General features: G+C 70.7%; 36 protein-coding genes and 1 CRISPR repeat array (1 of these 37 running past the window's edge). Of the genes, 18 read left to right on the top strand and 18 right to left on the bottom strand.

Features of this window, described 5'->3' with window-relative positions; all coding sequences use genetic code 11:
- The 4 genes from YU1_RS31645 to YU1_RS0127120 form a co-directional block, all read right to left on the bottom strand.
- A partial coding sequence (locus YU1_RS31645) for a transposase (protein ID WP_156922530.1) occupies positions 1-181 on the bottom strand: 181 nt, incomplete at its 3' end.
- Positions 182-264: 83 nt separating this feature from the next.
- The gene (locus YU1_RS31640) at positions 265-882 is read right to left on the bottom strand and encodes a pentapeptide repeat-containing protein (RefSeq protein WP_198019098.1); all 618 of its coding nucleotides are present in this window, start codon (positions 880-882) and stop codon (positions 265-267) included.
- A 23-nt stretch (positions 883-905) separates the two neighbouring features.
- A complete protein-coding gene (locus YU1_RS0127125) occupies positions 906-1460 on the bottom strand; it encodes an ActR/PrrA/RegA family redox response regulator transcription factor (protein ID WP_029006699.1) in 555 nt (184 codons plus the stop codon).
- A 57-nt stretch (positions 1461-1517) separates the two neighbouring features.
- Entirely contained in the window at positions 1518-2876 is a 1359-nt protein-coding gene (locus YU1_RS0127120) for an ActS/PrrB/RegB family redox-sensitive histidine kinase (protein ID WP_029006698.1), read from the bottom strand.
- Between the two features lie 263 nt (positions 2877-3139).
- Here YU1_RS0127120 and YU1_RS31635 point away from each other — a divergent pair, with 263 nt between their 5' ends.
- Entirely contained in the window at positions 3140-4498 is a 1359-nt protein-coding gene (locus YU1_RS31635; RefSeq protein WP_084540177.1) for a polyhydroxyalkanoate depolymerase, read from the top strand.
- 358 nt (positions 4499-4856) lie between these two features.
- Complete coding sequence (locus tag YU1_RS0127110; RefSeq protein WP_245263471.1) at positions 4857-5558, top strand: M48 family metallopeptidase; 702 nt, start codon at positions 4857-4859, stop codon at positions 5556-5558.
- Between the two features lie 120 nt (positions 5559-5678).
- Here the strand turns inward: YU1_RS0127110 and YU1_RS0127105 are convergent, their stop codons facing one another.
- The 3 genes from YU1_RS0127105 to YU1_RS0127095 form a co-directional block, all read right to left on the bottom strand.
- Positions 5679-6092, bottom strand: a complete 414-nt coding sequence (locus tag YU1_RS0127105; RefSeq protein WP_029006696.1) for a DoxX family protein — start codon at positions 6090-6092, stop codon at positions 5679-5681.
- 192 nt (positions 6093-6284) lie between these two features.
- The gene (locus tag YU1_RS31630; protein ID WP_051357465.1) at positions 6285-7352 is read right to left on the bottom strand and encodes an AbrB family transcriptional regulator; all 1068 of its coding nucleotides are present in this window, start codon (positions 7350-7352) and stop codon (positions 6285-6287) included.
- Between the two features lie 4 nt (positions 7353-7356).
- Positions 7357-8613, bottom strand: a complete 1257-nt coding sequence (locus YU1_RS0127095) for a pyridoxal phosphate-dependent aminotransferase (protein WP_084540175.1) — start codon at positions 8611-8613, stop codon at positions 7357-7359.
- Between the two features lie 304 nt (positions 8614-8917).
- On the opposite strand from YU1_RS0127095, the gene YU1_RS0127090 reads away from it, so the two are divergent.
- Positions 8918-9508 carry a malonic semialdehyde reductase gene (locus YU1_RS0127090; RefSeq protein ID WP_029006694.1) on the top strand — a complete coding sequence of 197 codons (591 nt, stop codon included), beginning with the start codon at positions 8918-8920 and terminating at the stop codon, positions 9506-9508.
- Positions 9509-9567: 59 nt separating this feature from the next.
- Here YU1_RS0127090 and YU1_RS0127085 read toward each other — a convergent pair whose 3' ends face one another.
- Complete coding sequence (locus YU1_RS0127085) at positions 9568-10005, bottom strand: GlcG/HbpS family heme-binding protein (protein ID WP_029006693.1); 438 nt, start codon at positions 10003-10005, stop codon at positions 9568-9570.
- Between the two features lie 150 nt (positions 10006-10155).
- Between YU1_RS0127085 and YU1_RS0127080 the strand changes: the two genes are divergently transcribed.
- Together YU1_RS0127080 and YU1_RS0127075 are read left to right on the top strand one after the other, a co-directional pair.
- Positions 10156-10653, top strand: a complete 498-nt coding sequence (locus tag YU1_RS0127080) for a universal stress protein (protein WP_029006692.1) — start codon at positions 10156-10158, stop codon at positions 10651-10653.
- A 73-nt stretch (positions 10654-10726) separates the two neighbouring features.
- Positions 10727-12748: a SpoIIE family protein phosphatase gene (locus YU1_RS0127075; RefSeq protein ID WP_029006691.1), complete on the top strand. Its 2022-nt coding sequence runs from the start codon at positions 10727-10729 to the stop codon at positions 12746-12748.
- Between the two features lie 54 nt (positions 12749-12802).
- Here YU1_RS0127075 and YU1_RS0127070 read toward each other — a convergent pair whose 3' ends face one another.
- The 3 genes from YU1_RS0127070 to YU1_RS0127060 all read right to left on the bottom strand — a co-directional run bounded on the left by YU1_RS0127070 (position 12803) and on the right by YU1_RS0127060 (position 15864).
- On the bottom strand, positions 12803-13690 hold the full coding sequence (locus YU1_RS0127070; protein ID WP_029006690.1) for an SDR family oxidoreductase: 888 nt from the start codon (positions 13688-13690) through the stop codon (positions 12803-12805).
- 58 nt (positions 13691-13748) lie between these two features.
- On the bottom strand, positions 13749-14909 hold the full coding sequence (gene queG / locus YU1_RS0127065; protein WP_051357463.1) for a tRNA epoxyqueuosine(34) reductase QueG: 1161 nt from the start codon (positions 14907-14909) through the stop codon (positions 13749-13751).
- Positions 14910-15174: 265 nt separating this feature from the next.
- Positions 15175-15864 (bottom strand): glutathione S-transferase family protein, encoded by a 690-nt coding sequence (locus YU1_RS0127060; RefSeq protein ID WP_029006688.1) that lies wholly within the window; start codon positions 15862-15864, stop codon positions 15175-15177.
- 253 nt (positions 15865-16117) lie between these two features.
- Here YU1_RS0127060 and YU1_RS0127055 point away from each other — a divergent pair, with 253 nt between their 5' ends.
- On the top strand, positions 16118-16924 hold the full coding sequence (locus YU1_RS0127055) for an undecaprenyl-diphosphate phosphatase (protein ID WP_029006687.1): 807 nt from the start codon (positions 16118-16120) through the stop codon (positions 16922-16924).
- 42 nt (positions 16925-16966) lie between these two features.
- On the opposite strand, the gene YU1_RS0127050 is transcribed toward YU1_RS0127055, so the two are convergent.
- Positions 16967-17188, bottom strand: coding sequence for a DUF1674 domain-containing protein (locus YU1_RS0127050; protein ID WP_035716836.1), 222 nt, complete (start codon positions 17186-17188; stop codon positions 16967-16969).
- A 144-nt stretch (positions 17189-17332) separates the two neighbouring features.
- On the opposite strand from YU1_RS0127050, the gene secB reads away from it, so the two are divergent.
- Positions 17333-17815, top strand: a complete 483-nt coding sequence (gene secB, locus YU1_RS0127045; protein ID WP_029006685.1) for a protein-export chaperone SecB — start codon at positions 17333-17335, stop codon at positions 17813-17815.
- Positions 17816-17977: 162 nt separating this feature from the next.
- Here secB and rho read toward each other — a convergent pair whose 3' ends face one another.
- The 3 genes from rho to hemE form a co-directional block, all read right to left on the bottom strand.
- Positions 17978-19249, bottom strand: coding sequence for a transcription termination factor Rho (gene rho, locus YU1_RS0127040; RefSeq protein ID WP_029006684.1), 1272 nt, complete (start codon positions 19247-19249; stop codon positions 17978-17980).
- A gap of 333 nt (positions 19250-19582) precedes the next feature.
- On the bottom strand, positions 19583-20005 hold the full coding sequence (hemJ, locus tag YU1_RS0127035) for a protoporphyrinogen oxidase HemJ (RefSeq protein ID WP_029006683.1): 423 nt from the start codon (positions 20003-20005) through the stop codon (positions 19583-19585).
- A gap of 169 nt (positions 20006-20174) precedes the next feature.
- Entirely contained in the window at positions 20175-21221 is a 1047-nt protein-coding gene (gene hemE, locus YU1_RS0127030) for a uroporphyrinogen decarboxylase (RefSeq protein ID WP_029006682.1), read from the bottom strand.
- Between the two features lie 340 nt (positions 21222-21561).
- On the opposite strand from hemE, the gene YU1_RS0127025 reads away from it, so the two are divergent.
- From YU1_RS0127025 to dnaQ, 5 genes are all read left to right on the top strand, one after another.
- Positions 21562-22416 carry a pyruvate, water dikinase regulatory protein gene (locus YU1_RS0127025; protein WP_029006681.1) on the top strand — a complete coding sequence of 285 codons (855 nt, stop codon included), beginning with the start codon at positions 21562-21564 and terminating at the stop codon, positions 22414-22416.
- The gene (locus YU1_RS0127020; protein WP_029006680.1) at positions 22413-23024 is read left to right on the top strand and encodes a Maf family protein; all 612 of its coding nucleotides are present in this window, start codon (positions 22413-22415) and stop codon (positions 23022-23024) included. Before YU1_RS0127025 ends, YU1_RS0127020 begins: the two co-directional genes overlap by 4 nt.
- Positions 23012-23866, top strand: coding sequence for a shikimate dehydrogenase (locus tag YU1_RS0127015; RefSeq protein ID WP_029006679.1), 855 nt, complete (start codon positions 23012-23014; stop codon positions 23864-23866). Before YU1_RS0127020 ends, YU1_RS0127015 begins: the two co-directional genes overlap by 13 nt.
- Before the next feature lie 4 nt (positions 23867-23870).
- Entirely contained in the window at positions 23871-24479 is a 609-nt protein-coding gene (gene coaE / locus YU1_RS0127010; RefSeq protein ID WP_029006678.1) for a dephospho-CoA kinase, read from the top strand.
- Positions 24480-24739: 260 nt separating this feature from the next.
- Positions 24740-25465, top strand: a complete 726-nt coding sequence (gene dnaQ / locus YU1_RS0127005) for a DNA polymerase III subunit epsilon (protein ID WP_029006677.1) — start codon at positions 24740-24742, stop codon at positions 25463-25465.
- A gap of 382 nt (positions 25466-25847) precedes the next feature.
- Here dnaQ and YU1_RS0127000 read toward each other — a convergent pair whose 3' ends face one another.
- Complete coding sequence (locus YU1_RS0127000) at positions 25848-27863, bottom strand: thioredoxin domain-containing protein (RefSeq protein ID WP_029006676.1); 2016 nt, start codon at positions 27861-27863, stop codon at positions 25848-25850.
- 48 nt (positions 27864-27911) lie between these two features.
- Here YU1_RS0127000 and mnmE point away from each other — a divergent pair, with 48 nt between their 5' ends.
- The 6 genes from mnmE (at position 27912) to mutS (ending at position 38284) form a co-directional block, all read left to right on the top strand.
- A complete protein-coding gene (gene mnmE, locus YU1_RS0126995) occupies positions 27912-29390 on the top strand; it encodes a tRNA uridine-5-carboxymethylaminomethyl(34) synthesis GTPase MnmE (protein ID WP_029006675.1) in 1479 nt (492 codons plus the stop codon).
- Positions 29391-29585: 195 nt separating this feature from the next.
- A CRISPR array of direct repeats spans positions 29586-29944; the repeat unit is 32 nt; unit sequence GTTTCGATCCACGCTCCCGTGAAGGAGCGACG.
- A gap of 554 nt (positions 29945-30498) precedes the next feature.
- Complete coding sequence (mnmG, locus tag YU1_RS0126990) at positions 30499-32364, top strand: tRNA uridine-5-carboxymethylaminomethyl(34) synthesis enzyme MnmG (RefSeq protein WP_029006674.1); 1866 nt, start codon at positions 30499-30501, stop codon at positions 32362-32364.
- Positions 32365-32916: 552 nt separating this feature from the next.
- The gene (gene rsmG, locus YU1_RS31625; protein WP_051357461.1) at positions 32917-33639 is read left to right on the top strand and encodes a 16S rRNA (guanine(527)-N(7))-methyltransferase RsmG; all 723 of its coding nucleotides are present in this window, start codon (positions 32917-32919) and stop codon (positions 33637-33639) included.
- Positions 33636-34475 (top strand): ParA family protein, encoded by an 840-nt coding sequence (locus tag YU1_RS0126980; RefSeq protein ID WP_035716833.1) that lies wholly within the window; start codon positions 33636-33638, stop codon positions 34473-34475. The genes rsmG and YU1_RS0126980 overlap by 4 nt, the downstream gene beginning before the upstream one ends.
- A gap of 23 nt (positions 34476-34498) precedes the next feature.
- Positions 34499-35392, top strand: coding sequence for a ParB/RepB/Spo0J family partition protein (locus YU1_RS0126975; RefSeq protein ID WP_029006672.1), 894 nt, complete (start codon positions 34499-34501; stop codon positions 35390-35392).
- Positions 35393-35476: 84 nt separating this feature from the next.
- A complete protein-coding gene (gene mutS / locus YU1_RS0126970; RefSeq protein ID WP_029006671.1) occupies positions 35477-38284 on the top strand; it encodes a DNA mismatch repair protein MutS in 2808 nt (935 codons plus the stop codon).
- A gap of 217 nt (positions 38285-38501) precedes the next feature.
- Here mutS and YU1_RS0126965 read toward each other — a convergent pair whose 3' ends face one another.
- Together YU1_RS0126965 and YU1_RS0126960 are read right to left on the bottom strand one after the other, a co-directional pair.
- Positions 38502-39872, bottom strand: a complete 1371-nt coding sequence (locus YU1_RS0126965) for a hypothetical protein (RefSeq protein ID WP_029006670.1) — start codon at positions 39870-39872, stop codon at positions 38502-38504.
- A 36-nt stretch (positions 39873-39908) separates the two neighbouring features.
- Positions 39909-40710 carry the 3' portion of an adenylosuccinate synthase gene (locus YU1_RS0126960; RefSeq protein WP_029006669.1) on the bottom strand. The gene runs 491 nt beyond the window's last position, so 802 of the gene's 1293 nt are visible here — the last part of the coding sequence; the start codon falls outside the window, past its right edge — the gene reads right to left on this strand; its stop codon occupies positions 39909-39911.

Below are 40710 nucleotides of genomic sequence, written 5' to 3'. Positions count from 1 at the left end.
ACAGCGTCTTGTGCGGGCCGTAGTCCTTGGGGGCATCCTTCCACTGCAACCCGTTGCGGATCACATAAACGATGCCACTCACCACCCGGCGGTCATCGACGCGCGGCACGCCATGGGCCAAGGGAAAGAAGGGCGAGATCCGAGACATCTGCCTTTCGCTCAGCAGGAACAAATCGCTCATCACAGCCTCCTCAATGGAGACTGTGAATCACAACTCAAGGCAAATTAATAGGTCCTGAGCCTAGCGGCCGTCTTTAAGGGCGCTCAGCCGACCTTCAGCCCGAGGCCGCTCAAGAGGTCCGCCGCCTGCGCCTTGGAGATGAGCGCGCCCTTGAAGCGCCCGGCGTCCGCCAGCTTCAGGCCGCCGAGGTCGGCGCCGCGCAGGTCCGCCCCCTCGAAGCGGGCGTGGGTGACATTGGCCTCGCGCAGGTTGCAGCCGGTGAGCACCGCCTGGCGGAAGTCCGCCTCGGACAGATCGGCATCCTGGAAGTCCAGCCCCTCCAGGTCCATGCGGCGGAACGAGAGGCCGCGCAGCTGGGCGTTGATCAGCAGGCAGCGGGTGAAGGCGAGCTGGAAGGTGGCCGCCGCCACGATCTGGATGCCGGTGAGCTTGCAGTCGGTGAACTGCGCCGAGGCCAGCTTGGCGCGGCGGAACACGGCATTGTTGAAATCGCAGCCGGTGAACACGGCCTCGCCGAGATCGCAGGCGGAAAAGTCCGCCCCCGCGCCCCGGCAGCGCTCGAACGTGCAGCCGGCGAGATCGAGCGCCGAGAGGTCGGCGCCGTGCAGGCTCCAGCCGGAGAAGGTGACCGGACCGCCGGCGGCGCGCACGGCGGCCTCCACCGCCTCGCGGTCGGCCCGGCCCTCCGGCGCGGGCACCACCGGCGGCGCGGCGGCCTCCCTGCTCAGCGCGGCGCCCTCTTGGCGAGGATGCGCTGCAACGTGCGGCGGTGCATGGAGAGCCGGCGGGCGGTCTCCGACACGTTGCGGCCGCACAGTTCATAGACCCGCTGGATATGCTCCCAGCGCACCCGGTCGGCGGACATGGGGTTTTCCGGCGGGGTCGGCTTGTGGTCGGCGGTGGCCATGAGCGCGGCCATCACGTCGTCCGCGTCGGCGGGCTTGGCCAGATAGTCCACGGCGCCCATCTTCACCGCGGTGACGGCGGTGGCGATGTTGCCGTAGCCGGTCAGCACGATGGCGCGGGCGTGCGGGCGCTGCTTCTTCAGCGCCTGGATGACGTCAAGGCCGGTGCCGTCGCCGAGCCGCATGTCCACCACGGCGAAGGCCGGCGCCGACTGCTCCACCTGGGCGAGGCCGTCCGCGACACTCTCCGCCGTCGTCACCTGGAACCCCCGCGTCTCCATGGCGCGGGCGAGGCGCTGGAGGAAGGAGCGGTCGTCATCGACGATCAGGACCGAGCGCTCCTCGGTGGTTTCAGGCATCTGCAGGTCGGACATTGCTCTGTTCCTAAGGGCGCCGGACGACAGCCGGGCGTACGCAGGGGTGCGGGGCTTTTACGCCCCTTTACCCGGCTCATGGGACGCGATGCGTTGATTTGACGCAAGATCCTTCTCTTTCCCGTCGAGCGCGCTGCGCGGCCAGGAGATGCGCACCTCCGCGCCGCGCGCGGGGGCGGGCCGGTTCTTCACCACCAGGGTGGCCCCGGTGCGCTCCAGCAGCGTCTTGGCGATGAAGAAGCCGAGCCCCAGCCCGCTCTCGCCATCCGCGTCGGCGTCGGCCGGATTGCGGGCGCGGCTGGTCACATAGGGCAGGCCGATGCGGTCGCTGACCTCCGGCGCGAAGCCCGGCCCGTCGTCGCGCACCACCAGTTCCATCTTCGCCTGGGTCCAGCGAGCGGTGATCTCCACCCGGTGGCCAGCGAAATCGACCGCATTCTCCACCAGATTGCCGAGGCCGTAGATCAGGCCGGGATTGCGGTCGAGCACCGGCTCGCCGGTCCGGTCCTCCGGCAGCGCCACGGCGATCTCGACGCCGAAGTCGCGGTGCGGCTCCACCACCTCCTCGATCAGCAGCGACAGCGGCATGCGGTCGAACGGGGCATCGCCCGAGCCGAGCGAGGTGAGCTTCTGGAGGATGTCGCGGCAGCGCTTCACCTGGTCGCGCAGCAGCGCCACGTCCTCCGCGTGGGGATCGGTGGGCTTGGTGGAATGCTCCAGCTCCTTCACCACCAAGGCGATGGTGGCGAGCGGCGTGCCCAGCTCGTGGGCGGCGGCGGCGGCGAGGCCGTCGAGCTGGGACAGGTGCTGCTCGCGGGCCAGCACCAGCTCGGTGGCGGCGAGCGCGTCGGCCAGTTCCCGCGCCTCCTCCGCCACCCGCCAGGAATGCAGGCCGATGAAGCCGACCGAGACCGACAGCGCCACCCAGGTGCCGGACAGATAGAGATCCGGCAGCAGCGGCATGCCGGGGCCGGCCCAGGGCAGCGGCCAGTGCCACAGCCCGACCGCGCCGGCGCAGGCCACCGCGAAGGCCCCCAGCAGCACGGTGGTGCGCCAGGTCAGCGCCGTGGCCGAGATCATCACCGGGGCGAGATAAAGCAAAGCAAACGGATTGCTCAGGCCGCCGGTGAGATAGAGCAGCGCGGTGAGCTGGAGGACGTCATAGGCAAGCAAAGGTCCCGCGGCCACATCCGGCAACCGGCGGGCGCCGGGATACTTCAGGCGCAACACCACGTTTACCACGACGGACAGTGCGACGACCGCCAGACACCAGATGATGGGAACCGGAAAGGCCAGCAGGACGTAGACTACCACCAGGGCCAAAGTCTGGCCCGCCACCGCAAGCCATCGCAGGCGGATGAGCGTGTCGAGCCGAAGTCCTAATGACCTTCCGGAAGGTGAGAAAGGATGCTGCATTGGATCTGATTCTCTGCCTCTTATTTCCGCACCGTCAGCCTCGGGCAAGCAAAGCCGGCTCCTATGTTATTGATAACAGGCGCCGTCTTTCGTCGTAATTGACTGCCCGCAAGAGCAGGCAGAGTCTGGTTCGCCAAGGGTGCTGCGGATCGAGGCAGCCAGGCGACGCAAGCCCCCTGTTAATAAGCGCGCACCGGAGGGATGGGCACGGCATGTGCCGCATCACGGACAGGAGGGTGCGCGAAAAACAGATAGGAAACCTCATGGCCGCCATCGGAGAATTCGTCGGGCCTGTGCGGCAGCAGGACGACGCCCTCCCGCTTCAGTCCTCGCCGCTGTACTGGATGTACGAACTGAGCCACGCCGCGCTCAATCCGTCGCGGGCCATGGCCGATGCCAGCCGCCTGCTGTTCAAGAACCCCATGAACCCGGTGTCCCACACCACCATGGGCAAGTCGATGGCGGCGGCGCTGGAATTGTTCGAGCGCACCACGCGGCGCTACGCCAAGCCGGACTGGGGCATTACCGACACGCTGGTGGGCGGCACGCGCGTGCCGGTGCACATCAATGCGGTGTGGTCGCGCCCGTTCTGCCGCCTGCTGCATTTCGAACGCGCCTTCGAGCATCCGCCGCGCCGGCCGCAGCCGCGCCTCGTGGTCGTCGCCCCCATGTCGGGCCACCATGCCACGCTGCTGCGCGGCACCGTGGAAGCCTTCCTGCCCACCCACGACGTCTATGTGACCGACTGGCTGGACGCCAAGTCGGTGCCGCTCACCGAGGGCACCTTCGGCCTCGACGATTACGTCGACTACCTGATCTCCATCTTCCATCGCCTCGGCGGCGACTGCCATGTGCTCGCCGTCTGCCAGCCGGCGGTGCCGGTGCTGATGGCGATCTCGCGCATGGAGGCCGAAGACGACCCCTATGTGCCGAAATCCATGATCCTCATGGGCGGCCCCATCGATACCCGCGAGGCGCCCACCGCGGTGAACGCTCTCGCCAAGGACAAGGGCATCGACTTCTTCCGCCGCAACGTCATCACCCAGGTGCCCTGGCCGCACGACGGCGCGCTGCGCCACGTCTATCCCGGCTTCCTGCAATTGACCGGCTTCATGAGCATGAACCTGGACCGGCACGTGAAGGCGCACACCGACCTGTTCCGCCACCTGGTGGAGGGCGATGGCGACAGCGCCGAGAAGCACCGCGAATTCTATGACGAATACCTCGCGGTAATGGACCTCGACGCGCGCTTCTATTTGGAGACCGTGGAGAGCGTCTTCATCACCCACGCCTTGCCCGCCGGCAGCATGCTGCATCGCGGCATGCCGGTGCGCACCCAGGCGGTGCGCCGCTGCGCGCTGATGACGGTGGAAGGCGAGAAGGACGACATCTCCGGCGTCGGCCAGACCCGCGCCGCCCACACATTGTGCCCGCACATTCCCGAGGCGAAGCGCGCCCATTACCTCCAGCCCGGCGTCGGCCATTACGGCGTGTTCAACGGCTCGCGCTTCCGCTCGGAGATCCAGCCGCGCATCGCCGACTTCATCCTGTCCCAGGAGCGCCCGCGCGCCACGGTGGAGGGGGCCGAGGCCGACAACGTGACGCTGCTGCACGCACGCTGAAGCGTATCCGCGCGGCCGGTCCGGCCGGCCGCGCGGTAAAGCATGTGCCCTCAGAGCGTTAGCGGCACGTGCCCGCCGCGAGCGCCGCCACCGGCCCGTGGCGGCTCCCCGTCGGGCGGAGCCCGCACGCACTTTGTGAGTGGCGGGGCGCGACGAATCCGACCAAGATCAGGTTCGAATCTGCCGAGCCGGACCCGCCCGCAGCCAGCTTGGGGGCGGCCGGTTCCGTCGTGAACCTCCATGGCCCTGTCCGTCTGCGCGCGACGGTCCGGGGCGGGTCGCCGGGTCCATGCTCTTCCGCCGCCGGGACAAACCTTCCGCTCCCCCGCCGCCTCGGCCGCCCCGCGGCCCCGAGTGGGTGGAGCTTGCGCTCGACGCCGAGACGCTCAAGGTCGAGATCCGCCGCCATCCCGCCGCCCAGCGCCTGACGCTGCGGGTGCGGGCCGCCTCCCGCGACGTCACCCTCACCGCCCCGCCGCACGTCTCCTATTCCGCCGCCGCCACCTTCGTCGAGCGGCACCGCGAATGGGTGCGGGTGCGCCTCGGCCGCCTGCCGGAAGGCGTGCCGTTCGTGGACGGCGCGGTGCTGCCGGTGCGCGGCGTGCCGCACACCATCCGCCACCTGCCGCAGGCGCGCGGCACGGTGTGGACGGCGGAGGAGGACGGCGCGATGCTGCTGTGCGTCGCCGGCGATGCGCCGCACATGGCCCGCCGGGTGGGCGACTATCTCAAGCGGCTGGCGCGGGCGGAGTTCACCGAGGCGAGCCGGCGCCATGCCGCCGCGCTGAAGGTGGAGATCGGCCGCATCACACTGCGCGACACCGCGAGCCGCTGGGGCTCCTGCTCGGCGGACGGCGACCTGTCCTATTCCTGGCGGCTGATCCTGGCGCCCGCGTGGGTGCTGGATTATCTCGCCGCGCACGAGGTCTGCCACCGGCTGGAGATGAACCATTCCGCCCGCTACTGGCGGCTGGTGGAGAGCATCTACCCCGAGCGGCGGGCGGCGGAGGCGTGGCTGCGCCAGAACGGCGCCGGCCTGCACCGCTACGGGGTGGAGTAGGGCGCGATCCGATCAGATTGAATCAATCTGATCGGTGAATCGCCCTCTCACACTTGGATAGACCCGCCCTCCAGGGACGGGCCGTTCACCTTGCGGGCCGGAGCCTCGGCGCCTGAAGCCTCAGCGCCGGCCGCCGCCGAGCGAGAAGCGGCCGGGGCCGGAGACGAAATAGAACATCAGGCCGCCGACGATGGCCAGGTTCTTCATGAACTGGATCTGCTGCGCCGCGCGGGCCGCCGCGTCGGTGACCTCCCAGAAATTATGCGCCAGCAGCGCCGCCACCAGGGTGAAGCCGCCGACCACGAAGGCGGTGAGGCGCGGGAGCACGCCGAGGATCAGCAGGACCGGCCCGCCCAGTTCCACCGCGGTGGCGAGAATGCCCATCACGGCCGGGAACGGCACGCCCTTGGAGGCCAGCATGCCGGTGATGCCGGCGATGTTCATCGCCTTGCTGACGCCGGAGGGCAGGAACAGAGCGGCTACCAGCAGCCGGCCGACGAGAAGCGCCAGATCGTCCAGACGTTGCATTGTCATCACCTTCTTTCGGGGGTCGGGGACGCACAGGGTCACGGACGGCGATGCCGCGCATGGATTGAGCCCACCGGATGTCCGCTGCGTCAACCGGACACCGATTCAAGCTTCGCCGCAGCGCAGCATGTGCGGTGCGGGGGCCCGCGCTGGCAAGCCGGGCGCGAAACACAAATGCTTGAGAGAGGCCGCCTGCGCTCACTCGGCGCGGTTGGCGCCCGAGAGGGTGAACAGCAGATGGGCGGACAGCGGCAGCGCGATCGACAGGCCGACGAAGCGGAACAGATGGTGCGCGCTCATGAAGGCCGGGTCGTAGCCGAGCGCGAAGCCGAGCGCGGTCATGGTCTCCAGCGCGCCGGGGGCAAAGGCGGTGACCATCTTGCCGGTATCCTCACCGGTGACGGCGGCGGCCAGCACGGCGAAGGCCATGGAGATGCCCATGGCCACCGCGAAGCCGCCGAGCGATGCGAGGAAGCTCTCCTTCAGCGTGGTGAGGCGCGTGCCCTCGAAGCGCACGCCCACCGTGGCGCCCAGCACCACGAAGGCCGGCACCAGGACCAGCGCCGGCACATGCGCGTCGGTGAGGCCCGACAGGTGCAGCCCCGCGCTGCCGGCCATGGCGCCGAGCAGCAGGCCGCCGGGCACCTTCAGCAGCACGAACACCCCGCCCGTCGCCGCGCTCGCCAGCAGCAGCAGGGCGACGCCCAGGAGCGGCCCGTCGGCGGGCGGCACCGGGGCGACGCCGGGATCAAGCCCGGCGGCGTTGAGCAGGTTGGGCAGCGCCGCCACCAGCAGGAACAGCCGCAGGCCCTGCGAAAAGGCCACCTTGCGCATGTCGGCGGGGGTGGTCTCGGCCATGGCGATCACCGCCGAGAGCGCGCCGGGGGCGGAGGCATAGAGCGCGGTCGGCAGGTCCCAGCCGGCCACGCGGCGGAAGTACAGCACCCCGCCGGTGATCACCGCCGCCACGCTCACCGCCAGGAAGCCCATGCTGACCGGCCAGGCGGAGGCCTGCGCCAGGGCCTCAGGCGACAGCGCGCCGCCCATGGAGGCGCCGAGCACCAGGAAGGTGATCCAGCGCACCGGATCGGGCACCGCCAGCGCCCGCCCCGCCAGCGCCCACAGCGTGGTGGCGACCAGCGCGCCGGACATCCACGGCGCCGGCAGGCCGAGGGCGGCGAACAGCCCGCCCCCCGCCGCGCCGAGCGCGAGCGTGGTGGCGGTGGCGCTCACCACCCGCCGGTCGGGACGCGCGAACCGCGGCACCGGATCAGGGCTGGCGCGTGAGCCAGGACACCAGGCGGCGCGTCGCCTCGGTGAGCTGGGCTTCGCCACGGGCGTAGCACAGCCGCAGGAAGCGCTCGCCGCCGGGGCCGAAGGCGGTGCCGGGCGCAAGGCCGACATTGGCCTCGTCCACCAGGCGCAGGGCCAGCTTGCGCACGTCGTCCTGCCCGGGGATGGACATGAACAGGTAGAAGGCGCCGTGCGGCTTCACCAGGTCCACCTTGCCGGTGGCGATCAGCGGATCGGCGACGAGGTCGCAGCCGTGCCGGGCGCGGGCGATCTGCTCGGCGACGAAGGGCTCGCCCTGCTCCAGCGCCGCGATGGCGCCGCGCTGCATGAAGGGGGCGACGCCCGAGGTGGAGAACTGCACCAGGTTCTCGATGATCTGGCCGAGCGCGGGCGGCGCCTCGATCCAGCCGATGCGCCAGCCGGTCATGGCCCAGTTCTTCGAGAAGGTCTGCACGAACAAAATGTGGTCGTCCGGTTCCATGATGTCGTGGAACGACGGCGCGCGGCCCTCTGGGCCGTAATAGAAGCGGCCGTAGATCTCGTCCGCCACGATCCACAGCCCGCGCGACCGGGCGAGGTCCAGCAGGACCTTTAGGTCGTCGAGGCTGGCCACGAAGCCGGTGGGATTGGCCGGGGTGTTGATGAAGATGGCGCGGGTGCGCGGGGTGATGGCCGCCGCGATGCGCTCGAAATCCAGCGAGAAGCCGTCCGGCCCGTAGGCGAAGGGCACGAACACCGGCTTGGCGCCGCGCGTCATCGCCGCCGCCGCCGCGTTCGGCCAGGCCGGGGTGGGGATGATCACCTCGTCGCCCGCCGCCAGCGCGATGGAGAAGGCGATGTTGATGGCCTGCATGCCCGAGCCGCAGACGAAGAAGCGCTCCGGCGTCTCCGGGATGGCGTAGAGCTTCGCCATGTAGCGGGCGATGGCGGCGCGCAGCTCGGGAATGCCGCGCTGCCAGGTGTAGAAGGTCTGGCCGCCGTGCAGGGCCTCGGCCGCCGCCTCGCAGATGAAGGCCGGCGTCGGCAGGTCGCCCTCGCCGACCCACAGCGGGATCATGCCCTCGCGGGTGCGGCCGTAATTGACCACCTCGACGATGCCGCTCTGCGGCAAGGCGGCGGCATGGGCGTTCACCTCCCGCAGGAGGCGGTCGTCGGAGGCGGCAAGGGCGGGAGTGGCGGCGGCATCGGCGGCGGGAGCGGCGGGCACGGACGCAAGGCGCGAGGCAGGAATCATGGGACTCTTCGGCACGGACGGGAAAGCATGACCATAGCCCGCTTCGGCCGCCGGCGCTCATCAATTACCGTAGCCCGGCCATCGATCCCGGTGATGGAGGGGCCGTGCGCGCAAGGTCACCTAAAGGAAACCCTCTATCACTTTGCAGGAATGCAAGTAGCTTTTGCATCGCAGCACACCGCGGCACCTTGCTGAAAATTCCCGCCGGCTTAAGTGCAACGCAGCGGCGCGCCCGCCGTCCCTCCTTCAGGTTGCCTTTCCCAAGGGAACTTACCTCAAAGCTTTACCCAGAGGTTTACTTGCCATGTCTTACAAGATCGACCAGGCCGCCCTGGACCTGCTGTTCCTGAAAGCCCGCTCGCAGAATGGCTGGACCAGCGCCCCGGTGAGCGACGCCGAGCTGAAGGAGCTGTACGAGCTCTATATCCACGGCCCGACCTCGGCCAACACCCAGCCGGCGCGCCTCGTGTTCGTGCGCTCGGAGGAGGCCAAGGCGCGGCTGAAGCCGGCGCTGTCGGAAGGCAACCAGAAGGCGCTCGCCGCCCCGGTCATCGCCCTCGTCGGCTACGACCTGGAGTTCTACGAGAAGATCCCGCAGCTGTTCCCGCACAATCCCGGCTTCAAGGACCTGTTCACCAAGAACCCGGGCATGGTGGAGCCGCACGCCTTCCGCAATTCCTCGCTGCAGGGCGCCTATCTGATCCTCGCCGCCCGCGCGGTCGGGCTCGACGTCGGCCCCATGTCCGGCTTCAACGCCGCCAAGGTGGACGAGGAATTCTTCGCCGGCACCCAGATCAAGACCAACTTCATCGCCGCGCTCGGCCATGGCGATCATTCCAAGGTGTTCGACCGCCTGCCGCGCCTGCCGTTCGAGGACGGCGCGAAGATCGTCTGAGCCCGCAGCCGGCCCCGCTTCAGCCGCCACCGGCCCGGCCGGTGGCGGCTTTTTTGCGTTCAGTCCTGGCCGGGATCGGCGGCATAGCCGGTGGCGGCGATGCCGGCCAGCGCGCAGGCCTCGTCATTGTCCGAGGTGTCGCCGGAGATGCCCACCACGCCGAGGATGGTGCGGTCGCGGTCGCGGATCAGCACGCCGCCCGGCACCGGGATGAGGTCGCCGCCGATGGCCGAGGTGGCCGCCGCGATGAAGAAAGGCTGGTCCTGCGCGCGGCGGAACAGCCCGCGCGAGCCGACGCCCAGCGCCAGCGCGCCCTTGGCCTTGCCGAGCGCGATCTCGCCGCGCTTCAGGCTGGTGCCGTCCTGGGCGGCGAACGCCTTCAGCGCGCCGCGGGCGTCGAGCACGGCGATGGCCAGCGGGCTGAGCGCGAGCGCGCGGGACTTCTCCAGCGCCGCGGCGACGATGGCCTGGGCCTGATCGAGGGTGAGTACGGACATGCTGCCTCCGGAAGACTGACGCCGCAGGGTGTAGCGCAAATCCGCGCGGGCCGCAGCGGGATGGGAATTTCGGTGTCGCGGCGGGGCCGGCCATGGCACCATCGGCCGCCTGATTTGCCCTCCCAGGCCCGCACCAGCCGCAGACGCCAGATGAGCCTCAAACGCCAGAGCCACGAGCCCGGCCACCACCGCAAGTTCCTGGTGATCGTGGACGACACGCCGGAATGCGACCGGGCGGTCTATTATGCCGCCCGCCGCGCCGCCCGCACCCGCGGCGGCCTCGTGCTGCTGGCGGTGCTGGAGCTGGAGGACGCCCACCAGCAATGGCTCGGCGTCGCCGACCTGATGCGGGCGGAAGCCACCGACGAGGCCCGCCGCCGGCTCGACGCCTATGTGGCCCGCGCCCGGCAGGTAGCCGGCGTCACGCCGGAGACGGCGGTCCGCGAGGGCGGCAAGGTGGCGGTGCTCCAGGCGCTGATCGCCGAGGACCGCGACATCGCCATCCTGGTGCTGGCCGCCGGCCTCAATCGCGACGGGCCGGGGCCGCTGGTCACGGCCCTCGGCGGCGCCGCGTCCGCCGCCTTCCCCATTCCCATCACCATCGTGCCCGGCGCTTTGTCCGACGAGGACCTCGACGCCATGGCCTGAGGTCGGAGCCGGACGGGGAGGCTGGCGGACGGGACGCGCATCGGCGACAGTGCGCCGAAACCGGGAGGGATGGGTGAAGCTGTTCGAGGCGTCGCGGCCGGCCACGCTGGAAGAAGTGTCCTGGCTGCGCAAGGCGCTCAAGCGGCAGTTCGCGCAGCTGCGCATCGGCCCGGACATCGCCGACGAAGTGGTGCTGGCCATGGTGGAGCTGGCCACCAACGTGGTGCGCCATTCCCATCCGCCCGCCCGGGAGATCGGCCTGGAGGTCCATCTCGACGGCGTGGTCATCACCCTGACCCTGACCGACGACGGCGGCGCCTTCCCGGCCTTCGAGGACCGCTGGCGGCGGGTGCGGCTCGCCGCCACCGATCCCGAGGGCGGCGGCGGCAGGGGCATCGCCATCGCCCGCGCCGCGCTCGACGCGGTGCGCTACGAGGCCGGGCCGCCCAACCGGCTGGTGGCGCGGCGGCAGCTCGCCCGGCGGCGGCCGCAGCTGCTGGTGGTGGAGGACGAGCCGGTGCTGCTCGACGCCTACCTCACCCTGCTGGAGCCGGACTATCGCGTGCTGCCGGCGCAGACCCTGCGTAACGCCCTCGACATCGCCCGCAAGACCAAGGTGGACCTCATCCTCACCGACTTCCACCTGGGGTCGGAGCCGGGCACCGCGCTGCTCCAGGCGCTGGAGAACGATGCCGACCGCCCGCCGATCCCGATCATCATGATCACCGGCGACCCCTCGGTACGCCTCAGGGTGCTGGAGCTGGGCGTGGACACCTTCCTCACCAAGCCGGTGGTGCCCGAGCGGCTGCTGGAGACGGTGAAACTCGCTCTGGTGCGCTCGGCCCGGCAGCGGGCGCGGCTGTTCCAGTATTTCGCTTCCTCGCTCGACCGGCTGGTGCATCCCGAGCTGCCGAAGCAGCTCGGCCCGTTCGCGGCGGCGCTGCGCTGGGAGACGGCGGACATCGGCGGCGGCGACCTCGTCATCCACCTGCCGCGCCCCGGCCGCGACCGGCTGGTGCTGGTGGACGTGATGGGCCACGGCATCAATGCCAAGGCCGGGGCGGTGGCCCACGCGGCCATGGTACGGGCGCTGGACGTGGGCGAGCCGCTGCCGCCGGGCGCCTTCCTCGCCCGCTGGTCCGGCCTCGTGTTCCGCGAGGCGGGGTTCGACAGCGTGGTGGCCACCGCGCTGGTGGTGGACCTGCATGCCGACGGGCGCATCGCCATCGCCTCCGCCGGCCATCCCCGGCCCATGGTGGTGACGCGGGACGGCGCGCGGGCGCTGGAGGTGGACGGCCCGCTGCTCGGCTTCACCGACACCGCCGACTACGAGGCCCTCACCCTCACGCTGGCGCCGCACGAACGCCTGCTGCTGACCACCGACGGGCTCGACCCGGCGGAACTGGCCAGCGGCGGCCCCTGCCCGGCCTGGCTGACCGAGGAGCTCTCCGGCCGCCATGCCGCGCCGCTGGAGATCGCCGCCGGCCGCGCCGCCAGCCGCGTGGCCGCGCGCCTCGGGCCGGACCCGCAGGACGACTGGATGATGGTGCTGCTGGAGCCGGCCGCCGCCGCCCGCGCGCCGCGCGAAGCGCTGCCCGCCATGGAAGGCCAGGGCACCGGGGAAGGCCAGGGCACCGCGACGGAGCAGGCTCGTCCCCGCCCGGCCGCCGCCCCGGTCGCGCCCGCGCCGGAACCCGCGCGCGCGCCGATGGTCACGGCCGCTGCGCCGGCGGTGGAGCCCGCCGGCGGGGCGGACGCGGAGACGGAGACGCCAGATTTCCAGCCGGCGGGCATCGGCGCGCTGCGCAAGGCGGTGGGGGAGGAGGCGTTCGCCCGCCTCGCCGCGCGCTTCCTGGAGAATGCCGAGCACAAGATCGCCCAGTGGGAGCAGGCGGACGATCCGGCGGCGGTGGTGGCCGCCGCCCATGCTCTGGCCGGGCTGCTCGGCCAATTCGGCCTGGCCGGGGCCGCGCTGCGGGCGCGGGCGGTGGAGAACGAGCCCGACCCGCTGCTGCGCCTCGCCCTGGCGCGCGGGCTCGCGCCTCTGGCGCGGCAGGAGCTGGCGCTGTTCAACGCCTGGTTCACCGGGGCCTGATCCGATCGGGGACTTCGGCGATAAATAACCGGCGAAATAAAATGCCTGCGGCGGCTAAAGATCGCCCGCCGCGCGCATCTGCGCGTAAAGCGCGGTCAGGCCCTCCTCGAAGGTGGGATAGGCCAGGGTGACACCCAGTTCATCCTTCAGCCGGGCGTTGCGCACCCTCTTGCTGGCCCCCCAGAAGGACAGGGCCATGGGGCTCATGGTCTTCGCCGCCACCTCGAACGGCACCGCCGGCGGCGGCGCGACGCCCATCAGGCCGGCGGCGAAGGCGATGGGATCGCCGGGCGGGGCCGGGCGGTCGTCGGTGACGTTCAGCACGCCGTTGAACCGGCGCGCCAGCACGGCGGCGATGGTGGCGGAGATGTCCGCCACATGGATGCGGTTGAACACCTGCCCCGGCTTCTCGATGCGCCGCGCCTCGCCCGCCTTGAGCTGGAGGAAGGCGTTGCGGCCGGGGCCGTAGATGCCGGCGAGGCGCAGGCTCGCCACCGCGATGCCCTTGGCGGCGCCGAACGCCAGCAGGTCCGCCTCGGCCCTGAGCCGCCGTTGCAGGCGCGGGCTGTCGCCCTTGGGCGGCGTGGTCTCGTCCACCCAGCCGCCCTGGTGGTCGCCATAGACGCCGAGCGTGGTGAGATAGATCACCTGGGAGAGCCGCGGCGCCGCCTCCAGCAGCGGCCGGGCGGCGGCCAGCAGCGGATCGCCCGCCGCCTCCGGCGGGGCGGAGAGGATCAGCACGTCGGCCTGGGAGATGGCGAAGGCGAGGTCCGCGCCAATTTGGTTGCCGTCGAAGACGAGGCCCTCGGCCCCGGTGGCGCGGATGGCGGCCGCGCCCTCGGGCGTGCGGGCGGTGCCGACCACGCGGTCGAAGGCGTGGGGACAGGTGGCGATAAAATGCCGGGCGCAATAGCCCAGCCCAACGGCAAGCAGGGTGGTCATGCCCCAGGTGTGGCGAAGAAGTCCGACAAGGGCAAGACGGCGGGCGCGCCGACCCGGGCTAGGCGCCGGTTGCCGCGCCCCACTCCTCCCGCACATCAGCGTCCGGCTCGCCCGGCGCATGCTCCGCCGCCAGCAGTGCGAACGCCTCCGGCGGCAGCAGGCGGGCGAGCGCGCCCACCGCCGCGCCGCGCACCAAAGGCTCGGGATCGGACAATAGGGCGCGGGCGCTGGGCGCGAGGCCCGCATCGCCGGAATTGCCGATGGCGGTGAGCACGTTGCGCAGGAAGCGGGCGCGCCCGGTGCGCTTGATCGGGCTCTTGGCGAAGCGGACGCGGAAGGCCGCGTCGTCCAGCGCGGCGAGGCCGGCGAGGTCGGGTGCGCGATTCTCGTCGCGGGCGGCGAGCTTGGCCTCGCGGCCGAGCACGGCGAACTTGTTCCAGGGGCAGGCGGCGAGGCAGTCGTCGCAGCCATAGATGCGGTTGCCCATCAGCCCCCGCAATTCGCGCGGGATCGGCCCCTTGTGCTCGATGGTGAGGTAGGAGACGCAGCGCCGGGCATCGATCTGGTAGGGCGCCGGGAAAGCGCCGGTGGGGCAGGCGTCGAGGCAGGCGCGGCACTGGCCGCAATGGTCGCCCATGGGGTCGTCGGGCGGCAGGTCCAGCGTGGTGGCGATGGCGCCGAGGAACATCCAGGAGCCGCGTGCCCGCGATACCAGATTGGTGTGCTTGCCCTGCCAGCCGAGCCCGGCGGCGGCGGCCAGCGGCTTCTCCATCAAGGGCGCGGTGTCCACGAACACCTTCACGTCGCCTTCCCCGGCCAGCGCCAGCAGCGCGCGGGCGAGGCGCTTGAGCTTGGCCTTGACGAGGTCGTGATAATCCTCCGCCCGGGCATAGACCGAGATGGCGCCCCGGCTGCGTTCGCGCAGGACGGCGCGGGGGTCCTCGTCCGGCCCGTAATTGAGCCCGAGCATGACCACCCGCAGGGCGTCCGGCCACATGGCGCGGGCATGGACGCGCCGCTCCAGCGTCTCGGCCATCCAGCCCATGTCGCCGTGACGCCGCTCCGCCACCCAGGCGCGCAGCCGGTCCCCGGCGGCGCCCGCCCGGTCGGGATCGGCGACGCCGAAGGCATCGAAGCCGTCCTCCTGGGCAAGGGCGCGCAGGCGCTCCTTCAGCTCCGGCAGGGAGAGCGGGGCGGGCTTGCGGACGGGCGCGCTCATGGCACGCCTCCCTTCCGTCTGCTCTCCCTCCCCCCTTGCGGGAGAGGGTTGGGGAGGGGGGTGACGCCCTCTCCGCGCAGAGCGCCATCAAAGAAGCGCCAGCCTTTCGGCGAACAACCGATCGTGGCTTCGGGGCGGCCCGACAGACGCAGCGGCGTCACCCCCCTCCCTGCCCTCCCCCGCAAGGGGGGAGGGGAAGCGGCAGGAATACGGGTCGGATGCACACGGCTGGACAAAGAACACCCTGTCGCAATCGCGGACAGGCTCAGAAATCCAGGTCCGTATAGGTGCTGGACGGCGGCATGCCGGGCATGGAATCGGCCAGGATGCCACGGAAGGTCGGACGGGATTTCACCCGCGCGTACCAAGCCTTGGCATCCTCGTCCACGTCCCACGGCACATCGCCCAGATAGTCGGCGACGGAAAGATGCGCGGCCGCCGCGAGATCCGCATGGGTCAGGCGGTCGCCGGCGAGCCAGTTCCGCGCCTTGGCCAGCCACCCGATATATTTCAGATGATAGCGGATGTTGGCGCGGGCCGCGCGCAGCGCGGTGGCGTCCGGCGGCCCGCCGCCCTGGTCGGCCTTCATGTAGCGCTTGTAGATGCGCTCGCGCACCAGATGCTCGGTGACGTCCAGGAACATCTTCTCGTGGAACCACGCCACCAGGCGGCGCACCTCGATGCGCTCCAGCGGCGCGTGCGGCAGCAGGCGGCGGTCGGCCAAGGCGAGGCCGCGGGTCTCGTCGAGATATTCGGCGATGATCGCCGCGCCGGGCGCGGAGGGCACGTGCTCCTCCACCATCACCGGGGTTTCCCCCGCCGGGTTCAGCGCCAGGAACTCCGGCTTGCGCTCCCACACGCGCACCTCCACCAGCTCCGGCTCGATGCCGTATTCGGCGAGCAGCAGGCGGACGAAGCGCGAATGCGGGCAGAAGGGATGGTGATAAAGCTGCATCTAGGGGAGACGATCGGGCCGCCGTATCGGGGAAGGGTGGGCCACTCCGTTGCTTTCGTCTAATGGCCTTCGCGCGGGGCCGCAAGCACGCATTCGCCACAACCATGTGGCAATGCCGCAACATGGTTCACGCATTTCCACAGGCTGACGCTGCGTCGCACCCGGCCGGATTCAGCCGCCGATTGCATGCGCGGGACCAAGGCGACAGGATGCCGCCACCTCTTCCCCCTCCACCCTCCGGAAACGCGCGCTAATGACACTCGGCACCCTGGTGGAAGCCCTCGCCCTCGGCCTGTTGGAGGGACTCACCGAGTTCATCCCGGTCTCCTCCACCGCTCACCTGCTGCTGGCGGCGCATTTCATCGGCTTCGAGAGCACCGGCAAGGCGTTCGAGGTGCTGATCCAGCTCGGCGCCGTGCTGGCCATCCTGGTGGTCTATTTCCAGCGCTTCCTGCGGGTGGCGCTGCAATTGCCCACCAATCCCGGCGCCCGGCGATTCGTGCTCGGCATCGTGCTCGCCTTCCTGCCGGCGGCGGTGCTCGGCGTGCTGCTGCACGGCTTCATCAAGAGCGTGCTGTTCGAGAGCCCGGTCACCATCTGCGCGGCGCTGATCTTCGGCGGCGTGGTGCTGATCGTGCTCGACCGCATCGCCTTCAAGCCGCGCTACAACAATGCCATGGGCTTCCCGCTGAAGACCGCGTTCGGCATCGGCGTGTTCCAGTGCCTGGCGCTCATCCCCGGCATGTCGCGCTCGGGCTCCACCATCGTCGGCGGGCTGGTGCTGGGGGCGGACAAGCGCTCGGCGGCGGAATTCTCCTTCTTCCTGGCGCTACCGACCATGCTCGGCGCCTTCGTCTACGACTTCTGGAAGAACCGCTCCGCCTTGTCGCTGGACGACGGGCTGCTGATCGCGGTGGGCTTCGTCGCCGCCTTCTGCGCCGCGCTGCTGGTCATCCGCTGGCTGCTGGATTTCGTCTCGCGCCACGGCTACGCGGTGTTCGGCTGGTGGCGCATCGCCGTGGGCCTTGCCGGGCTCGCCGGCGTGATGCTCGGCTACTGAGACCAAAAGGCCCGGAGCGATCCGGGCCTTTTCGTTTGGCGCTCAGAAGTCCGAGGCGATGCCGCCCACTTCCCAGTCGCCGTAGCGCACCGGCTCCTTGCCGCCGCGGCCGTTATATTCCTTCGGCAGGTTGCCCGCCGCATCGATCTGCGCCCGGCGCGCCTCAGCCTCCGCCAGCGCCCGCTGGGCGGCGGGGGAAAGGTCCTTGCGCGGGGACTCGGTTCCGGCGGGCACGGCCTGCGGGGACACCTTGGGATCAGCCATCGTCTTCTCCTGTCGCGGCGGCGCGCGATCCGGCTCCGCTGCATGGCGGCGCACGGTTTGCGCCGCGTCCTTGCCGCCCGCTCCGGGGCATGGTAGCGACCGCCAACTCTCGCCGGGGGCGAGGCGCATTCATAGGAGATAAGCATGGCGACGCAAAATGGCAGCCCGACCGATCCCAAGGCGCCGGCGCTCAACGTGCTCGTTCAGTACATCAAGGACTTCTCGTTCGAGAATCCCAACGCGCCCCGCTCGCTCGGCAATCCGCAGGGTCAGCCGGACGTGAACATCCAGATCAACGTTAACGCCCGCCCGCTCCAGCAGGGCGAGTTCGAGGTCGAGCTGAAGATCGAGGGCGGCGCCACCGTCCAGGGCAACACGCTGTTCGCCTTCGATTTGACCTATGCCGGCATCTTCCGCCTGATGAACGTGCCGGAGCAGAGCCTCCAGCCGGTGGTGCTGATCGAGTGCCCGCGCCTGCTGTTCCCCTTCGCCCGCCAGATCATCGCCGACGGCGTGCGCGGCGGCGGCTTCCCGCCGCTGATGATCGATCCGGTGGACTTCGCCGCCCTCTACCAGCAGCGCGTGACCGCCGAGGCCGAGAAGCTTCAGACCGTCGGCGAAGCCTGAGCCTTCGGCCTCAGGTCGCCTGCCCCATCCGAATCCCCGGCTCCGGCCGGGGATTTTTTTGCGGACCAGATCCCGGACAAACAAAAAGCGCGCCCCCGGTCGGGAGCGCGCTTTCTTTTTGCGCAGCAAAGCCTGCGAAGGGCCTGCGAAACGCCTGAGCGATCAGGTGTTCATGGAATCGAAGAAGTCGCCGTTGGTCTTGGTCTGGCGCAGCTTGTCCATGAGGAACTCGATGGCGTCCACCGTGCCCATGGGGTTCAGGATGCGGCGCAGCACATACATCTTCTTCAGCACGTCGGCCGGGACCAGCAGCTCTTCCTTGCGGGTGCCGGAGCGGGTGATGTCGATGGCCGGGAACACGCGCTTGTCGGAGACCTTGCGGTCCAGGATGACTTCCGAATTGCCGGTGCCCTTGAACTCTTCGAAGATCACTTCGTCCATGCGCGAGCCGGTGTCGATCAGCGCCGTGGCGATGATGGTCAGCGAGCCGCCTTCCTCGATATTGCGCGCCGCGCCGAAGAAGCGCTTGGGGCGCTGCAAAGCGTTGGCGTCCACGCCGCCGGTCAGCACCTTGCCGGAGGACGGCACCACGGTGTTGTAGGCGCGGCCGAGGCGGGTGATCGAATCCAGGAGGATGACCACGTCACGGCCGTGCTCGACCAGGCGCTTGGCCTTCTCGATCACCATCTCGGCCACCTGCACGTGGCGCGAGGCCGGCTCGTCGAAGGTGGAGGAGACCACCTCGCCCTTCACCGAGCGCTGCATGTCGGTGACTTCCTCCGGCCGCTCGTCGATGAGCAACACGATGAGGAAGCACTCCGGATGGTTGGCGGTGATGGACTTGGCGATGTTCTGCAGCAGCACGGTCTTGCCGGTGCGCGGCGGCGCGACGATCAGGCCGCGCTGGCCCTTGCCGATGGGCGAGACCACATCGATGATCCGGGCCGAGAAGTCCTTCTTCGGGCCGGTCGGGTCCTCGATCTCCAGCTTCAGCCGTTCATCCGGGTAAAGCGGGGTGAGGTTGTCGAAATTGATCTTGTGCTTGGTCTTCTCAGGGTCTTCGAAATTGATCGTGTTGACCTTGAGCAGCGCGAAATATCGCTCGCCCTCTTTCGGGCTGCGGATCTGGCCCTCGACGGTGTCGCCGGTGCGCAGGCCGAAGCGGCGGATCTGCGAGGGCGAGACGTAGATGTCGTCCGGGCCGGGCAGGTAGTTGGCGTCCGGCGAGCGCAGGAAGCCGAAGCCGTCCTGGAGCACTTCGACCACGCCGGTGCCGATGATGTCGGTCTCGGTGGCGGCCAGCTGCTTCAGGATGGCGAACATCAGCTCCTGCTTGCGCAGCGTGCTGGCGTTCTCCACCTCGTTCTCCTCGGCAAAGGCGAGCAGCTCGACGGGGGTCTTGGACTTGAGGTCCTGGAGTTTCACTTCCCGCATAGGGGAAAGCCTCAAAATCTTGGATGGTGCCGGGGACTCCGCGTGGGGAAGGTCCGACTGGCAGGGAGGGGAGGGGAATCGCAGGTCTTCAGGCGGAAGACTTGGGCCTTCGCCTGACGCGCGACGCCGATCTCATGACGGGATCGGCATACGGCAGCGGCTGCCTGCGTTTTAGGAAGCGATGGCACAATACCGGAACATGGGCGGTTCGCGCAAGTCCCCTTGCGTTCCCCCCTTCCGGGGCGGATGGCTGCATCCGCGCCGCTGGGACCACTGGCGATTGGCAGGAAACATGGTTGCCTGGGCCGAAACCGCACGCCCCATGCGGGAGAATCAGAACGGCTTGACGATGACCAGGATGACGATGCCCACCATCAGCAGGGCGGGGATCTCGTTGACCATCCGGTAGAAGCGGCTGGTGTGGGTGTTGGTGTCGGCGGCGAAGCCCTTCTGCCAGCGCACGATCAGGCCGTGGAAGGCGGACAGCAGCAGCACCAGCGCCAGCTTGCCGTGCAGCCAGCCGGACTTGATCCAGCCGCCCTCATAGATGAGGTACAGCCCCGCCAGCCAGGCGACGATCATGGCCGGGTTGCAGATGCCCTTGAGCAGCCGCCGTTCCATGACCTTGAACGTCTCGGACTGCACCGAGCCCCGCTCGGCGTCGGCATGGTAGACGAACAGGCGCGGCAGATAGAGCATCGCGGCCATCCAGGAGATGACCGCCATCACGTGCAGCGCCTTGATCCATTCGTACATGAGCGGGTCCTGGGCAGATCCTGGGACAGGTCCGGTGCGGGGCCGGAGATCGCCTCCGGTCGGCTCAAGAGGGCACGGGGGAGGTCTCCCGCGCCAGGGGCAGCGGGCCGCCGTCCCCGTTATACCCGCTCCGCCCCAGGCCGGTCAGGCCCGTGCGGAGAGCGGATGATCACAGCTTTTCCCGCACCTTTTCCACAAGGTTTTCCACATGGGCGATGGGCGTCTCCGGCTTGATGCCGTGGCCCAGGTTGAAGATGTGCGGCGCGCCCTCGAAATCCTTGCGGATATTGAGGATTTCCTCATCCAGCTGCGGTCCGCCGGCGATCAGCCGCAACGGGTCCAGATTGCCCTGCAGGGCGACCTTATCCCCAAGCCGCGCCTTGGCGGCCGCGCGATCCACCGTCCAGTCGAGGCCGAGCGCGTTCAGCTTCAGCGCCGCCAGGCCTTCCAGCGCCTCCAGGCTCGCCCCCTTGGGGAAGGCGATGATGCGGGCGTTGCGATGGGTGGCGCGCAGACCGGAGACGATCCGGCGCAGCGGATGCACGCACCAGCGGTCGAATTGCTCCGGGTCCAGCACGCCGGCCCAGGTGTCGAAGATCTGCACCGCGTCGGCGCCCGCGTCGATCTGCGCGCCGAGATGGCGGATGGAGGCTTCCACCAGCCGGTCGATCAGCGCCTCGAATAAACCCGGGTCGCGCAGCGCCATCATCCGCGCCGGCGCCTGGTCGTCGGTGCCGCGCCCGGCGATCATGTAGGTGGCCACCGTCCAGGGCGCGCCGCAGAAGCCGATCAGCGCGGTCTCGCGGCCAAGCTGGCCGGAAACCTTGCTGATCGCCTCATAGACCGGCTGCACCCGCGCTGGATCGAGCAGCTTGCGCAAGCCGTCCAGCCCCGCCCGGTCGGTCACCGGATCGAGCCGCGGCCCCTCGCCGGCCTCGAACCGCACGTTCATGCCGAGCGCGTGCGGCACCACCAGGATATCGGAAAAGATGATCGCCGCGTCGAAGCCGAAGCGGCGGATCGGCTGGAGCGTCACCTCGGCGGCCAGTTCCGGCGTGTAGCACAGGGTGAGGAAGTCGCCCGCCTTCGCCCGCACCTCGCGATATTCCGGCAGATAGCGCCCCGCCTGCCGCATCATCCAGAGCGGCGGCGTCGGCTGCGCGAAGCCGTCCAGCGCGTTGAGAAAGGGGGAGGGCTTGGCCCGCGGTTCACTCATGCCCACACACCCTCTTAAAACTAGAATCTCTTAGAGAAAGAGAGTCGTTTGAGTCTTAACCGTTGATTAACTATTCGCGCCGCGATCGACAACCGATCCACAGGCCGACATGAGAGCGCACCCGCATTTTCGGCGCGGCGCACCCCGATTCGGAGCCGGTTAACAAACGATTAACCATTGCCTCCGCCACGCTATCCCCATCCGCCCACAGAGAGGGGATGAATCGCGTCCACACAGGTCGGTTTGTGGATGGCCGTGCCCGCTATTCCGTGGGGGAGCTTGCAAGGGGTCTGCGGGCGTGCCTTGCTGCACATGCCGTCCACAGCCCGGTGGAGAAGTCGTGACCGCTCCAGGCGCACCGCATCAGAACTATTTTCACCTGCATCTGGTTTCCGACTCGACGGGCGAGACCCTGATCAATGTCGGCCGGGCCGCCTGCGCCCAATATGTGAACGTGCTGCCCATCGAGCACGTCTACCCCCTGGTGCGCTCCACCAAGCAGCTGGAACGGGTGCTGACCGAGATCGAGAACAGTCCCGGCATCGTGCTCTACACCTTGGTGGACAAGGAGATTCGCGAGCGGCTGAAGGAGCGCTGCCGGGAATTGAGCGTGCCGTACATGTCGGTGCTCGCCCCCGTGGTGCAGCTGTTCCAGTCCTATCTGGGCGGCGAGCCGCAGCCGCGGGTCGGCGGCCAGCACGCGCTGGACGCCACCTATTTCAAGCGCATCGACGCCTTGAATTACACGGTGAGCCATGACGACGGCCACCTGACGGACGATCTGGAAGAGGCCGACGTGGTGCTGCTCGGCGTCTCGCGCACGTCGAAGACGCCCACCTCCATCTATCTGGCCAATCGCGGCATCAAGACCGCCAACATCCCGCTGGTGCCCAACGTGCCCATTCCCAGCGCGCTGGAGCGGCTGAAGAAGCCGCTGATCGTCGGCCTGATCGCCAGCCCCGAGCGCATCGTCGAGATCCGCCAGAACCGGCTTCTCGGCCTCAACGCGCCGACCACCAATTCCTCTTATGTGGACCGCGAGGCGGTGTCCGAGGAGATCGCCAATTCGCGCCGCCTGTTCGCCCGCAACGGCTGGACGCTGATCGACGTGACCCGCCGTTCCATCGAGGAGACGGCGGCGGCCATCATCGGCCACCTGTCCGAGCGGCGGCGCCGGAGCATCGTCGAGACATGAGCCTGTGGCGCGCGCCCGAGCCCCTGCTGCTGGCCTCGCGCAGCGCGGCCCGGCTCGGCGTGTTGCGCGGCGCGGGCCTCCGGGTGGAAGCGCGCGCGGTGGATCTGGACGAGCGGGCGATCGAGGCGGAAGCCCGCGCCGCCGGCGCCGCGCCGGACGACGTCGCCCGCGTGCTGGCTCAGCGCAAGGCGCTCGCGGCGTCTGCCCTGGCACCGGGCCGGGTGGTGCTCGGCGCCGACCAGACCCTGGCGCTGGCCGGCGAGATCCTGCACAAGCCGGCCGACCTTGCGGGCGCCCGCGACCAGTTGCGCCAGCTCTCCGGCCGACGCCACGTGCTGCATTCCGCCGTGGCGGTGGTGCGCGACGAGGAATTGCTGTTCGAGGTGGTGGAGAGCGCCGGCCTGCTGATGCGCGCCTTGTCGGAGGACTGCCTGGACAGCTATTTCGCCGAGGCGGGGCCGCATGTGGTCCACAGCGTCGGCGCCTACCAGATCGAGGGGCCGGGCGTGCAATTGTTCGAGGCGGTCGAGGGCGACCATTTCACCATATTGGGCCTGCCGCTGCTGCCGGTGCTGGCCTATTTCCGCAGTGAGGGATGGGTACCGTGAAGCGGGTTGTCATCGTCGGCCATCCGGTGGCCCATTCGCGTTCGCCTTTGGTGCATGGCTATTGGCTGAAGCAGCACGGCATCGCCGGCGAATATGGTGTCCGCGACGTTGCCCCCGAAGAGGCGCGGGATTTCTTCGCCCGCTTCGCCACGCACGGCCTCGCCGGCTGCAACGTCACCATTCCGCATAAGGAAGCCGCGTTCAACGCGCTGGCGGAGGCGGACGAGGTGGCCCGTGCGCTCGGCGTCGCCAACACGCTTTGGCTGGAGGACGGCCGGCTCTGCGGCGCCAATACCGACGCGCCGGGCTTCATCGGCAATCTGGACGCCACCGCGCCCGGCTGGGACCGCGACCGCTCGGTGGCGCTGGTGCTGGGGGCGGGGGGCGCCTCGCGCGCGGTGATCTACGGCCTGCTGCAACGCGGCTTCGAAAAGGTGCTGCTGGCCAACCGCACCTTTGCCCGCGCCGAGGCGGTGGCGGCGCATTTCGGACCGAAGGTGGTGCCGCTGGCCTGGGATGGCCTGCCCGCCGCGCTGAAGGACGCCCGCGTGCTGGTCAACACCACCTCGCTCGGCATGAAGGGCCAGCCGCCGCTTGATCTCGACCTCTCTCCCCTGCCGGCGAGCGCGGTGGTGGCGGACGTGGTCTATGTGCCGCTGGAAACGCCGCTGCTGAAAGCCGCCAAGGCGCGTGGGCTCACCACCGTGGACGGGCTCGGCATGCTGCTGTACCAGGCGGTGCCGGGCTTCGCGCGCTGGTTCGGCGTGACGCCGGTGGTGGATGCCGGGCTGCGCGATCTCATCGTCGCGGACTTGGCGGCTAAAGGTCAGTTGGAGGCCTGAACCCATGTGGATCATCGGCCTCACCGGCTCCATCGGCATGGGCAAGTCGGCCACCGCCGGCCTGTTCCGGGCGGCAGGGGTGCCGGTGCATGATGCCGACGCCGCCGTGCATGCCATGTATCGCGCCGAGGCCGTGGCACCGGTGGAGGCGGCCTTTCCCGGCGTGACGCGGGACGGCGCCATCGACCGGCCGCAGCTTTCCGCGCGGGTGCTCAACGATGCCGCCGCCATGAAGCGGCTGGAAGCCATCGTCCATCCCTTGGTGCGGGCGCGGGAGACCGCCTTCCTGGAGGCGGCGCGCGCCGCCAATGCCCGCCTCGTGGTGCTGGACATCCCGCTGCTGCTGGAGACCGGGCGGGCCGGCGCGGTGGACGCGGTGGTGGTGGTCACGGCGGCGCCCGAGGTGCAGGCGGCACGCGTCCTGGCGCGCGACGGCATGACGCCGGCGCGGTTCGCGGCCATCCTCCAGCGGCAGATGCCGGATGGAGAGAAGCGCCGGCGGGCGCATTTCATCATCGACACCGGCCGGGGCTTCCCCGCCGCGCAACATCAGGTGGCCGGGCTGCTGCGTGCCTTCGCCGGGCCGGGCCGCGGCACCGCAAGGCCGGCCTGAGGCGCGCGGACGGGGAGACCGGGCGTGGTTTCCGGTGGATGGCGTTTCACCTCCCGCCCTAACGCTCCCCCGCGAGGGGGGAGCGGGACTATGGTGCACGGCGTAGAGATCTTCTTTCGAGCCGCGCGGAGACCCCCCTTGCGGGAGGGCAGGCGGGGGTGAAACGGCCGGGGCCGGACATCCGCTTGGCCGTGGCGCGGTGAAAGAGGGACCGATCCGGCATCGGCCGGGCCGCTGAGAAAAGGGCGACGGACGAAACCATGCGCGAGATCGTGCTCGATACGGAAACCACCGGCCTTGAAGCCAACAATGGCGACCGGGTGGTGGAGATCGGCTGCGTGGAGATGGTCAACCGCATCCTCACCGGCAACACCTACCACGTCTATATCAACCCCGAGCGCGCCATGCCGGCGGAGGCGTTCGCGGTGCACGGCCTGTCCGAGGAGTTCCTCTCCGACAAGCCGAAGTTCCCGGAGATCGCCGACGCCTTCCTCGACTTCATCGCCGACGACACGCTGGTCATCCACAACGCCGCCTTCGACATCGGCTTCCTGAATGCCGAGCTGTCGCGCATGGGGCGCACGCCCATCGCCCGCGACCGGGTGGTGGACACGGTGGCCCTCGCCCGCCGCAAGCATCCCGGCGCCTCGGCCAAGCTCGACGATCTGATGAGCCGCTACGGCATCGACAGCTCGCGCCGCGTGAAGCACGGCGCGCTGCTCGATTCGGAACTGCTGGCCGAAGTCTATAGCGAGCTGCTCGGCGGCCGGCAGGCCATGCTGGTCGGCCTGGTGGACGAGGAGGGCGGCGCCCCCCGCCTGGTGGTGGACCATGTGGCCGCCCCCCAGCGCCCGCTGCCGCTGCCCACCCGCCTGACCGCGGACGAGATCACCGTCCATCGCGACTTCATCGCCGGCATGGCGGACAAGGCGATCTGGAACCAGTATCTCGTCGACGAGGCCCGCGAGACCGGCACCGGAGGCTGACGGCCCGGCGCGGGCGGCGGTCCGCCTCATTCATCGTTCGAACATCATCCCGATCCTCTCGCCGCCGGCGGGAGGATTTTTGCATGGGCGCGCGGCCGGGTTCACAGCAGCGATGCGTCGCCGCGCGACCGCCGGCCGGCGCGGCGCGACTCAGCGGGCGAAAATCCCCTCCGCCGATGCTGCGTCGCAATAACACCCGCAAATTGCATTTTTTAACCTTACAGCCGAAAAAATCGGTCGCGTCAGATGCGCGCTGGCGGCCGATCGCGGGTGCTTCCGACCCATTCTTCGTCCGGAGAAAAACGCCCGCCAGCGGCCTCCGCAGGCGATCTGAGGGCCTATGACCCGGACGGCGCGTCCGGATCAGGCCCTCCAGGGCGCCTCACGCCTCCAGATCCTTCAGCGCCCCGGCCAACTGGTCCGGCTCGGTCACCGGCAGCGAGCAGCGCTCGCCGACGCAGACGAACGCCGCCCCTTCCGGCGGCGCGCTGTCGGCGCGGGCGCGGGCGAGGCTGCCCTTGGGCAGCGCCGCCGCGTCCGCCGCCCGCACCACCACGCGGGTGGGGAAGGGCAGGCGCAGCGCGGCGTCGGCGAACGCCTCCCGCCGCATGCCGACAGTGACGATCTCGGCGAGGCGCAGGCGGGTGTCGAGCGCGTTCAGCAGGCTGGGGTGGGCGAGGGGGTTCTGCGCCGCCGCCCCCGTGAGCGCGGCGATGATCCGGTCCGCCCGCGCTCGCAGATCGTCCCGCCCAGTGAGGGGGGCGAGGCGCACCAGAGCGTCGGCGGCCACCGCATTATAGTTGGGCAGCGCCTCGTCGAGGCTGGAGAAGGGCCGCACCACCAGCGTGTCGGCGCCGACGGCGGTGAGGAAATAGGCCCCGCTCGCCGGGTCGAGATAATCCTGTTCCAGCGTCTCCAGGAAGGCGCTCGCCTGGGCGAGGGGGGCGGCCTCCCCGGTCGCCTCATGCACGGCGGTGCCGGCGCGGGCCATGGCGGCGAGATCCGAGGCGAGGCCCGGCAGCAGCAGCCGGCCGGCGCGGTAGGAATGGCCGAGCGCGCCGTCCTTCACCATCAGCCGCGTCACGGCGGCGAAGGCGCTGGACGCCAGCGCCACCCAGTCCGCCTCGCCCAGCAGGGCGCCGGCGCGGGCGAGCGCCGCGATCATCAGGCCGTTCCAGTCCGCCAGCACCTTGTCGTCGAGGCCGGGGCGCACGCGCTTGGCCCGCGCCGCCAGCAATTTGTCCTTCAGCGGCTGGAGCCGGGCTTCCTCCACCATGCTCACATCGCCGAAGCGGGTGCGGTTGAGGATGATCCGGTCCTCCCAATTGCCCGCCTCCGACACGTCGTAGAAGGCGCCGAAATAGGCGGCGTCCTCGGCCCCGAGCACGGCCTCGATCTCGGCCTTGGTCCAGACGTAGAACTTGCCCTCGTGCCCCTCGCTGTCGGCATCGAGGCTGGCGGCGAAGGCGCCCTCCGGCGTCAGCATCTCGCGCCTCAGCCAGCCCACCGTCTCGCGGGCGCGGAGCAGGAACAGCTCGTCGCCGGTGTCCTGATAGGCGAGCGCCAGCAGCTCCAGCAGCTGGGCATTGTCGTAGAGCATCTTCTCGAAATGCGGCACCAGCCACATCTCGTCCACGGCGTAGCGCGAGAAGCCGCCGCCCAGATGGTCGTAGATGCCGCCCTCGCACATGCGGTTCAGGGTGAAGGCGGCCACCGCCTTCAGATGCGCGTCGCCGCTGCGCGCGCTTGCCCGCCACAGCAGCTCCAGCAGGCCGGACTGGGGGAATTTCGGCGCCCCGCGCAGCCCGCCGTGGGTGCGGTCGAACAGGCCGGAGATCTGCTGCGCCGCCTTGTCCAGATCGGCCAGCGACAGGGTGACGCCCTCCGCCGGCCGGGCGGCGGCGTTAAGGCGGGAGAGGATGGCATCCGTATTGTGGGCCACCTTGTCCGGGCTCTCGCGATAGACCTGCGCCACCTGGGTGAGCACGTCCATGAAGCCGGGGCGGCCGTAGCGCGCGGTCTTGGGGAAATAGGTGCCGCCCCAGAACGGCTTGCCGTCGCCGTCCAGGAACATGGTCAGCGGCCAGCCGCCCTGCTCGCCCAGATGGTGGAGCGCGGCCATGTAGATCTGGTCCACGTCCGGCCGTTCCTCGCGGTCCACCTTGATGTTCACATAGAGCTCGTTCATGAGGGCGGCGACGTCGGCGTCCTCGAAGCTCTCGTGCGCCATCACGTGGCACCAGTGGCAGGCGGCATAGCCGACCGAGAGCAGCACCGGGCGCCCGGTGCGCTTGGCCTCCGCGAACGCCTCCGGCCCCCAGGGCCGCCAGGCGACGGGATTGTCCTTATGCTGGAGCAGGTAGGGGCTGGTCTCGGCCCCGAGGCGGTTGTCGCTCATGATCCTGCTCCGTCGGTTCTCTTCCAGGTGACGTCAAAGGCTTAAAGGATGACCCGTTCTTCGGACACCATCTTCGCTCTGTCCAGCGGCCGCCTGCCCTCCGGTGTCGCGCTCGTGCGCATTTCCGGCCGCGCCGCGCGGCAGGCGGCCCTGGCGCTGGCCGGGGCCGTGCCGCCGGCGCGGGTGGCGCGCTATGCGGTGCTGCGTCACCCGGAAACCCGTGAGGTGCTGGATCGCGGCCTCGTGCTGTTCTTCCCCGGCCCGCGCAGCGCCACCGGGGAGGACCTGGTGGAGCTGCATCTGCACGGCGGCCCGGCGGTGGTGGCGGTCATCCTGCGAACGCTGGGCGATCTGCCGGGGTTCCGGCCTGCCGCGCCGGGCGAGTTCACCCGCCGGGCGCACGCCCATGGCAAGATGGATCTGGCCGAAGTGGAGGGCCTCGCCGACCTCATCGCCGCCGAGAGCGAGGCGCAGCGCCGGCAGGCGCTGGCGCAATCCGCCGGGGCTTTGTCCCGCGCCGTGGCCGGCTGGCGCGAACGGCTGATCCGCGCCCTGGCGCTGGTGGAAGCGACCATCGATTTCGCCGACGAGGGCGACGTGCCGGACGATCTCACCGGCCCGGCGCGGGTGGAGGCGGCGCGGCTGCGCGCCGAGATCGCCGCCGTGGTGGCGGATGCGGCGCGCGGCGAGCGGGTGCGCGACGGCCTCGTCATCGCCATCGCCGGCCCGCCCAATGCGGGCAAGTCCACTTTGCTGAACCGGCTCGCCGGCCGGGAGGCGGCCATCGTCTCGGCGACGCCCGGCACAACGCGGGACGTGCTGGAGGTGCATCTCGATCTGGCCGGGCAGGCGGTGATCCTGGTGGACACCGCCGGCCTGCGCGAGACCGACGATGCGGTGGAGGCGGAGGGCGTGCGCCGCGCCCGCGCCCGCGCCGGGGCGGCCGACCTGGTGCTGTGGCTGTCGGAAGACGGCGCCCCGCCGCCGCCGGACCTGCCGGGCGCGCTGGCGGTGTGGACCAAGCGCGACGTGGGGGCGGGCGGTGCCGCGCCGCCGGTCGCCGCCCGCGATCAGGGGCACCCCGGCGCGCCGCTGCCCGCCCCGCATTCCGCCGGCGCTGCCCGCGCCCCGGCTGATGGACTTGGCGCTGGACCTGGTGTTGGACCTGCCGATGGGCCGGCGAAGCCGTCGAGCGGGTCGCCGGCCGGGGCTTCGGCGGGCGTTGCGCCTCTCGCCATTTCCGCCCGCACCGGCGCCGGCATGGACGATCTGATCGCCGAGATCGAGCGCCGGGCGGCGAGGCTCGGCGGCGGCGAGCCCGCCCTCGTCACCCGTGCCCGCCAGCGTCATGCCCTGGCGGCGGCGCTCATCGAGCTTGACGCCGCGCTGGCCATCGGCGCCGGCGGCGAGGACCTCCTGGCCGAGCACCTGCGCCTGTCCGCCCGCGCCCTCGACACGGTGGTGGGCCGGGTGGACGTGGAGGACGTACTGGACGCTTTGTTCCGCACCTTCTGCATCGGCAAATAGGGCCGGGGTGTTTCACGTGAAACAGGGATGGCGGCGGTTTCCGCCGGGCCCCCCGATGTTTCACGTGAAACATCGGGGGGCAGGGGCGGGGGCCTGCTGCTCCGCCCGGCGGAAGCGAGGGCCGCGAACCGGCATTCTGACCTCGCCCCGTGAGGGAGCGACCGCGTGCCATCAGTAGAGCGCCTGCATCGCCTTGTTTCGATCCACGCTCCGGTGAGGGAGCGACCGAGAGCGACGGCCATGTCGCCGTAGCCGTCCGGGTTTCGATCCACGCCCCCGTGAGGGAGCGACATGGGCGGCAGCGGAGCGAGCGCGACGCCGAGCATGTTTCGATCCACGCTCCCGTGAAGGAGCGACGGGGTCAGGAGGTCGCGGGCCACCTCGTCGCCAGCGTTTCGATCCACGCTCCCGTGAAGGAGCGACGATCGTCGCGCCCGCCTTGCGCAGGCCATGGGCCGTTTCGATCCACGCTCCCGTGAAGGAGCGACGAAAGATGACATGAGCACGCCGCAAACCTACAACGTTTCGATCCACGCTCCCGTGAAGGAGCGACCCCGCTAGTGGTAAGCCATTTCGGGCGCAGGGGAAAAGGGCGGGGCGGCGCGAACCGCGCCGGCGCGGGGCGAAATGCGGCCTGGGCGCGGGGTCGCGGGAGGGGAAAGCGTGCCGGAGCAGGCGGTTGGACGCCGCGCGAACCGGCCGGGGTTACGATGAGCGCTTGAGGTTCGCGCGCCTGGGGGCGAGGGCCGGCCCCGGAGACCCGCCGACCATCGCCGCGCCCGCCGGCCCCCGGCCCTCATCCCCCGTCTCGTCGCGCCCCCGCCGCGCCCGCGCCTGTCCCGAGACGGGGGCCCCAAGATGGGGGCCCAGGACGGGCGGCGCGAGACGGGCGAGGGGGGCGGCGTCTGGCCCAGGCCCCGGCACGGGCCGCCCGATGTTTCACGTGAAACATCCCGGCCATGCCACGCGCGCCTTGACCGCCTCGCGAAACTGCCGTTCGCTAGGCGGCGACCGCCGGGGCGGGTGGGCCGTTGCCGCCCGTGCCCGCGTCCCGGCTTTTCACCCCGCAGAGCCGCACCGGCCTGCGCGCGGGCGGATGATACGACAGATGACACAGAGCTTCGACGTGATGGTGGTGGGCGGCGGGCACGCGGGCTGCGAGGCGGCGGCGGCCGCCGCGCGCTGCGGCGCGCGCACCGCGCTCGTCACCCACCGGGCCGACACCATCGGCGCCATGTCCTGCAATCCGGCCATCGGCGGGCTGGGCAAGGGCCATCTGGTACGCGAGATCGATGCGCTGGACGGGCTGATGGGCCGGGTGGCGGACCAGGGCGGCATCCAGTTCCGCCTGCTCAACCGCCGTAAGGGCCCGGCCGTGCGCGGCCCGCGCGCCCAGGCCGACCGCAAGCTCTATGCCCGCGCCATGCAGGCGGCGCTCGCCGAACAGGACAATCTCGTCCTCGTGGAAGGGGAGGCGGACGACCTCATCCTCACTGAGGGCCGCGTCACCGGCCTGGTGCTGAAGGACGGGCGCAGCTTTGCCTGCGGCGCCGTGGTGCTGACCACCGGCACCTTCCTCAACGGCCTGATCCACATGGGCGAGGTGCAGATCCCCGCCGGGCGCATCGGCGAGGAGCCGGCGCTGGGCCTCTCCGGCACGCTGGCCCGGCTCGGCCTCGCGCTCGGCCGGCTGAAGACCGGCACGCCGCCGCGCCTCGACGGCCGCACCATCGACTGGGCGAGCCTGGAGATGCAGCCGGGCGACGACGACCCCGAGCCGTTCTCGGCGCTCACCACCCGCCTGCCCAATCCGCAGGTGGCCTGCGGCATCACCCGCACCACCCAGGCGACCCATGACGTGGTGCGCGCCAACCTTGGCCGCTCGGCCATGTATTCCGGCCGCATCGAGAGCACCGGGCCGCGCTATTGCCCCTCCATCGAGGACAAGGTGGTGCGCTTCGGCGATCGCGACGGCCACCAGATCTTCCTGGAGCCGGAGGGGCTGGACGACCCGACCGTGTATCCCAACGGCATTTCCACCTCGCTGCCGGAGGAGGTGCAGCGGCTCGTGCTCGCCACCATTCCGGGGCTGGAGAAGGTGGTGATGGCGCGGCCGGGCTATGCCATCGAATATGACCATGTGGACCCGCGCGAGCTGGAGCCGACGCTGGAGGCCAGGCGCGCGCCCGGCCTGTTCCTCGCCGGCCAGATCAACGGCACCACCGGCTATGAGGAGGCGGCCGCGCAGGGCCTGCTCGCCGGGCTGAATGCCGCGCGCCGGGCGGCCGGCACCGAGGGGGCGGTGATCGACCGCGCCGAGGGCTATCTCGGCGTGATGGTGGACGATCTCGTGACGCGGGGGGTGAGCGAGCCCTACCGCATGTTCACCTCGCGGGCCGAATACCGCCTGACGCTGCGCGCCGACAATGCCGACCAGCGCCTCACGCGGCGGGGGCTTGAGCTGGGGTTGGTGGGGGCGGAGCGGGCGCGGGTGTTCGGCGAACGCATGGACGCGCTGGACGCGGCGCGCGACCGGGCACGGGCGGTGAGCCTCACCCCCAACGAGGCGGCGAAATACGGGCTGGCGCTGAACAGGGACGGCCAGCGCCGCACCGCCTTCGATCTGCTCGCCTATCCGGACATCACGCTGGAGCAGCTGGCCGGCATCTGGCCGGAGTTCGGCGCGCTCGCCCCGTCCGTCGCCGCGCAGCTGGAGATCGACGCCAAATACGCGGTCTATCTGGACCGGCAGGCGGCGGACATCGCCACGCTGCGGCGCGACGAGGACCTCGTGCTGCCGGAGAGCCTCGCCTATGAGGGGCTGCCGGGCCTGTCCAACGAGCTGAAGGTGAAGCTCGCCCGCGTGCGCCCGCGCACCATCGGCCAGGCGGGGCGCATGGAGGGCATGACGCCGGCGGCGCTCGCTCTGCTGGTCACCTATGCCCGGCGGCAGGGGGCGGCGAAGGCGGGGTGAGGGGAGGGGACGTGCCTCGGAGGCACGGACCGCGCTTCGCGCCCCCCACCCCGACCCTCCCCCGCAAGCGGGAGAGGGAGTTCCGGCGCGCGTGGGGCGAGCGCAGGCCAGATGCCGAACGGGGCGGCTTTTTTTCAACGGCGACGGTGCCGATTTCACCCTCTCCCGCGGAGCGGGGGAGGGCAGGGTGGGGGCGCCGCGCAGCGGCGGGAGGCGCTCCCCATCCAGGGCGGCGGGGCGGGTGCGCGCGATTGGGACTCCCCCCGCGACGCGAATCCGGTTTTAAGAAGGGGCGCGGGGCAGGTCGTCTTGAACACCGGGCCGGTCGCATCCGGCGGAAAACCCGGAGCCGGCTCAGCACCTGGGCGTGTTGGCGGATGCTGCACTGCACAATAAGCCTGTCGCGCATCGCGCGCCTCCTGTGGCGGCCCCTGGCGTGTGAATATTGGGGACGGCACCGCCCTTTGTCGCAGCGGGCCTCCGACACGGTGTCGCAAGTGGGGAAGTGTGGTCCAACGGCAGGGGAATCGCGTGTCAAAGCCGGGGAACTTCATGTCGAACGACACAGGCCGCGCGGCGGTCGCAGCCACCGTTTCACGTGAAACATTGGCCCGGCTCGACCTCCTCGCCGAGCAGCTAATCCGCTGGCAGAAAAAGATTAATCTCGTCGCGCCGAACACGCTGCCGGAGCTGTGGAGCCGCCATATCGCGGATTCCCTGCAGCTCGTTGACCATGTTCCGCCCGATGTGTCGCGCTGGGTGGACCTCGGGTCCGGCGGCGGATTTCCCGGCCTCGTGGTCGCCGCCGTGCTGGCCGAGCGGCCGGGCGCGCAGGTGACATTGGTGGAGAGCGACACCCGCAAGGCCGCCTTTCTGCGCGAGGCCAGCCGCGCCGCCGGCCTGCCGACGCGGATCGTGCCGGAGCGGATCGAGCAGGCGGCGCAGCGGCTTGCGCCGGGGACGCAGGTGGTCTCCGCCCGCGCGCTCGCCCCCTTGCCCAAGCTCCTGGACCTCGCCGCGCCCTTCCTCGCCGCCGGCGCCCTGGGCCTGTTTCCCAAGGGCCGCGACTGGGAGCGCGAATTGACCGACGCCCGCAAAGGCTGGACACTCGACCTCAACCTCCACCGCAGCCTCGGTGATCCCCAAGGACGCATCCTGGCGATCATCTCGGCGGAGCGGGCGGCCCCTGCCGCCGGCTCGCCTCCCGGTGGCGAACCATCCGCAACGCCCGCGGCACCCGCCCGTGGGCGGACCGTGAAGGGGAATGCCCCATGACCGATCCTTTCGCCATTGCTCCGCTCACCGGCGGCGTGACGCCGCGCATCCTGGCGCTCGCCAACCAGAAGGGCGGGGTGGGCAAGACCACAACGGCCATCAATCTGGGCACCGCGCTCGCCGCCATCGGCGAGACCGTGCTGGTCATCGACCTCGACCCGCAGGGCAATGCCTCCACCGGCCTCGGCATCGACCGCCGGGCGCGCAAGCTCTCCACCTATGACGTGCTCACCGGGGAAGCCTCCCTGCGCGAGGCGATCCACGAGACCGGCGTGCCGCAGCTCTATGTGGCGCCCTCCACCCTGGACCTGTCCGGCCTGGAGCTGGAGATCGCCAGCGAGCGCGACCGCGCCTTCCGCCTGCGCAACGCGGTCAAGGCGCTGGCCGAGGACGACGCGGGGCCGCGCTTCAGCTATGTGCTGATCGACTGCCCGCCGTCGCTGTCGCTGATCACGGTCAACGCCATGGCGGCGGCCCATGCCATCGTGGTGCCGCTGCAATGCGAGTTCTTCGCGCTGGAGGGCCTGTCGCAGCTCCTGAAGACGGTGGAGCAGGTGCGCACCGGGCTGAACCCCGGCCTTGCCATCCACGGCATCGTGCTGACCATGTACGATGCCCGCAACAATCTGTCCGACCAGGTGGTGCAGGACGTGCGGCAGTTCATGGGCGAGAAGGTCTATGAGACGGTGATCCCGCGCAACGTGCGGGTGTCGGAGGCGCCGTCCTACGGCAAGCCGGTGCTGCTCTACGACCTGAAATGCGCGGGCTCGCAGGCCTATCTGCGGCTCGCCTCCGAAGTGATCCAGCGCGAGCGCGCCGCCCGCGCGGCGGCCTAACTCTCTCAAGGGACGACTAGCAGATGGCGGAAGAAGGTCGCTCGCGTCTGGGACGCGGGCTCGCGGCCCTGATCGGCGACATGGGCGAGGATCCGGCCGAGACCGCCGCGCCCGCCCGCGCGGCGGCCGCGCGCGGCGGCGTGCGCAAGCTGCCCATCGAGCAGGTGCGCGCCAGCGCCCGCAACCCGCGCCGCACCTTCGTGGAGGAGGGGCTGGAGGAACTGGCCGCCTCGATCCGCGAGAAGGGCATCATCCAGCCCATCGTGGTGCGGCCTCTAGGATCGCAGTCCTACGAGATCGTCGCCGGCGAGCGCCGCTGGCGGGCCGCCCAGCGCGCCAGCCTGCACGAGGTGCCGGTGGTGGTGATCGAGCTCTCCGACCGCGAGGCGCTGGAGATCGCCATCATCGAGAACGTCCAGCGCTCGGACCTCAACGCGCTGGAAGAGGCCATGGGCTACGAGGCGCTGATGGCGCAGTTCGACTATTCGCAAGCCGACCTCGCCAAGGTGATCGGCAAGAGCCGGCCGCACATCGCCAATACGCTGCGCCTGCTGAAGCTGCCGGAGAGCGTGAAGGCCTATCTGGCCGACGGGCGCCTCACCGCCGGCCACGCCCGCGCGCTGCTCGCCCATGACGATCCCGAGCGGCTGGTGCGGGCGGTGGTGGAGAAGCGCCTGTCCGTGCGCGACGTGGAGGCGCTGACCAAGACCAAGCAGGCCCTGACCGGCAAGGCGCCAGTCGCTGCGGCGGCGCCGGCGAAGGATGCCGACACGCGGGCGCTGGAGAAGCTGCTCACCGACACGCTGGGGCTGGTGGTGACGCTCCAGGGCAAGGGCGAGGCGGGCGAATTGCGCATCCGCTACACCGACCTCGACCAGCTCGACCAGCTCTGCCGCCGCCTCGGCGTGGAGAGCTGACGCGCCGGACATGCTGGCGCGGAGCGGGGGATTGCGCGCCAGGATCGATTCCCTCTCGCCCCTTCCGGGCTTAGCCTGCGACCCATGATGGACGATACCGCCTTGCCCGCCCGCGCCGAAGCCGACGCGGCCGAAGAAGCCGAACCGCGCGCCGGGGCGCCGGAGGCCGATGCCCCCCGCGCCGACAAAGCGGAGAAGGACGCCAGCCGCGTCTCGCCGATGATGGCGCAATATGTGGAGATCAAGGCGGCCAATCCGGGCAGCCTGCTGTTCTACCGCATGGGCGATTTCTACGAATTGTTCTTCGAGGATGCGGAGGCCGCCTCGCAGGCGCTGGGCATCGTTTTGACCAAGCGCGGTAAGCACCTGGGCGAGGACATCCCCATGTGCGGCGTGCCCTTGGTGCGGGCGGAGGAATATCTCCACAAGCTCATCGCGCTCGGCTTCCGGGTCGCGGTCTGCGACCAGCTGGAGGACCCCGCCGAGGCCAAGAAGCGCGGCTCGAAGAGCGTGGTGAAGCGGGACGTGACCCGCCTCGTCACCCCCGGCACGCTGACCGAGGAGTCGCTGCTCGACGCCAAGCGCGAGAACGTGCTGCTGGCGGTGGCCCGCACCCGCGCGGCGGGGGAGGGGGCGCACGATTACGCGCTGGCCTTCACCGACGTCTCCACCGGCGCCTTCCGCGTCGCCGCCAGCAGCGAGGAGACGCTGGGCGGCGACCTCGCCCGCATCGATCCGGCCGAGATCCTGGTGTCCGACGCGGTCTATGACGACGAGGCGTTGCGCGCGTTCTGGCGCGACCTCGCCGTGCCGGTGACGCCGCTGCCCCGGCAGAGCTTCGACGGGCCGCAGGCGGAAAAGCGCCTCGCCGCCTTCTTCGGCGTCGCCACCTCGGACGCCTTCGGCAGCTTCACCCGGCCGGAGCTGATCGCCGCCGCCGCCATCGTCGCTTATATCGAGCGCACCCAATTGGGCGCCCGGCCCGCGCTCGCCCCGCCGCAGCGCGATGCGGACGGCGGCGCCATGCAGATCGACGCCGGCACGCGCACCAATCTGGAGCTGGTCCGCACCACGTCCGGCGAGCGCAAGGGCTCGCTGCTGGCCGCCGTGGACCGCACCGTGACGGCGGCGGGCGCGCGCCTGCTGGCCCGGCGGCTCGCCGAGCCGCTGACCGACATCGCCGCCATCCGCGCCCGGCACGATGCGGTGGGCTTCCTGATGGAGGAGGCGGACCTGCGCGAGACCTTGCGCCGCCGCCTCGCCGCCGCCCCGGACCTCGCCCGCTCCCTGTCGCGCCTCGCGCTCGGGCGCGGCAGCCCGCGCGACCTCGGCGCCATCGCGGCGGGGCTGAAGGAGGGGCTCGCCATCTCCTCCGCCTTCACCACCGAGCCGCCGCGCGACTTGGCCCGCTGCGCCCGGCTGCTGGCGGCGGTGGAGCCGTGGCTGGCGGAGGAACTGACCGCCGCGCTCGCCGACGAGCTGCCGCACAACCGCCGCGACGGCGGCTTCGTGCGGCAGGGCTACGACCTCGACCTCGATGCCACCCGCGCGCTGCGCGACGAGAGCCGCCGCGTGGTCGCCGCTTTGGAGCGGCGCTATGTGGAGGAGACCGGCGTCCGCTCGCTGAAGATCCGGCACAATGCGGTGCTGGGCTATTTCGTCGAGGTGACGGCGCAGAATGCCGACCGGCTGCGCGAGCCGCCGTTCAGCGCCACCTTCGTCCACCGCCAGACCATGGCCGGGGCGGTGCGCTTCACCTCGGTGGAGCTGGGCGACCTGGAGAGCCGCATCGCCAGCGCCGGCGAGCGGGCGCTGGCGCTGGAGCAGTCGATCTTCGACCGGCTGGCCAATGCGGTGGTGGAGGCCGCCCGGCCGATCCGCGAGGCCGCCGAGGCGCTGGCCGAGCTGGACGTGCTCTCCGCCCTCGCCCGCCTCGCGGTGGACGAGCGCCATGTGCGCCCGGAGATGACCGAGGGCGTGGACTTCGCCATTGCCGGCGGCCGCCATCCGGTGGTGGAGCAGGCCTTGGCGCGCGGCGGCGGGCCGTTCGTCGCCAATGACTGCGACCTCTCCCCGCCGGAGACCGAGACGGACGCGCGCATCTGGCTGGTCACCGGCCCGAACATGGCCGGCAAGTCCACCTTCCTGCGCCAGAACGCGCTGATCGCGGTGCTGGCCCAGGCGGGCGCCTTCGTGCCGGCGCGGTCGGCGCGGCTCGGCGTGGTGGACCGATTGTTCTCCCGCGTCGGTGCGGCGGACGACCTGGCGCGCGGGCGTTCCACCTTCATGGTGGAGATGGTGGAGACGGCGGCCATCCTGAACCAGGCGACGCGCCGCTCGCTGGTGATTCTCGACGAGATCGGCCGCGGCACCTCCACCTTCGACGGCATGTCCATCGCCTGGGCGAGCCTTGAGCACCTGCACGAGGTGAACCGCTGCCGGGCGCTGTTCGCCACCCATTTCCATGAGCTGACGGCGCTGACCCAGCGCTGCGCGCGCCTCGCCAACGCCACCGTGAAGGTGACCGAATGGCAGGGGGACGTGGTGTTCCTGCACGAGGTGGTGCCGGGCGCGGCGGACCGCTCCTACGGCATCCAGGTGGCCAAGCTCGCGGGCCTGCCCAAGGCGGTGATCGCGCGTGCCAAGGCGGTGCTGGCGGAGCTGGAGGCGGCCGAGCGGGTCTCCCCGGCGCAGCGCCTGCTGGACGAGCTGCCGCTGTTCGCCGCCGCCGCGCGCCCGGCGGCGCTGCCCGCCCTGGCCGGCCCGCATCCGGCCGAGCCGGCGCTGATGGCGCTGGAGGCGCTTGATCCCGACGCCATGACGCCGCGCGCCGCCCTGGAGGCGCTCTACCGGCTGAAAGCCATCCTGGCCGAATCACAGGGCGAGGACTGAGCGGGGTACGCGGCAAAGCCCTCTCCCGCCTGCGGGGGAGGGTTTGGGTGGGGGCCGCGCGAAGCGCGGACTATGCGGAAAATCCGGTCGGGCGATGGGTGGCGACGGCGCACCGTGCCCCCACCCTATCCCTCCCCCGCAAGCGGGAGAGGGGACCTGTCAGGCGGGGGGATAGGTCGTGCCCCCCGTCATGCGGAGGGGTGGTCCGCCAGGGACCTCAGCCGCCGTTGTCGGCGCCGCCCTGATACAGCTCGCCCCAGGCGGAAAAGGCGTCCTGGAACGCCTGGGTGCCCGCCGGTCCCTTCTCGAAGGCGAGGATCGCCCGCTTGTTGTTGGTGTAGACGATCGGGATGTCGATCCACGGCCGGGTCTGCAGCAGCTGCAGATTGCGCTGGCGATCCGCCGGCACGGCCGAGAGGCCCACCAGGAAATAGGTCGGGCTCACCTTCACCGACAGGCCGGCCAGAGGCGCGCCCTGGGCGCTCTCCGTCTGCTTCACCCGCACCACCGGCACGTTGCTGACGCCGCCATAGGGGAAGTCGGGCGGCAGGTTGAAGGTGATCTCGATGGTGTGCGAGGCCGGCAGCGTCTGGTCGAGGTTCCGCCGGATCGTGAAGCCGACGCTGATGCGCCGCTCGGGGATCTGGATGTCGGCGCGGATGCCGATGTCCGGCGGCAGGCCGGGGCCGCCGGCGACCGTCTCGGTCTTCCAGGTCACCGTGCCTTCGAACTGCTGCACCTGCTGGGCGTTGCCGGGGCTTTCCTCGAACAGGATCGCCTTCTGGGTCACCGAGGCGCCGGCGCGCGGCGAGGTGGGCTGAGCGGCCGGGCGGCTGCCGTCGCGGGCGGCCTGGGCCACGCGGTCGCCGTTCTTGGGCTGGTCGGGCGCGGCGGGCGCCGCCGGGGTCGGCTGGGTGGCGGCGGTCTGCGGCGCGCCGGAGCCGAACAGGGACGCGATGGCGTCGCGCTTGAGCACCGCGCCGGCGATGGCGCCGAGCACCAGCACCGCCAGCACGATGAACACGGCGATGCGCCGGCCGCTGCCGCCGGTCTCCTGCGGCGCGCGGGCGGCGCTGCGGCTGCGTACGGTGGCCCGGCCGATGCGCGGGCGGCGGTCGCCGGCCACCGTGGCGTCGGTCCCGGTCGCGTCGGGGCTGTCGGTTTCATCCGCCTCGGCCGTCGGCTCTTCAGAGGCGGCGGGCGGCGGGGCGGCGCGGGAGAAGGCCGGCCGGCCGGTGGGGCGGGCGCCGTCCGCCGGGGCGCCGGGGGCTTCCTCGCGGCGGGGATTGAGCGGGGCGTGCGGGGCCGCCTCGGGCCGGGGCTTCGGCCGGGCCGGGGGCAGCGGCGGGGCGGCGGGCGCCTCCGCCGCTGGGGCGGTGTCGGCATGGTCCGCCTCGATGCGGCGGATGGCGTCTTCGAGCGACATGCGCTCGCGGCCGATCTCGCCTTCCGGCAGAGGCGGATCGACGCTGCGCAGCTGCTTCAGGAGGGCCGCCCGCGCCCGGTCGAACACCACCTTCCGAGCCTCCGCATTATTCTGCGGCAGGCCGGAGATCGCGCGGACCAGGAGCGGGTAGTAATCAGCCATTGGGCGGGAGCTTTGCCTTAAAACACGAAACTATGGTTAAGCCTGGAAGGGATTGTGGACCAGGATGGTGTCGTCCCGCTCGGGGCTGGTGGACAGCACCGCCACCGGGCAGCCGATCAGTTCCTCCACCCAGCGCACATACTTGACCGCTTCCGCCGGCAGGTCCGCCCACGAGCGGGCGCCCGCGGTGGATTCCTTCCAGCCGGGAATGGTCTCGTAGATGGGCTCGGCCCGCGCCTGCGCGCCGCTCTCGGCCGGGAGATAGTCGATCTCCTTGCCGTCGAGCCGGTAGCCGACGCAGACCTTCAGTTCTTCGAAGCCGTCCAGCACGTCGAGCTTGGTCAGCGCGATGCCGTGGATGCCGCAGGTGCGCACGGTCTGGCGCACCAGCACCGCGTCGAACCAGCCGCAGCGGCGCGGACGGCCGGTCACCACGCCGAACTCGCGGCCCTTGGTGCCCAGCGTCTTGCCGATCTCGTCGGTCAGCTCGGTGGGGAAGGGGCCTTCGCCGACGCGGGTGGTGTAGGCCTTGGTGATGCCGAGCACATAGTCCAGAGCGCCGGGGCCGACACCCGAGCCGCTCGCCGCCGAGGAGGCGACGGTGTTGGACGAGGTCACATAAGGATAGGTGCCGTGGTCGATGTCGAGCAGCGCGCCCTGCGCGCCCTCGAACAGGATCTTCTTGCCGTCCTTGCGCGCCTTGTCGAGCAGCTCCCACACCCGGTCCATGAAGGGCAGGACCTTGGGGGCGAGCGCCAGCAGGTCGGCGACCAGTTCGCTGGTCACCACCTCGGGCATGCCGAGGCCGCGGCGGATGAGATTATGATGGGAGAGCAGG

The sequence above is a fragment of the Azorhizobium doebereinerae UFLA1-100 genome (genome assembly GCF_000473085.1).
Classification (GTDB): Bacteria; Pseudomonadota; Alphaproteobacteria; order Rhizobiales; family Xanthobacteraceae; genus Azorhizobium; species Azorhizobium doebereinerae.
This window is presented reverse-complemented; position numbering and strand designations above follow the sequence as displayed.

Coding starts and splice junctions, on each gene's coding strand:
- YU1_RS0127125 (WP_029006699.1), bottom strand. CDS start 1,460: ATGTCCGACCTGCAGATGCCTGAAACCACCGAGGAGCGCTCGGTCCTG.
- YU1_RS0127120 (WP_029006698.1), bottom strand. CDS start 2,876: ATGCAGCATCCTTTCTCACCTTCCGGAAGGTCATTAGGACTTCGGCTC.
- YU1_RS31635 (WP_084540177.1), top strand. CDS start 3,140: ATGGCCGCCATCGGAGAATTCGTCGGGCCTGTGCGGCAGCAGGACGAC.
- YU1_RS0127105 (WP_029006696.1), bottom strand. CDS start 6,092: ATGACAATGCAACGTCTGGACGATCTGGCGCTTCTCGTCGGCCGGCTG.
- YU1_RS0127095 (WP_084540175.1), bottom strand. CDS start 8,613: ATGATTCCTGCCTCGCGCCTTGCGTCCGTGCCCGCCGCTCCCGCCGCC.
- YU1_RS0127090 (WP_029006694.1), top strand. CDS start 8,918: ATGTCTTACAAGATCGACCAGGCCGCCCTGGACCTGCTGTTCCTGAAA.
- YU1_RS0127085 (WP_029006693.1), bottom strand. CDS start 10,005: ATGTCCGTACTCACCCTCGATCAGGCCCAGGCCATCGTCGCCGCGGCG.
- YU1_RS0127080 (WP_029006692.1), top strand. CDS start 10,156: ATGAGCCTCAAACGCCAGAGCCACGAGCCCGGCCACCACCGCAAGTTC.
- YU1_RS0127070 (WP_029006690.1), bottom strand. CDS start 13,690: ATGACCACCCTGCTTGCCGTTGGGCTGGGCTATTGCGCCCGGCATTTT.
- queG (WP_051357463.1), bottom strand. CDS start 14,909: ATGAGCGCGCCCGTCCGCAAGCCCGCCCCGCTCTCCCTGCCGGAGCTG.
- YU1_RS0127060 (WP_029006688.1), bottom strand. CDS start 15,864: ATGCAGCTTTATCACCATCCCTTCTGCCCGCATTCGCGCTTCGTCCGC.
- YU1_RS0127055 (WP_029006687.1), top strand. CDS start 16,118: ATGACACTCGGCACCCTGGTGGAAGCCCTCGCCCTCGGCCTGTTGGAG.
- YU1_RS0127050 (WP_035716836.1), bottom strand. CDS start 17,188: ATGGCTGATCCCAAGGTGTCCCCGCAGGCCGTGCCCGCCGGAACCGAG.
- secB (WP_029006685.1), top strand. CDS start 17,333: ATGGCGACGCAAAATGGCAGCCCGACCGATCCCAAGGCGCCGGCGCTC.
- rho (WP_029006684.1), bottom strand. CDS start 19,249: ATGCGGGAAGTGAAACTCCAGGACCTCAAGTCCAAGACCCCCGTCGAG.
- hemJ (WP_029006683.1), bottom strand. CDS start 20,005: ATGTACGAATGGATCAAGGCGCTGCACGTGATGGCGGTCATCTCCTGG.
- hemE (WP_029006682.1), bottom strand. CDS start 21,221: ATGAGTGAACCGCGGGCCAAGCCCTCCCCCTTTCTCAACGCGCTGGAC.
- YU1_RS0127020 (WP_029006680.1), top strand. CDS start 22,413: ATGAGCCTGTGGCGCGCGCCCGAGCCCCTGCTGCTGGCCTCGCGCAGC.
- YU1_RS0127015 (WP_029006679.1), top strand. CDS start 23,012: ATGGGTACCGTGAAGCGGGTTGTCATCGTCGGCCATCCGGTGGCCCAT.
- coaE (WP_029006678.1), top strand. CDS start 23,871: ATGTGGATCATCGGCCTCACCGGCTCCATCGGCATGGGCAAGTCGGCC.
- dnaQ (WP_029006677.1), top strand. CDS start 24,740: ATGCGCGAGATCGTGCTCGATACGGAAACCACCGGCCTTGAAGCCAAC.
- YU1_RS0127000 (WP_029006676.1), bottom strand. CDS start 27,863: ATGAGCGACAACCGCCTCGGGGCCGAGACCAGCCCCTACCTGCTCCAG.
- mnmE (WP_029006675.1), top strand. CDS start 27,912: ATGACCCGTTCTTCGGACACCATCTTCGCTCTGTCCAGCGGCCGCCTG.
- mnmG (WP_029006674.1), top strand. CDS start 30,499: ATGACACAGAGCTTCGACGTGATGGTGGTGGGCGGCGGGCACGCGGGC.
- rsmG (WP_051357461.1), top strand. CDS start 32,917: ATGTCGAACGACACAGGCCGCGCGGCGGTCGCAGCCACCGTTTCACGT.
- YU1_RS0126980 (WP_035716833.1), top strand. CDS start 33,636: ATGACCGATCCTTTCGCCATTGCTCCGCTCACCGGCGGCGTGACGCCG.
- YU1_RS0126975 (WP_029006672.1), top strand. CDS start 34,499: ATGGCGGAAGAAGGTCGCTCGCGTCTGGGACGCGGGCTCGCGGCCCTG.
- mutS (WP_029006671.1), top strand. CDS start 35,477: ATGATGGACGATACCGCCTTGCCCGCCCGCGCCGAAGCCGACGCGGCC.
- YU1_RS0126965 (WP_029006670.1), bottom strand. CDS start 39,872: ATGGCTGATTACTACCCGCTCCTGGTCCGCGCGATCTCCGGCCTGCCG.